This is a genomic window from Gracilibacillus dipsosauri (assembly GCF_003176895.1).
Lineage (GTDB): Bacteria > Bacillota > Bacilli > Bacillales > Amphibacillaceae > Gracilibacillus > Gracilibacillus dipsosauri.
In genome coordinates this window covers 230,687-288,357 of sequence record NZ_QGTD01000013.1, presented here as the reverse complement: position 1 = coordinate 288,357, position 57,671 = coordinate 230,687, and the positions used below count along the sequence as shown (strand labels likewise).

Genomic DNA, 57,671 nt, shown 5'->3' with positions numbered 1-57,671 from the left:
TCTTTACTGCAATGATTTTCTTCGCTTTCTGTGGTTATTTATTCTTATTATTTGGTGGAAGTTTAGTTTTTAATGAAGCTGCTACATATTTACCCCAAACCTCTAAGGTTGTAACTGAGGATGGGACAATTCTAGGAAAACTTTATAGCGAAAATCGTGAGTATGTCTCCATAGATGAAATACCTGAACATGTGGAAGCTGCCTTTTTATCATTAGAGGACAAGGATTTTTATGAACATTCCGGAATATCCTTTCCAGCAGTTGCACGGGCATTATATCGTGACATTCTCGCCATGAGCAAAGTCGAAGGCGGAAGTACGATTACACAACAGCTAGCGAAAAACTTATTCTTAGTTAATGATAAAACATGGATGCGAAAAACGAAAGAGGTTATGGCTTCCATCTATTTGGAACGTAATTATAGTAAGGAAAAAATTCTTGAGCTTTATTTAAATGAAGTGTATTTTGCGCATGGAATTTATGGTGTCGGAACAGCAGCGGATTACTTTTTTGGAAAAGATATTTCAGAGCTTACGATCGATGAAGGGGCACTCCTTGCTGCAATGGTAAAAGCCCCTAACACTTATTCTCCTTATATTGATAAGGAAAAGGCAAAAGAAAGAAGAGACCTTGCCCTTTCTCAAATGGAGAAGTATGGAGAAATTTCAACAGAAGAGATGCTCTCCTTCCAAGCAAAAACGATAAACGTTCAAACACATGAGCAGGAGGAGGAACCATGGTTAGATGACTATTTTGACCATGTATTGAAGGAAGTAGAGTATGTATATGGGCTCAGTAGGGAGGCGTTGAAGCGTGGTGGCTATACGATAGAGGTATATATGGATCCACTAATGCAAAAAATTGCCTATCAAAAAATGCTGGACGATAGCTTTTTTCAAGCTTCTAATCAAAAGGTGGATGGGACCTTCGTATTAATGGAACAAGAATCAGGACATTTAAAGGCATTAATTGCTGGTCGTGATTTTTCCTTCTCGGAAATTAATCAGCTTCATGTTGCTAAACAGCCTGGGTCTATTATGAAGCCTTTAGCAGTCTATGGTCCAGCTATGCAATTAGGGGAATATAAACCATACGATTTACTCCTTGACAAAGATATCGATTATGATGGCTATCATGTTAAAAATGCAGACGGTCAATATGATGGGCAAGTCACGATGTATGAGGCGATCAACCAATCGAAAAATGCTCCAGCAGTCTGGTTATTAGATCAAATCGGAATTGATTATAGTAAAGCTGTTTTAGAAAAAATGAATCTTACTATAAAAGATAAAGGACTTGCTATCGCATTAGGTGGGCTAGAAAAAGGATTAACACCTATAGAAATAACAGAAGCATATCGTACCTTTATTCATCGAGGACAATGGACGGAATCGAGAAGTATCCAATCCATAACCGATTCCTCAGGAGAGATTATCACTCCACAAGAACAAAAAACAACGGAGATTTTTAACCAACAGGTCGCATGGAATATGGTACGGATGTTAGAGGGGGTTGTCCAAACGGGTACAGCACAAAATGGAGATTTTTCCAAAGCATTAGCAGGAAAAACAGGATCGACAGAGCATCCACACTCACCGGGGAATATAAAAGATGCCTGGTTTGCGGGATTCACTCCTGACTATGTGATGTCAGCATGGATAGGGTTTTCCGAAGCTCCAGCAGAAAATTATCTCACCACTGGTAGTGAAGCACCGACTCGATTGACAAAATCGATTTTACAAGAGATAGATAAACATCATTCGTTAAAGCAAAACTTTGAAAAACCTAATCAAGTGAAGGAGTTGCCTAAGCCAATCGGAGAATTACCTGTCATTACGGATTTATCGACATCGATAGAATTTGGCGGTTTCACCGTAATTCAAGGAGAATTAAACTGGACAGTAGCTGATGATGAACGAATTGTTTATCAAATTTATGAACAGAGGGAAGAAAAGGATAAATTAGTTGGAGAAGTGAAAGGGAAAGGGAATTATACTGTTGGATTAGGTGATGTTTTTCAATCAAAGCAGTATTATGTTGTTCCATATAATCCGTTAACAGAGCAATCGGGACAACCATCGAATATCACAACCTTTAGAGAATAAGAATTAATTTTAGCTTTATAATTGTTTTTTAGTTATAATAATTACAATTTAGTGAACAATTGTGAAAAATGCTATACATGTACGATTAAACATTTTATAGTTAAATAGAATGAGGAAAAAGGATGGAATAGATATGACAACATTTAATGATACGATTTTAAAAGCGTTTCGTGGTGAGGAAACAGACTATACGCCTGTCTGGTATATGCGTCAGGCTGGAAGGTCCCAAAAAGAATATAGAGAATTAAAAAAGAAATATTCTTTATTTGAAATTACTCACCAGCCGGAACTATGTGCCTATGTTACGAAGCTTCCTGTAGACATGTATAATGTCGATGCAGCTGTTTTGTACAAGGATATCATGTCACCATTACCGGCAATTGGTGTAGATGTAGAGATCCAATCTGGCATTGGTCCAGTAATTGAGAATCCTATAAAGTCATTAAAAGATGTGGAGAAATTAGGAACAATCGATCCCGAAAGTGATGTTCCATATGTATTAGAAACGATTCGAATATTAACAAAGGAACAGCTTCAAGTACCTTTGATCGGTTTTAGTGGTGCTCCTTTTACCATAGCAAGCTATATGATTGAAGGAGGTCCATCGAAAAATTATCATCGAACAAAAGCATTGATGTATAGTGACCCGAAGGCATGGTTTGCTCTGATGGACAAATTAGCTGATATGACAATAACGTATGTCAATGCCCAGATACAAGCTGGTGCCCAAGCTATTCAAATTTTTGATTCATGGGTTGGTGCGTTAAATGTTGCTGATTATCGAACCTACATCAAACCAATTATGCAGCATATTTTTACAGAATTGAGAAAAAATAATGTACCTCTTATTTTATTTGGAGTAGGTGCAAGTCATTTAGTGAAGGAATGGAATGATCTCCCTGTTGATGTGATTGGATTAGACTGGCGCTTATCTATTCGTGAGGCGAGAAACTTAGATGTAACAAAGGCATTACAAGGGAACTTAGACCCAGCCTTCCTGCTCTCAGATTGGGCAACGGTTGAAAAGAAAGTGAAAGAAATCATTGATGAAGGAAAACAATATCCGAGTCATGTATTTAACCTTGGACATGGAGTGACACCAGAAATAAATCCAGATCGTTTAAAAAAATTAACTGAATTTATTCATACTTATTCCAAGCAAGCATAGAAAGGATGTTTCATGATGACAAAGAAAAAAATCGGACTACTCGTAATGGCATATGGTACTCCTTATGAGGAAGCAGACATTGAACGCTATTACACAGATATTCGCCATGGACGTAAACCATCCCCAGAGATGTTAGAAGACTTAAAAGAGAGATACAAAGCAATCGGTGGTATTTCTCCACTTGCTAAAATCACGAAAGATCAGGCAAAGGCATTAGAAGACCATTTAAATGAAGTACAGGATGATGTGGAATTCGTTCACTACTTAGGCTTAAAGCATATTGAGCCATTTGTAGAAGACGCAGTGAAAAAAATGGCTGATGATGGGATAACAGAAGCTATTTCTATAGTACTTGCCCCACATTATTCTACTTTTAGTGTGAAGTCTTACAATGGTCGTGCTCAAGACGAGGCAGCTAAATTTGGTATCACGATAAACTCTGTGGAAAGCTGGTATGATGCAGAAGGATTTATCGATTATTGGAAGAAAGCCATCTTAGCAGAATATGAAAAAATGGAAGAAACAGAAAAAGAGAACGCGGTGCTTATTGTCTCTGCCCATAGCCTTCCTGAGAAAATTTTGCAATATGGTGACCCATATCCAGAGCAATTACAAAAAACGGCAGAGCTTATTAAAGCAAAAACAGGAATTAAAAATTTGGAAATTGGCTGGCAAAGTGAAGGAAATACGCCTGATCCTTGGTTAGGTCCAGATGTACAGGATTTAACCCGTGAGTTATATAATGAAAAAGGATACCGCAGCTTTATTTATGCCCCGGTTGGGTTTGTTGCAGACCACTTAGAAGTTCTCTATGACAATGATTATGAATGTAAGGTTGTATGTGAGGAGCTTGGTGCGAACTACTATCGTCCATCCATGCCGAACGCTCATCCTAAATTTATCGATACTTTAGCAACCGTTGTGTTAAATAAATATAAAAGTAATGATCGATCATGAAAAAGATTGTAATCATTGGCGGTGGTATTGCGGGACTTACCGCCGCTTTTTACTTAAAAAAGCAGATAAAAGAAGAAAATCTACCATATGAAGTGAATGTAATAGAAGCGAGCAATCGTCTTGGTGGAAAAATTAAAACAGAGCGTCGGGATGGCTTTACAATGGAACGTGGGCCTGATTCCTTTCTCATTCGAAAGCAGTCGGCTGAGCGTCTTGTCCGTGAGGTTGGCTTAGGGGATAAGCTAGTAACAAATGGGACAGGGAAATCTTATATACTAATTGGAAATGAACTCCATAGTATGCCTCAAGGATCATTTATGGGTATTCCTACTCAAGTCAAACCATTTTTATTATCCGATTTATTTAGTATAGCGGGCAAGCTTCGAGCAGGGATGGATTTTATTAGACCTAAAGGAATGCCTCAAGACGATCAATCACTAGGAAAATTCTTTCGCAAGCGATTTGGTGATGAATTGGTTGAAAATTTAATAGAACCATTACTATCTGGTATTTATGCCGGAGATATCGATGATTTAAGCTTAATGGCTACTTTCCCAAATTTTTACGAACTGGAGCAAAAGTATGGCAGTATTGTAAGGGGCTTGCAAAAGTCGATGCCAAAGACGAAGAATACGGGCAAAAAGAGAAGCATGTTCTACAGTCTTGAAGGTGGTTTACAAACACTCGTGGAAGCATTAGAGCAAGCTCTTGGGGATGAAATGATCTATAAAAATACAAAGGTTAAATCATTGGAAAAAATAAATAGTAACTACCAACTTTCCTTATCAGATGGCTCAATAGTGAATGCTGATGCGGTGATGGTGGCAACACCTTTTGCGTCCATGAAACAAATGTTAGGTTCTTATGATTTTATCCAAAAGCTAGGGGAAATGAAGGCAACATCTGTAGCAAATGTTGTGTTAGCCTTTGATCAGTCTGCTATTAAAGAAGATATTGATGGTACTGGTTTCGTCGTATCACGCAATAGTAGTAATCGTATAACAGCTTGTACATGGACACATAAAAAATGGCCGGAAACCACTGTACCAGAAGGAAAGGCATTGCTTCGTTGTTATGTAGGAAGACCTGGTGATGAAGAAGTGATTCATCTATCAGATGATGGATTAGAGGAGCTAGTTCTTGCCGATTTGAATAAGATTATGAGGATTGATGGTAAACCTCTTTTTTCTGTTGTGACACGTTGGGAAAATGCAATGCCCCAATACCGTGTTGGGCATAAGCAGATGGTAGAAAAATTAGAAGGAGATTTGATGGAACACCTCCCTGGCGTATATGTAGCTGGTAGTCCCTATAAAGGGATTGGGATTCCGGACTGTATTGATCAAGGGGAAGAGACCGTCAAGAAAATGTTAGAGTTTTTAGCCGAGTAGAGTTGCTTAGAAAAGCACTCTACTTTTTTTTGTGTTTATACCATATATAAAAAAAGAGCAGCTTTAGAAGCTGCAGGTGTCTGTCTTTCACATATATCTTGATTAATTGGATGGGAATGTTCGTCATCCTTATTCAGCAGGATAAGAAGGATGAAAGGAACGAAAGATATAGGGTAAAAGACGTATAGGTTAAATGGCGGGATGATTGCAGCTGTCACAAATGTTATGATAACAATCTGCTTGTTCTACAATATCATTTCCGCACTTTACACACTTTTTTCTAGGGATATTACGAAAGAATTCTAAGATGTTTATCATAGAGAAATCCCTCCAAAAATCGTGTCGTACATTTATTGTATTATAACAAAATCAAAAAATCAATACTTTGTATTAGTACAATTTCAAAAAATTGTTTTATCCTCTTTCTTCTTTTATACTTAGGTAGAAAAGCTTAGATAAAAAGGGGTGTCACTATCAAATGAAATTTATTGATAATAAAGGAATTACAGATCCACACATTAATTTAGCTATTGAAGAATATATATTAAAACAGTTCGGAGAGAAGGATACCTATTTGCTGTTCTACATAAATGAACCTTCGATCATTATTGGTAAAAATCAGAATACAATTGAAGAGATCAATACAGACTATGTAGAGGAAAAAGGTATTCACGTTGTCCGTCGTCTTTCTGGTGGCGGTGCAGTCTACCATGATCAAGGAAATCTGAATTTTAGCTTTATTACAAAAGATGATGGTAACAGTTTTCATAACTTTGCAAAATTCACAGAACCCGTTGTGGATGCATTGAAGGCACTGGGGGTTCCTGCCGAATTAAGTGGACGTAATGACTTAGTTGCAGAGGGGCGCAAGATCTCAGGAAATGCCCAATTTACAACACGTGGTCGAATGTTTAGTCATGGAACATTAATGTATGATTCTGAAATTGAACATGTGGTAAGATCACTCAATGTAAAAACAGAGAAGATAATCTCTAAAGGAATAAAATCCATCAGAAGTCGTGTAGCAAATATTTCAGAATTTATGGAAAGTAAGCTATCAATGGATGCATTAAAGGAGCATATACTTTGTCATGTCTTTCATGTTGATAAGCTAGAAGAGGTACCACGTTATGAATTAACAGAAGAAGACTGGGAAAATATTCATCAATTATCGAAAGAACGCTATCAGCAATGGGAATGGAATTATGGAAAATCACCGAAATTTAACATCCAGCATTCACACAAATTCCCAGCTGGTTTAGTTGACGTACGCTTGGATGTGCATAAAGGAATGATTGAGGATTGCAAAATTTATGGTGACTTTTTCGGTGTTGGAGATGTTAGTGAATTAGAGGACAAGCTAAAAGGGGTACGATATGATCGTCAAGCAATGGATGATGCACTAGAAGATATCGAAGTATCTCATTACTTAGGTAAAATTTCGAAAGAAGAGCTTTTAGGATTAATTTATTAATGGCATCTAGTTAGCGATTGATGGAAGCATACAAGAGGCTGTGCCATTCTTGGCTACAGCCTTTTTACATTAGGTAAGCGTAAGAGGATAGGAAAGGAGGAAGTAGATGAAGAAGCTAATCATTACTTATGGCTTGTATGTATCCGTACTGTTTGTTTATTTCTTTTTTTATTATCCACTAGAGTCCTTCGGTAATTCTCGCTATGGTGCTCTCTCACATGCCTTTTACTTTTCCATGCTACCATTACAGCTTCTTGTACCTGTTTTACTTTTGAAAAGAAAAGCTTCCTACCAATGGATGGAGCGTTATTCATTGCTTCTCCGAACATTTTTCCTTGCTGCAGTGATTATGCTCATCGATTTTCTCATTCATCTCCCTTTTCGTGTGCTCTGGTATATGATTTCTAGAAATGAGGGCACACGAACACAGTTGTTCTGGCCATGGCTCTTAGAACGTCTCATTAGCTCATTCATCACTTTACTTGTGCTTGTTATTATTTTTTATATCGCTTCAATAATCATGAAGCAATGGCCAAAAATATGGGGGTTTATGCTTTGGTTATGGTTGATTCCAGCGGTTATTTTCATGGTGTTTATTCAACCAGTGTTGATTGATCCATTATTTGATGATTTTTCTCCTTTAGAACAAGGTAATTTACGCAATGAAATAGTAGAGCTAACGGGAAATGCGGGATTAAATGATGTCGACTTATTAGTTGTTCATAAAAGTGAGAAGGTATCCACCTACAATGCTTATGTTACGGGTATTTTTGATAATGCTAGAATTGTGATCTGGGATACGATGCTCAAAGGAATGGAAAGTGCTGAAATATTATTTATTATGGCACATGAAATTGCCCACTACTTGTATAACCATGTTTACATTGGTACGGGCTTGTACTTATTACTCGGATTAGTTTTATTATTGTTCCTGCAAAAATTTAGCACTCGTTGGACTAAACAACAACAAACACCGAGCTTAACAGTGCTGTTGAAATTATTTTTGACTGTCAATATAGTACTTATTATTACAGAGCCGTTATCCCTGTTTATTTCACGTCATATGGAGCAAGCAGCAGACCAATATGCAATAGAACATACAGAAGATTTAAATCCAGCCTTAGCAAGCTATTATCAATTAGCAGAGCAATCAAAGACAGATATATCTCCTGCTACTTGGATAAAATTACTTCGCTCGTCCCATCCATCAATAGCAGACCGAATCGTTCGAATAGAGCAAGAAATGATTAAACGTGAAACCAATCCATGATTTCATTCGTATAATGAATAGAGGTGATGAAAGATGGACGTATATGATCAAAAACTAGTAGAAGAACAAGAAAAGAAACGGAAGGTAATGCGCCTTCAAAGGGAAAAGAAGAAATTGACAGAAGAATTAAATCAATTAACCAATCGACAAGAGGATCTCTATCACAAGCTACAAGAGGAAAAAGTAGATGTTGAGAAGCTAGAAGGATTTAGTGTAGCGAATTTATTTTATACATTATCAGGTAAAAAACTTGAAAAATTAGATAAAGAAAAACAGGAGCTAGCAATCGCCCAGCTTCAATATGAAGAGGCCAAGGAAGCGGTTAATGACTTGAAAGAGGATTTGGAGGTCATTAATCAACAAATTCGTGAATTAGGTGATCCTGACACTCGATTTCATCAACTGTTAAAGGAAAAATACGAGCAATTATTAAATACAAATGATCCAAAGGGAAAAGAAGCCCTTCAATTATTAGAACATCTAGGTACATTAAAAGACGAGAAAAAAGAAATAGCGGAAGCGATTCAAGCTGGTGACCAAGTGAAGTCCGCACTAAATAATGCTAGCATATCCTTAGATAAAGCCAAAAATTGGGGAACTGCGGATATGTTTGGTGGCGGTTTTATCTCCACTTCTCTAAAGCATAGCCACATAGATGATGCTAGACGTTCTAGTCACAATGCCCAGCGTTTATTAAGGAAATTTTCTCACGAATTAGCAGATATCGGTGAATCTTTTCAAGCAGATATAAATATCTCAGGTGGACTCACCTTTGCTGATTATTTCTTAGATGGTTTAGTAATGGATTGGTTCGTACAGGATAAAATTAATCAATCTGCTAATGAAGTAAATAGTATGCGGGAAAAGGTATCACAAACAGTGACACAGTTAAAGAAACTTGAAAAAGATATTGTACATACTATTACACATGCAGAGAGCGAGTGGGAGAATTTAATCTTTCAGGCATAAGCATTCGTTCCATATAGTTCAAAAGCCCAGTACAAATTACTGAGGCTTTTTTGTAGTGACTAAATATTCTTGGTCTGTTATGAAAAAATCAATTTCTGGTCGTTCCTGTATGAGATTCAATTGCTCAAGCTTGAAGAAGCTAACCTTTCGATACGGATCATGATCAATAATTGGTAACGATTTCTTTTGTGCAATATATTGATCTACTGCTCGTTGGACTTGATCCAATGCAACGGCAATATGTCGTTCTTCTTCTTCAAATAAATCATATGTTTCCTTCGACATGTAAAATGTTTTTTTCGGTATCGCCTTAAGGTATGGAAGAAGAAGCGTGTGATCAACCGACAAGTCATCTTTAATCAGAACTTGTAAAGGGATGTTTTTCGGTAGCTCTAGACTATATTCTTGGATGGCTTTTTTCATTTGAGCATAAGATATTTCTTTTACAGGGTGCTTATCTTCTGGCTTCTTTTTAAGTAGTATCTTTCTCCACATATTTCTCACCACACTTGATTCAAATTTTTGAAAACATCCTTAATGAGTGAATAATTGCTACATAGATTTTATCACATTTTGATCGATTTCATGGAAAATTTAATAGTCTAAGTAAATTTACCTAATTTTTCTATCATATTTTATCAAATATTGGTACATTATAGGTGGTTTTAAACCAAACCACACAAAAGGAGGAATTAATGATGGAAACATTACAAGAGAGACTTACGGAAATTAGTCCAAGTACATTAGCCGTTATCGGTGAGAGAGAGGAGGGAGACTATTTAACTAAGGTTATGGAATATGACGAAGAGGATGATTATGAAACAACTCATAGTGCTCAGAAAGTTATGGATATTACCTGTAGAGAATTCGGTATAAGTTTAAGAGGGTTAATTGAAGGTTCACGAATGCTCACAGGTATTACACATAAGCCACCCATTGCCATAGATCGAATGAGTGGCATGTATTTTTTTCCTGTCGAATCTCCATTAAGGAAATCCTGTTCATGGATTGCTCACTCTCATGTTCAACAAGCAGAAAAGCTTGAACGAAATCGCTCCAAAATCATCTTTAAAAACAACCGCACCATCACCTTAGATATTTCCTATGCAACGATCATTAATCAAATTTACCGTACTGCTCAATACCGATACTTACTAGGGAACAAAATGGAGGATGTCCTTCAATTATCTCACTATGTTGCTGAATCTGGATGGAAACGAAAAGAGCCAGGTATTAAAAATAGACATATGTGAAAGAAGGAGTCGTTATCATCTAGGTAGCGACTCTTTCTGCACACACTTTAAAGAGAATTTATAGCAAGGATGAAACTCGATGGGGTCGTTAGAGGATGAGCAGATGTGAGTGGTACGTTCAATCCTATTTTGTTCATTTGCCTTTTTTGAAAGATTTATAGACAATCATAAATGCCAAACCCTCTATGCTCTCATAGCTTGTAAAAAAGGTAGAAATGAGGGGATAATTTGTTTGGCTATTCCATGATTCAGACAGTACGAAACTATGCGAGTAAATTAGATCGTCCTCTGCGCAATGAGTTAGTTAATCTCTATAAGCCTCTAAAATTTACACCGTGCTTTTTACACCGAGTATTAGAGAATAGGTTAAAACAGAAGAAGAAAATATCTGTCATTGTACAGTTTCATCAAGAGGCTTATGAGTCTGGTTGTCATCAAATAGAGGGAATTATCAATAGTCATAGAAAAAATAAGTTATACCAATATTATTCTAGAATTTCTTGTTGCTCAGCTGATATGACTCCAGACAGTTTGGAGATATTGCTAACTAATTGTAAACATGTGAAGAAGGTTTATAAAAATAGAGAGGTTCATGCATTACTAGACGTCGCAGTGGAATCAGCTAATGCAAAGCAAGTGGTTCGCAATAATACCATGTTAACTGGTAAAGGGACAAAGATAGCGATACTAGATACTGGAATCTACCCACATCAAGACTTATCAGGGAGAATTACTGATTTTGTAGATTTTATTAATTATCGTTCCGAACCTTATGATGATAATGGCCATGGAACACATTGTGCTGGGGATGCAGCAGGAGATGGATCTCTTTCATCCGAGAAATATATGGGGCCCGCTCCAGCAGCCAGTGTAGCGGGAGTAAAAGTTTTAAATGACACGGGAGCGGGCTCTTTAGATACCATTATGCAAGGTGTAGAGTGGTGCATTCAATATAATGAAAGCAATTCCGATAGTCCAATAGACATTATTAGTATGTCTCTAGGAACCGAACCGTATGATTATGGGGAAGAGGATCAGGATCCTCTCGTACAAATTGTTGAAGAAGCATGGAGCAGTGGGATTATTGTTTGCGCAGCAGCTGGCAACAGTGGTCCAGATCCACAGAGTATTTCAAGTCCTGGCCTCAGTGATCTTGTTATAACTGTTGGAGCCTTAAATGATCGTGATACTCGAGATACACGAAGTGATGATGAGGTAGCTAGCTTTTCAAGCAGAGGTCCAACCATTTATGGGCAAGAAAAGCCAGATATTTTGGCACCAGGTGTTGACATTATATCATTGCGTTCACCAAATTCTTATATAGACAGATTGCAAAAATACAATCGCGTCGATGGGGATTACTTTGTCATGTCAGGTACATCGATGGCAACCCCTATTTGTGCTGGAATTGTGAGCTTGATCAAAGAGCAAAATCCTCAATTAACGCCAGATGAAATAAAAGAATTACTGAAAAACGGTACCGATTTATGGGAAGACCGTGACCATAATATATATGGAGCAGGTTATATTAATGCTGAAAACTCGATACCAAAGTAATGGACTGGTTAATCAAGCAGAATAGGGCAACCTTTCAATTTTGACTCAGTTGATACAATCTACATTTTTGCAAGGCTTTCCTCATACAATCATGTAGAGGTGATAAAAGATGCCAAGAGTTAAATATACCGATAGTGATGTTGCTTTGATGGCAAGGATGATGAGGGCTGAAGCCGAAGGTGAAGGTGCTTTAGGAATGCTTATGGTCGGTAATGTTATTGTAAATCGCTTAAAAGCCGGTTGCTTAGATTTCCAAGGCTTAACATCTATACCAGATGTTATTTATCAAGTACAGGGAGGAAATTACTCGTTCGAAGCGGTACAAAAAGGAAATGTTTTTTACAACAGAGCAAGGAGTAAAGAAAAAAGACTAGCCAAACAAACATTAGATTATTGGCGTCAACATCCTTCTAAGTTTGCACTATGGTATTTTAATCCATATGATGTATGTCCACCTACTTGGTATGGCCAACCTTTTACCGGCCAATTTAAACAACATTGTTACTATGAACCGGAAGCTAATACGTGTGAAGGTGTCTATAGATGGTGAAAATCTCCACAGCTGTGGAGGTTTTTTTCTTTTATATGAAGTAAAATGAGAAATAGTAAGTATCATGGTAATAGAATAAATGTTAATTTGAGCTAATCAAGATTAGGAGCTATATCTTGGCAATAATGCTAATACCACGAGAGAAAACAGAGGTAAAGAATTATATCTAGGCAATAATACCAATACCACGAGAAAGAACCGAGATAAAAGCAATAGAACAAATAAAATAAAAATTAGTGAGATACCCCCGATATAAATTATAGAGAAGGAAGTATATAGATAATGGTGCTTAATTAAAAACACACTAACATTTTCTGTTAGGAAAATCAGTTAAAAAGTATTAAAATAAGGATAAATATGATTCCAGCAAACTTTTTTCCAAAGATTTGTTAAAGAGGGGTTCATTTATTTATGTTTACATATAATATAAGTAATATTGACAATATTAATATAGAAGAAATCAAACAATTAATTGAAGCAAATGATTTTGACCGACTTGTTTCCTTCCTGCTTAGAAGCTATGAAAGCCTAGGACCAATTCCAGGCTTTTTACTTCCATTTTTGGAGGCATTTTTGCCATTTTTACCTTTAGTTGTTTTTGTCATGACGAATGCTGCAGCGTACGGACTGTTAGAGGGATTTCTCCTTTCATGGAGTGGGGCAAGTATGGGGGCTATCGTAGTTTTTATGATCGTCCGAAGATTTAAGGATATACGTTTATTGAAATGGATTCGAAAAAATAAACAAGTCAAGAAAGTCATGAATTGGTTAGAAAAGCATGGATTTGGTCCATTGTTTTTATTACTATGCTTTCCGTTTTCGCCTTCGGCCATTATTAATTTGGTTGCAGCATTGTCGGGGATTAGTCTTTATCAATTTGCATTAGCGGTTTTGTTAGGGAAATCGGTAATGATTTTCACTGTATCCTATATTGGAGATAGTATCGTTTCCTTTGCGCAAAATCCGGTAAAGACTATTTTAGTAGCCATAGGGATTGCAATTATTTGGATATTTGGAAAGTATTTAGAGAAACGATTACAAAAACGTGCAGAACGAAAAAATTGGAAATAAAAAGGATTAAAGTTGATGGAATGGGGGTAAATTAGTAATATTAATCCCTTTGGAGGGAATATTATGAAACAAAAAAGAATATGGCCGATTGTTAGAGTTGTGTTATTTGCACTTTTACTTGCTTTTTTCTTTCGCTCCTATTTATTTGCAAGTTATGTGGTAAATGGCAAGTCAATGGAACCTACTTTACATGATGGGAATCTATTAATGGTGAATAAAATGATATATGACTTAAAAGAAATAGAACGGTTTGATGTCATCGTCTTTCATGCGAATAAAGAAGAGGATTATGTTAAACGTGTAATTGGGATACCAGGTGATCACATTGCCTATCGGGACGATACGCTTTATTTAAATGGAAATCCAGTAGAAGAACCATATTTAGAACCATTCCGTGAAAGTGAAGAACGACCATTAACGGACGAGTTTACCTTAGAGGAGTTAACAGGTGAAAGTAAAGTTCCACCAAATATGCTGTTTGTATTAGGGGATAATCGCACCAAAAGCTTTGATAGTAGAGAAATAGGCTTTATAGATCAAAGTTCAGTCGTTGGTAAAGTAGATGTCCTTTATTGGCCGATGTCAGATCTTAATTTTCAATTTATCCAATAAAGTGAGAGATATTACGGACCGTTAGCACGATAATAAATCAAAAAGTAGAAGGCACAAGCTTACTTGGCCCTCTACTTTTTTCTTTGTTCCAAAGAATACAGCCGAGATTTTTCCACTAAACAAAAGAACATTAGTTTGGTATAATGAGTAAAAGAGAGGACAGAGAGTAGGTGCTTGAATGTTACGTTTTATTGTAGGTAGCTCTACTGTAAATAAAAGTGAACAATGTTTAATGGAGATAAAAAATAAGCTTCAGCAAAACCCTCAGGGATCGCCAATTATTTATTTAGTTCCAGACCAAATGACGTTCCAACAAGAATATGCCTTACTAAACGATCCAGAGCTAAATGGATCCATACGTGCCCAAATCTATAGTTTTTCAAGATTAGCTTGGAGGGTTATGCAACAAACAGGAGGGGCAACAAAGAAATTTATTACTTCCACAGGGATTCAAATGATGTTACGTAAAATAATCGAACAAAGAACATCAGATTGGAAGGTTTTTCAAAAGGCAGTAGAAAAACAAGGCTTTATCGAACAGTTAGAAGAAATGATGATAGAATTTAAACGTTACTGTATTACGCCAGAGCAAGTCACCGCACAATTGATGGAAATGGATCGCTTTAAGCATCAATCAATGGGGGAACATGCCTTAAGAAATAAGCTGGATGACTTATATTATGTTTATCATCATTTAGTCAAGGAACTAGAAGGAAATTATATTGATAGTGAGGATCAGCTCCAGCTCTTAACGAAGAAGCTAGTGGAATCCAACTTCCTAGAAGAAACCGAAGTGTACATTGATGGATTCCATCGATTTACTCCACAGGAATTGCTTGTTATAGAAGCAATGCTTCAAAAGGCACAAAATGTGACGATAACCTTAACTATGGATCAAGCAGATGAGATTATTGCAGAGCCATTAGATCTTTTTTACCAAACGAAAGAAACATTCTTACAATTGGAGCAACTAGCACAGAAGCATAGTATTAAAATAGAAAAGGAAACACTCAGTAAACAAACAAAAGAAAACACTGCCTTTATTCATTTAGATCAACATTTTGATAGTAGACCCGCAGTACCATATGAAAAAAAAGCACCAATTAGAATGGCAGAGGCAGTCCACCCAAGGGCAGAGGTAGAAGGTGTAGCACAGGAAATTATTAAACTTGTGCGTGATGAAAACTATAGATATCGAGATATCGCGATATTGCTTCGTGAGCCTGATGTTTATCATGACTTAATTACGACGGTTTTTGATGATTATCAGATTCCCATTTTTGTGGATGAGAAACGAACCATGCTTCACCATCCCTTAATTGAATGCTTACGATCACTATTAGATCTCATCGAAGGAGATTGGCGTTATGACGCTGTTTTCCGTGTATTAAAGACAGGTCTAATTCCAGAAGGAAAAGAGCAACCAAGATTAGATCAAGAAGCGATTGATGAGCTCGAAAACTATGTCTTAGAGTACGGAATTAGAGGGAAAAATAGATGGACAAACGATCAGCCTTGGGTTTTTCAGCGCTTTAAAGGCTTTGATGAATCAGCACAAACAGATAGAGAAATGGCTATCCAAGAAAGAATCAATGCATACCGAATGCAAGTAGTGGACGCACTAGCACCGATAGATCAAGCGATAAAAGAAGCGAAAACTATTGAGCAAAAAGCGATTGTACTTTATCAATGGCTTGAGGAAATGCAAATTCCAAAGCATTTAGAAAAAATTCGTGAACAATATGATGAAGAAGGTCTTGTGGAAAAAGGACGTGAGCAAGATCAAGTATGGGATGCGGTTATTCAATTGCTTGAGGAAATTACGGAAATAGCAGGCGAGGAAGAAACGGATTTGAAGCTATTTCGAAGTATCTTGGAATCCGGGTTTGAATCACTACAATTCTCTCATGTTCCACCAAGTCTTGATCATGTCGTCGTTGGATCCATTGACCGTTCAAGAATGCAAGGGGTAAAATGTGCACTTTTACTTGGAGTGAATGAAGGTACATGGCCAATGAAGCAGAGTAGTGATGGAATTATTACGGAGGAAGAACGTGCTTTGTTGCAGGATAATGGTTTTCAACTAGCAGAAGGAAGTAAACGGCAATTATTGGATGATTGGTTTTACGTTTATCTTGCGTTTACACTGCCTGAAGATTATCTCTGGATTAGTTATCCTATAAGTAATAGTGAAGGAAAAGCAAAGGTGGCTTCTTCTTTAATTAAAAGAATGGAGGAGCTTTTCCCACAACAATGGGATAAAATCCTACTTCAAGATCCTGAAGAGATGACAGATGCTAGAAGATTTGTTACGACACCAAGAAAAACAAGAGGTGCTCTAACCTCCCAATTGGCAAGACAGCTACGCGGCTATCCCATTGATCCAATATGGCAGAATGTGCTGAACTGGTATATAGAAAATATAGAGGACAAGCTCACGAATCAGCGAGTTTTGCGAGGGCTATTCTATCAAAACAAACCAACTAATCTTTCCTCTACTACGGTTGAGAAAATGTATCCAGAAAAAATAAAGGCGAGTGTCTCTAGATTAGAGATGTTCTACCGTTGTTCCTACCAACATTTTGCTAGATATGGTTTAGGATTAGAAGAGAGACAAACCTATAAGCTTGATGCTCCAGATATAGGTCAACTCTTTCATGAAGCTTTAAAACAAATAACCGAATGGATCCAAAAGGATGGATTGAGGTTTGCAGATATTCATGAACAAGAGGCGAGAAATTATGCGAACAAAGCGATCAGTTATTTAGCACCAGTATTGCAGCATCAAATCCTACACAGTTCGAAACGTTATCAATATATACAAAGGAAGCTGGAAGGTATTGTCGCTAGGGCCACCTTTATCCTTAGTGAACAATCAAGACTAACGAACTTTTCTCCTGTTGGTTTAGAAGTTGGATTTGGATATCCAAACCAGTTGGATCCTCTAGAAATTCCATTAACAGATGAGCGAAAGCTTTTACTAAGAGGAAGAATTGACCGAATTGATCAAGCGACAGACGAAGAGCAGCTCTACCTTCGAATTATTGATTATAAGTCAAGTGCCAAAGGGTTGAATTTAGCAGAGGTTTATTATGGATTAGCTTTACAGATGATTACTTATTTGAATGTTGTCTTACTGAATGCGGAAAAATGGTTAGGTCAAAAAGCAACTCCTGGTGGTGTATTATATTTTCATGTGCATAATCCCATGCTTTCGCTATCTGAAAGCTTAGCGGATGAGAAAATTAATGCAGAGCTTTTTAAGCAATTTAAAATGAAAGGTTTACTACTAGATCAAGAGAATGTTGTGAAAATGATGGATACCTCACTGGAGTCTGGTAGAAGTAATGTTATTCCAGCAGGATTTAGTAAGTCAGGTAAATTCTATAAAGGATCAAAAGTGGCGGAAGAAGAAGTATTTCAAGATTTGCAAGCCTACATAAGGCAATTAATGAAAAACGCAGGTTTATCGATGATAGAAGGAAACTTGGAGTTAAATCCTTTCCAAAAGCAAGATCAAACAGCTTGTACATTTTGTTCCTTTCGATCAGTTTGTCAGTTTGACTCAACATTGCCCGAAAATAATTATCGTAGACTGCAGGATTTACAAGACGAAGAAGTAACAGAGGCAATTAAGCGAGGTGAGTTGTAATGCCACAATGGACAAAGGAACAAGAAGAGGCAATTTATCAATCTGGAAGCAACATTCTCGTTGCTGCAGCAGCTGGTTCAGGTAAAACAGCAGTCCTAGTAGAACGAATTATTCAAAAACTATTAAACAAAGAAACTCCTGTTGATATTGATCAGTTACTCGTGGTAACTTTTACAAACGCAGCTGCTCAAGAGATGCGTAACAGAATCGGTGAAGCTTTAGAAGAAGCATTAGCAGCAGATCCGGGATCGAATCATTTGAAGAAGCAAATATCCTTGCTACAGCATGCCTCGATTTCTACTTTACACTCATTCTGTATGGAGCTTGTACGTAAATACGCTTATCGTTTAGATATCGACCCGAGTTTTCGAATTGCAGATGAGGTTGAGGCAGATATGATTCGCCAAGATGTATTAGAGCAGCTTTTTGAAGAGTGGTATGGATTAGAAGAGGACGCGGAACAGGAGGCATTTTTCCAAGTTGTCGATCGTTTCTCCAATGATCGGAATGATTTGGAAATTGAAGGTTTAATCTTGACTTTATATGAATTTTCGATTCAACACCCTAATCCTGATTTATGGTTAGAGCAGCTTGCAGAAACCTATGCTGTAGAAGAAACAACAGATGAGTCTACGTTAACCTGGCTAACCATTTTGAAGAAAGAGGTTGCACGTCAATTAGAAGTAATGGAGATGCAAATCACCCAGGCATTAGAGTTAACGAAAGAGGCAGATGGACCATATCACTACGCAGAAGCTCTAGATTCGGACAAAGAGATGATACAGCAGGCAAAAGGAGCTATTGCACTATCATGGCAAGAAGCACGAGCAGTTTTTACTAATGGAAAATTCAAAGCATTATCTAGAAAAAAGGTGGAATGTAGTGAGGATAAAAAGGATCAGGTCAAAGCTTTTCGAGATGATCTAAAAAAAAGGTGGAATAAGGTTGCCTCTGATTGGTTTAGTCGAGATTTATCTTTCCACCTTGCTGATATGAAGGAGCTTTATCCAATAATTAATCATTTAACTAAAATGATTAAGGACTTTCGTTTCCACTACCAAGAAGCCAAAAAAGAAAAAGGACTCGTCGATTTCAGTGATTTGGAGCATTTTGCCTTAGATGTATTATTAGAAGACAAGTCCGATAAGCTTCCTTCTTCAATTGCTCTAGAGCTAAGAAAAAAATACCGTGAAATTATGGTGGATGAATATCAGGATACAAATATTGTTCAGGAAACGATTCTTACAAGTATTGCAGATCAAGACAATGGCAATATGTTTATGGTAGGGGATGTGAAGCAAAGTATTTACCGATTTCGCCATGCTGAGCCATCACTTTTTATTGACAAATATACTCGATTTTCTGAGGAAGAAGATCCAGGCTATCGAATTGATCTAGCGCGCAACTTCAGAAGTCGAAAAGAGGTATTAGTTGCCGCAAACTATGTGTTTAGGCAATTATTTGATCAAGAGGTAGGAGATTTAGAGTATGATCAAGATGCAGAGCTCATTTATGGAAATAAGAGTTATGACGACATACCACTTGCTCAGCCTGACACAGAGATCATCATTATTGATCAAGAATCGAATGAAGCAGAAAGAGAAGCCCTAGATATGGAGTTAGAGGATAGGGAAGACCTGGAAAAAGCACAGCTTGAAGCAAGAGCGTATGCTAAAAAAATACAATCTTTTATTGGACATGATGACCGACCTCCACTTCAAGTTATGGATAAAAAAACATCTATGCCTAGAAAAGTTGAGTACCGAGATATTGTTATTTTACTACGCTCGATGACATGGGCTCCGACCATTATGGAGGAATTCAAAAAACAAGGAATTCCAGTCTATGCTGAACTATCTACCGGCTATTTGGCTGCAATCGAAATTCAAGTAATGATGAGTTTATTAAAGATAGTCGATAACCCAAGACAGGATATTCCTTTAGCAGCAGTGCTGAAATCACCAATTGTTGGATTAGATGAAAACGAGCTAGCAGAGATTCGTTTGACTAAGAAAAACAGTACCTATTATGAAGCGACTAAAGCATATTTGGCTAAAACAGCTGGTGGGCAAACAGAAGGCAAGCTTGATGGCTTTATGACAAACTTAGAAAAATGGCGTAAAGAAGCAAGACAGGGGGCGCTATCTGCTTTAATTTGGCAAATTTATCAGGAAACAGGTTATTATGACTTTGTTGGTGGCATCCCTGGTGGTAGACAACGTCAAGCAAATCTAAGAGCACTATACGACAGGGCAAAGAGCTATGAATCGACTTCCTTTCGAGGACTTTTCCGTTTTCTCCGCTTTATTGAACGAATGGAGGATAGAGGAGAGGATCTTGGTGCAGCAAAGGCATTAGGTGAACAGGAAGATGTAGTGAGAATTATGACTATTCATAAAAGCAAAGGACTAGAATTTCCAGTCGTAATCGTTGGTGCGATGAATAAGCAGTTCAATCAACAGGATTTAAAAGAAAAGTACTTGCTCCATAAAGAGCTTGGCTTTGCAACGAAATATATTGATCCATTAAAAAGAATCATGTATCCAACCTTGCACTATCATGCCTTAAAGAAGGAAATGCAACGAGAAATGCTGGCAGAAGAAATGCGTGTATTGTATGTTGCCTTAACAAGAGCAAGAGAGAAGCTGGTCATGGTTGGTACCGTTCCGTCCCTAGATAAGAAGAAGAGAAAATGGGAAATGATGCTCCATCATAATGATTGGGTACTTCCACATTATTATCGATTAGAGGCATTATCCTATTTTGATTGGATAGGAGCAGTCTTGACAAGACATCAACATGGCGAGATCTTAAGAAATGAATCCACTGTTACCCATATTCCTGAGTCGATCCTGTATGATTCGTCTAAATGGAGTATCGCTCGAGTCCACAGTAGCCATTATCAAAATATGGAAGAAACAAATAAAGAAACTATAAAAGCGTTAGAAGAGGCAATATTTGAATGGAAGCCTATAGAGACAGGGGATGAATTGGAGCGAGAGATAGTCGACAACTATTTGAACTATCAATATCCATACCTAAATGCTACTTCCTTTCGGGCTAAACAGTCGGTAACCGAATTAAAGCGACAACAAGAGGTAAGAGATATGTACAGTGATTCTGCTATTATCGATCCGTTCCGTGCACCTATTAATCGCAGACCACGTTTTATGCAGCGTCAAAAGGAATGGACGCGTGCAGAAATTGGAACAGCCATGCACACTGTTATGCAACATATCCCTCTAAATAGAGAGTGGAACATAGATACACTTGAAGAGTTTATTGTACAATTAGAAGAGAAAGAAATATTGACAAGAGAAGAAACAGAGGTCATTGACACACAATCCATCCTTGCCTTTTTTAAAAGCCAGCTCGGGGAGCTTGCCCTTTATGCGAAACGTATAGAGAGAGAAGTTCCGTTTAGTTTAACACTACCCGCGAATGACATATATCCAGACTGGTCAGAAGCAGAAGAGCGCATCTTCCTTCAAGGTGTGATTGATTGTTTAATAAAAACAGAAGAGGGATGGATTATGTTGGATTATAAGACTGATAGAATCGAAGAAACAGTCGATGACCATGTTAGGGATAAGCTAAAAGAAAAATATAATATTCAGCTTGAATTATATGCTAGAGCGTTAGAAAATATATGGCATGAACCCATTTATCGAAAATATTTGTACTTCTTTGATAAGGAATTGATTATAGAAATATAATGCGTAAGGGAGATCTCTCTCTTACGCATTTGCATTCATCACTTGATCTACAGCATCAGGATCAATCGCATTGGTAATATTAAATCCAGTGTTTGTATTATGCAGATCACCTGTATTAATGGATCCTGAGCCAGATGCAGATTTGGAGGCACTCTTAGGTGATAGGTAAAAGGTGTCTCCAAAATTAACTACTCCACCGTCAACACTTGTAATTTTAATCGGGCCTACAATGGATGGCATGTAGGTTCACACCCCTTCTTTTTTAATCTTTCAAAATTCGAATATGCTTAATTCTTGATCTTGAAAAAGTTTGATTTACTTGCCCTAGCTGTAAAATGGCAGAGGAAGAGATACCGTTGACACGAATATTAGGAACATGAATGGATGAACAGTGATGAGAATGAGCTTGGGTCATTGGTGTTTTTTCCAGGAAAGGGAGTTCTGTTTGGAATATGGGGTATTTTTCTAGTTCAAATCCTTTATCTGAAGAAATTCCTCCTTCTCTTTGAACAGCTAATACATCTGTCTTAGGCTGGAGTGTATGGATATCTCCAATATTGAATACCGAACTATAAGATGAATTGATTACCTTTATTGCTTTAACTTTAGTCACCCGCTGATTGGACATTCGTTGCTCCTTGTACCGGTGCTGGAATATTAGCTCCAACAATATAAGATTCAGGTGGTGTATCAAATAAAGAAGAAAGCTGAATCTCATTCGTATCTCCAACGATAAATAAAGAAGAGCTAGATATACCAAGGATTGATACATTTCCGACTTCTAAATTCCAATTATGGACATCAAATTGCATAAGTCTCTACTCCTTTTTCGTTTGTTGATCAAACCACTTTTTTAAACCTCTCATTAGTTCATCTTTAACTTGACTGTATACATATTGTGTGGAGGCTGGGTTTTGTTGTTGTTCATAAAAGGAAATACGTTGTGGTAATTGTTTTTTGACATCTTCCAATAATAGCTGACGATAATCCTCTTCTAAAGGATACTGGTGTTCTCTCTCTAATTGCTCGATATAGCTTGGTAAATCTTGATCTATATACTGATATAAATTTTGATGAACAGGTGATGGGTTAGCTTGTTTTATTGGCAATGACAGATCATCTGCTTGCTTTAGTTCTTCTGGGGTTACTCCAATATGCAAGGTACCGTCTAATCGTTCGATTTTCAGCTGATCAAAATGATATTCTAATTTCTCAATCGTTGTTTTTTGGTTTGTTTGGCCTTCTAATTGCTGGAGACGATTCGTTAAGGAGGTCACTTCATTTTGTAGATAATGGATCTGTTGCTCAAGCTGTTGAATGTAGAAATACATTTGCTGATACTCCATTTTCGATCACTCCTTAAGACTAGACTAGGTTTTTTTAAAGCTTAAGGTGGTGCTAATGGTACTAAAGGCGCGCTCAATCCTTGTGGTTCAGCAGGCTCCGCTTTTTCTTCATAACCACCTGTATTATATAGCTGAGATAGTGCTTGTATTTGACCAGTGCTTCCAATTTGTAATACTGATGAATTAGTTACACTGCCCACCTTTAGAAGATGTATATAAATGGATTGATGTACTGTTAACTGCATAGAATCACTCACTTATTACAAAGCATTTATATTTTGATCAAATTGATCCTCATCGACAAGACTTGTGTAGGCATTTTCAAGATGTACTTGGATGCCATCCCCCGTATTAAAGGATCCACCACCTGCAAAGGTTTTAACTTGGCTATATGGTTGGACTCGATAGACATCCCCAATATGAAAGATGCCCGATGAACCAATACTTACCACTTTTACAGCACCTACGATGGCTGGCATATACAATCTCCTAACATTTAAAGTTATCCATGATTAGTTTATGAAAAAGTAAAGAGTTTGTGAAAATGACATTAAAACTAGTCTCTGCAAAGGTTATAGGATAAAATAAACACAGTATGTTATTTTTTAGAGTATAAGAAAACTAACGCTTCCACTAAAGCACAAGCGAATGTGAGTTTTCTAAGGGGGATGTAATCATGAATCAATTAAAACCAGTTCAAGAAAAACTAAGATTACCTTGGATAGATGCAGCGAGAGGTTTTGCAATTTTTGGCATATTTATCGTCAATCTTCCATCGTTTCATGGTCCTTACTTTTTATATGGAAATGGTACGAATTACTGGGGAAATGAAGAATCTGGTATCCTTTCGATGATTATTGATATCTTTTTTCAAGCTAGCTTTTATTCTTTATTTTCCTTCCTATTTGGTTTTGGGATTCAAATGATGTTAGAAAATCTGCATTCTAAAGGAATTCAAGCTACCCATACGCTGTCACGTAGATTAACCATGTTATTAGTATTTGGAGTTATCCATGCTTTTCTTATATGGCACGGGGATATATTAATTAGCTATAGCATTATCGGTTTTCTTCTGCTTTTCTTTCTAAATAGAACAAATACAACGTTAATCATCTGGAGTGTCTCCTTGTTACTTGCACCAGTAGTACTATTTACTGGATTATTATATTTAGCAAGTCAGTTTACTTTAGATATAACAAACCAGGCTGCAATTGAGGCATCCTACCAACATTACGGATCAGGCTCGATACTTGATATCCTCCAGCAAAACCTTGCAGATTGGCTTTTTGCCAATAATGTTTATTCATTTATTTTGATTGCATGTAATCTCTTACCGATATTCTTACTTGGTACACTGTTTGCACGTAAGAAGTGGTTACATCAAGTGGACGTCCATTTACCGATATTGAAGCGAATTTGGCTAATTTCGTTGTCGTTATTTTTTATTTTTAAAGCAGGACCCCATTTTATAGGAAATCCTTTATGGCTTTCGATGCTACAGGATACTGTTGGTGGAGTGAGCTCGGCCATCTTTTATATCATCACGATCACCTTACTATATCGAATGATTCCTTCATTGTTCAGAGGATTGGAATACGTGGGAAAAATGGCGTTATCCAATTATATTTTGCAATCACTTGTAGGGGTACTATTATTTTATTCGATCGGTTTTGGTTTGTACGGGGAATTGAGTCCACTACAAACAATACTAATAGCATTTTTTGTATTTCCTATTCAAATAATACTCAGTTGGCTCTGGCTGAAACGTTATAAGAGAGGACCACTCGAGTGGGTATGGCGGAGCTGGACATATCGAAAAAAACTTACAAATAAAAGAAAGCAAGAGCTTGCTAGCTAAGGATTGTATGACAATTGAGTGAAGTGTAGGCTCGGAAATGAAAAATTTAAGATTACATGGTATGATACTCTTATCTAGTGAGTTTATTAAAAACTTTGAAATGATTGGGGGAAGGAAGATTGACACATTTACATATCACAGCATGGGTGTTGGCACTAATTTTATTAGTGATTTCGTACTCCATGTATAAAAAAGGGAATAACAAGGTAGGCAAAATAATACACATGATTGTTCGCTTGGATTACTTATTAATCTTATATTCAGGTGGATCATTGTTCGCGGATTATGCAACAGCAGGATTGCCTGAATTTCCACTATTAGGCGAGCTAATTGTGAAGCTAATTGCAGGGTTATGGGTGATTTCTTCAATTGAGATGATTTTAGTCAAAGCCTCAAAGCAAAAGCCAGCGAAAAGCTTCTGGATACAATTCGTGATTGCGTTTATTATTGTTTTAGTATTAGGTTTTTTCCGCTTACCAAATGGTTTTTATTTTGGATAATAGAATGTAGCCCCTGCTTCTTGCTGAAGCAGGGTTTTTTCCTATCCTCGTTATTGTCCCACCTATTATTCTCCACACACCTTTCTATATAGAGAAATTTTTCAATCATTTTCCCTTTAAGTAAGCATAAATTAATAAAAGCGAGGCAGTGAAGAAAGGTGTGAGACGAAGTATGTGTGGCATTGTAGGGTGGATAGACTTTAGTCGTAACGTGCATAAGGAGCACCATAAGCTTGAAAAAATGGTTGAAGCAGTAGCGCATAGAGGTCCCGATGAAACGGGTTATTGGTATGAAACACATATAGGCTTTGGTCACCAACGGTTAATTGTCGTTGATCCAGAAGGCGGAAAACAGCCAATGAAAGAAATGGTGGATAAAAATCGATATGTGCTCATTTATAATGGCGAGCTTTATAATACAGAAGATTTAAGAAAGGAATTGTTAAAAGCTGGCTGGACCTTTCATTCTCATTCTGATACGGAAGTTTTGCTAAAGAGCTATATAGAATGGGGAGAATCTCATGTAGAGAAGCTAAATGGTATATTTGCTTTTGCAATATGGGATTCAGCAAAGGAACAATTATTTCTAGCAAGAGATAGAGTAGGCGTGAAACCATTATTCTTTAAAAAACACGAACATGGACTTTTATTCGGATCTGAGATAAAAGCTATTTTAGCAAATAATGAAGTCAAAGCGGTTATCGATCAACAAGGATTAGCAGAGTTATTTGCTGTAGGGCCCTCCAGAACTCCTGGGAATGGCGTGTTTCATCAAATTGAAGAATTGCGAGCAGGACATGTTGGAATATTTGATAAAAATGGCTGGAGAACAGCTAGATATTGGAATGTTGTTAGTGAGAAACATACAGAGTCAGTGGAGGAAACAGCACAAAGAGTGAAGGAATTACTAGAGGACGCAGTCGAAAGACAGCTTGTTTCCGATGTGCCGCTTGGAACATTTTTATCAGGAGGAGTTGACTCTAGTGCAATAAGTGCGATTGCAGCCAATTATTTAGCAAGTCAAAATCAAAGCCTGCGAACGTTTTCTATTGATTATATCGGTAATGATCACTATTTTCAGAGTAGTGATTTTCAGCCAAATCAAGATAAAACCTATATCGGGAAAATGGTTCATGCATTAAATACGAAGCATAGCAATTATGAAATGGATAATCAAACACTTGCTACACTGTTAAAAGATGCCGTGAAATATCGAGATCTGCCTGGAATGACAGATGTGGATTCTTCTTTATTATGGTTTTGTGAACAAACAAAAAAACAAGTGACGGTAGCATTATCCGGTGAATGTGCAGATGAAATCTTTGGAGGATATCCATGGTTTTATCGAAAAGAAGATTTAGAGCGAAAAGGCTTTCCATGGATTCGATCTTCAGAGGTAAGACAGCAGCTACTTAGAAACGAATTACAATCGAAGCTTTCTTTAGAAGAATATGCACTCAATAGATATAAAGAAACCATAGATGAAACCCCCTTACTAGATGGAGAGGATAAGGAAGAGACAGAACGTAGACAAATGTTTTACCTGAATATGCAATGGTTTATGCCGACATTATTAGACAGAAAAGATCGAATGAGTATGGGAGCGAGCTTTGAGGCAAGGGTTCCATTTAGTGATCATAGACTAATTGAATATGTTTGGAATATTCCCTGGGAAATAAAGACCATAGGTAATCGGGAAAAAGGAATTTTGAGAAAATCTTTAGAGGGAATTTTGCCTAAGGATATTCTCTACCGTAAGAAAAGTCCCTATCCTAAAACACATCATCCGGCATATACACAAGCTGTTGTCGAATGGATGCATACAATATTAGAGGATAAAGATGCGCGCTTGTTTGAAATATTAGATAAATCTGAGGTCAAACAATTAGTCGAGCAAAAAGCGACAAATATTCAAGTACCATGGTTTGGTCAATTAATGACAGGCCCACAGTTATTAGCCCATTTAGGTCAAATGGATTTTTGGTTAAGAGAATACAATATTGAATTAAGGCTATAAGATAGATTGGTAAAGGGAAGTAGTGACAAATATGCGAAAAAGCTGGATCATTATCTTTATTGTTTTTCTACTTCAACCATTCCTCCAAATAAAAGGAGTAAATCTCGATTATCCTTTTATTGTAATGGATGGAAGGATATATCGGGTGGTGGTTGAGGAAGAGGTAAGTACAGATTTAATTGGGAAATCAGTCGGTCGAGTGTCCGCTTTGATTGACGAATCGGATTCAATAAAGGGCAATGCCTCTAATTTTTATCCAGTTGGTACAAAATATCATATCATTTACGACACGGATCCGAGAAAGGTATTAGCAGTCGCAGATGATGGAAAATTTAAAAAGGCGATTTATCAAATGGATATCCCTTTTCACTGGAGTACACTAGTATATAATTTTATTCCATTTTTATTTTTAGGTTGTTTAATTGTATTACACGTTAGGAAAGAAAAATATCGAAAGCAAGTAAGAAGAGAGCGTTGATTAGCTTTCTTCTTTATTTTTAGACAGAACTAACCACCACTTTTTTGAGAAGAAGCATCATTTACAAATACCGATGCTAAACAGATGAAAAAACTTCTACTCTCTTTATTCTCTCTCATTTGACATTTCTCTGTTGTCTAGGATAATAGAAGACGAACTATGAAAAAGAGGGGACAATAGATGAAAAAAACAAAATATAGCATCATTTCACTAATCGGGCTTATGATCGTCACTTTGTTTCTCCCACTTCATGTTACAAAGGCTGAGGAAGTCAGGGATGAGACGATTTATTACATACTAGTAGATCGATTTGTCAATGGGGACAGTTCTAATGATGGAGAATTGAATATTGAAGATTCAAAAGCGTTTCATGGAGGAGATTTAGATGGGGTAATGGAAAAAATACCTGATCTAAAAAAGCTAGGCATTACCACGATTAATCTTAGTCCAATAATGAGTACTAATGCCTATCATGGTTTTAGCACACTAGACCACCAAACGATCCATAAGTCATTCGGAAGTATTGTCAGGTTGAAACAATTAGTCGAGCAAGCACATAAAGAAGAGATGAAGGTAATATTAGATTTTGTTGCAGATAATGTAGCTCCAAATCATCCTTTAGCTTCCGATCAAGACTCCACCTTATTCGGTGAGCAAGTAGCTACTATCGATACAAGAAATGAGCAAGTACAGCAGTATTTATTAGAAGCTGCAAGTTATTGGCTGAAAGAAGCGAATATAGATGGTTTTCACCTTTATCTAGATGGAGAGGCAGACGAAACCTTTATTCAAGCATTTGAACACCAAGTAAAAGAGGAGAAAGAAAATGCCATTGTTCTAGTAGATGGAGCAGAAGAAGGAAATTTAGTAGTAAATCATGAATTTCAAAACGAAGCTGTTGCTCTATTGAAACAGGCAGGAACTTCCTTGAAGCCTTTATTTGATGAGGAGGATTTTCTGCAATCTGACCAAATTCTATCGATGGAAACAGTCTTTTCCAATCGTTTCGCTTTCGAATCAATGCAAGAAGAATACCATCCTGTAACAAGGTGGAAGCTTGCCGCAACCCTTCTTTACGCATTACCAGGCTCTGCTTTCTTTTATCAGGGTCTCGAAGTGCCAATGGATAATGGTGTAGCTGAGCATGATCACCGAATGGCAGAATTAAATAAAAAGGATGAAGAGATTACGCAACATCTGGAAAAGCTTGCAACTATTCATCGTGAATCAAAGGCATTATCAGAAGGAGATATGGAATTTGTTGAACAAGTCGGGGAGATGACAGTATTTAAAAGGACTTATCAAGATGAGACATTGTATGTTGCGATAAATAATGATACACAAACGCAAACGGCTACGATTGAGAATTTGGGATCAAATAAGCAGTTAAAAGGTTTACTAGAGGATAACTTGATAAGAGAACAAGAAGATGGAAGCTACAAAATCACCTTAAACCGGGAGACAAGCAATATTTTTGTCCTAGAGGAAAACACAGGATTAAACTGGTTCTTTATTGCAATGATGATCGTTATTTTCGGAGGATTTGTTGTTTTTGTGATCGCACTAAATAGAAGAGCAAAAAAAGTATCGAACAAATAATTGTTCGATACTTTTTTAGATAATTTGCCCACCATTAACATGAATCGTCTGTCCTGTTACATAGTTGGCATCATCACTAGCTAAATAGACATAGGCTGGGGCGACTTCACTTGGCTCACCAGGTCTCGCCATTTCAGAATCTGACCCGAAGGTAGAAACAGCATTTTCATCAAAGGTAGCAGGAATGAGTGGTGTCCAGATTGGACCTGGAGCAACACTGTTCACACGAATTCCTTTAGATACAAGTGACTTCGCTAGCGACTTGGTAAAAGTAGTAATCGCACCTTTTGTGCTCGAATAGTCAATTAAGTTTTCACTACCTTTGAATGCGGTAATAGAAGAGGTGTTAATAATAGAGCTCCCTTTTTGTAAATGAGGGAGAGCTGCTTGTGTCATATAGAAAAATGAAAAAATATTTACTCGAAAAGTCCGTTCTAATTGCTCCTCTGTAATCGCTAGAAAATTTTGCTGTGGAAATTGCATGGCAGCATTATTTACAAGGATATCCATTTTTCCAAATTGCTCGATGACTTGCTCCACTACCTGATAACAGAAATTACGATCTGCTATATCTCCTCTGAATAGTTGACATGTCACCTGTTCTTGCTCAACCAATTGCCTTGTATCGTTTGCATCCTTATCCTCGTCAAAATAAATAATGGCAATATTTGCTCCTTCCCTTGCATAATGCAGAGCAACTGCCTTGCCAATTCCACTATCTCCACCAGTAATGACCGCAACTTTACCCTTCAGTTTATTACTGCCTACATAATTTTTCGTTATGCTTATTGGAATAGGATTCATCTCATACTCAAAGCCTGGCTGGCGGTTTTGATGCTGCTTTGGGAGAATTGGTTTCTTTTGACTTTTAGTCATTTTACTCACCTCATACTATTGTTTTTCCTAGTATGAGCTATTTCGAACGAAAAATGCTAATTTTTTGGAGGTTGATTTAAGAAAAACAAGGCGAGTGTTCCTGGCCCTGAATGAGCACCAATAGACGAGCCAACCATATTCATTTTGATTTCCTTTACTTTCCATTTCTCTTGAATCAATTCAGCGAGCTGGTTAGCGACATCCTCTACATCTCCATGACTAATACCTATCGTTTGCTTTTCAAGATCAACACCACGCTCTTCCATGACTTCCACCATACGTTTCAATACCTTTTTGGAGCCACGGACCTTTTCTAGAGGGATTAGTTTGCCATCTTCCATATGTAATAATGGCTTGACCTTTAGTAGGGTGCCAACGAAAGCAGCTGTTTTACTAACACGTCCACCACGATATAAATATTCTAAATCATCGACAGTAAAAATATGTTCCATGTTTTCGTAATAATATTGACTTACTTCGAGCACTTCCTCTAGAGTTGCTCCATGCTTTACCATCTCAGCAGCCTTTATTACAACTAATCCATAACCAAGAGAAGCACACTTCGTATCTAAGATATGAAGATTAAAATCCGGATAGTTCTCCTTTACTTGCTGTTCCATTAATTTCGCAGATTGATAAGTTCCGGAAAGTTCTGAAGAAAAGGCTAAATAAATTACATCATCACCCGCCTTGGCGTGCTTCTCAAAAGTATCCTGAAATACCTGTGGACTCACTTGTGCTGTTTTGGGTGATTTTCCAGCTCTCATTTCCTCATAGATAGTCTTCGGTGAAATGGAAATCCCGTCCTCGTAGTTTTCTCCATCTAATTGAACCGTAAGTGGCACCATCTCAATGTCATACTGTTTATAATCTTCTACGGATAAATCTGATGCAGAGTCAGCAATAATTTTAATTGTCATTTTCCTTGCCCTCCTTTATGATAGATAGGTCATGTATGGATGTCCTATTTTTGCTTAATATAAGTTTAAGCGTAACAGGGTCATCCGTCAAAACAAATTATGTAATATTTTCATGTAAAGCATGATTTAAAAGTGTTAGGATAGGGTATGGGAAGGTAGCCATCCTTTGCTTACTAGGCAAGGGGTGATTAGCGTCTGTTGATCGAATTAGGTGAACAAATGCTAGGATAAATGGGAGGTGTACATATGTTTTTAATTCAATCTAAAAGAATTGCTATTGTTATTATAGGTGCTTTATTAAATGCGATTGCCCTGAACTTCTTCTTTATAGCTGCAAATGTTTATGCAAGTGGTTTTACTGGTATTTCTCAAATACTATCCACAATTTTTACAGACTATTTTGGCTTTGAAAATGTTAGTACTGGTATTATGCTCTTTATCTTAAATATTCCTGTTGCGATTTTAGGATGGTTAAAAGTTGGGAAGGGATTTACGATTTATAGTTTTCTTTCCGTCATTTTTACTTCATTATTTCTTGAAATTCTCCCGATTATCGAATTGTCGAATGATATTATCTTAAATGCGGTATTTGGTGGTGTGATTGCTGGTTTCGGTGTAGGGATTACTCTAAAATGGGGTGCTTCAACAGGTGGCTCCGACATTATAGCAATGGTCCTTTCTCGAATGAAGGATAAACCGATCGGTGGCTATTTGATGGCGATAAATGGGGCTGTTATTGTCATTGCAGGTTTATTAAATGAACCTGAAAATGCGCTCTATACATTAATTGGTTTATATGTCACTACAAGAGTGATTGATGGTATTCATACAAGACATGAAAAGGTTACAGCTATGATTGTGACAAAGAAAGCCGATGAGCTACAACGTGCCATTCATGACACTATGATACGTGGAATTACGATTTTGCCAGTAAAGGGAGCTTACACAAAGGAAGATAAAAATATGCTATATCTAGTAATAACGAGATATGAGCTCTATGATTTAGAAAGAATTATTCAAGAAGTGGATGAGAATGCATTTACGAATGTTATCCAAACCGCAGGGGTCTATGGCTTCTTTCGAAGAAATGATTGAAACTTTTATCAGAGAAAAACGACTATTCCATTAAGGAAGCCTTACGGGGTTGGCTAAATCTGTGGGATAGGAAGGAGTTTCCAATGAAGAGAATCGTTTTATTAATTTCTATGATTATCCTGCTTACCAGTTGTGGAACAAGTGATAAAGAGGAGACAGCAACGGGGGAGACACAAGAAGAAATGGCAAGCGAGGAGATAGTAATGGACGAGGAAACGAAACAATTAATTGAAAATTTCAAAATGACGGCTGGAGCAGAGCAAATTGAAGAAGGAATTATCTTTACGATGGAATTACAAAATAAAAATGAAGAAGATCTTAGCTTAACTTTCTCTTCAGGGCAACAGTTTGAAATATTATTAACAAAAGATGGCGAAAATATTTATCGATATTCTGAAGAAAAAATGTTTACACAAGCATTAATTGATAAAGAGATAAGAAGCGGGGAAAAGCTATTTTGGAAAGAGATATGGCAGCCTAAAAGGGAGTTAGAACCAGGTAAGTATCAAGTAGAAATAATGCTTTTACCTCAAGAAATAAACCGTCAAAAAATAAACCAATCTGCTTTTACAAAAAAGCTTACTCTTGAGCTTTCCGACATACAAGAAGAATTAGAGGAAGTACAAGAGCCTTTTCGGAATATAGAGGTCTCAGGTAAGCATGGAAATTATCAATTAAAAGGAGAAGTCCATGGTTCTATTGGAGAAGCCTACTATGAGGTTGAAGATGGTCATCAATATTTAGTTGAGCAAACTCCAATAGAGGTAGAAGGTGAGACATGGCAGGAATTTCAGTTAGATATTATCATTTCAGAGGATTTAATTCCACAAAACGGTACATTAATGCTTCTATTGTTTAACAAAGACCGTTCTATTCAATTACCTGTAGTTCTTGAACAGCAATAAAAAAAGGCGAGGATGAATGTCCTTGCCTTCAATCACTAATAACCATAGCTTGTAATGGTTTCTTCAATTTGTTTTGTTAATAGATCCCACTCAACATCTGGTTTTTTATTAACGGTAATAAAATGTTGAAATCCAAAAACATTATCAACACCATCAAGTTTCATTAGATCATTTAAAATATCATGTTCACTTGTTTGACCAGGCATAACCGAAATACTACTATTACCTTCAAAGATCATTCTATCACTTGTGAATTTCATTGCATTCGGGTTTGGAGTTGCTTCAATGTGAATACTCATAATCTTCCCTCCTATATGTATCCGTACTCGCCTCTATCATATCAGAAATCATGGAATTTAAAAAGAAAAAAAGATCTAAACTCCACCCCTTTACAAAAAAACATGAAAATCAACCAGCTGAGCATGAGCTCAGCTGGTTGTGTAAGTCCTCTAGCCTTATATTTAACGATTGTTTTGCTTTAACTGTTGCTCTAATTGACGTAACTCCTGTTGCTCTTCTGCAGTAGCATTTGTATAAGCTGATTGAATAGCATCTTGAGCAGCTTGCTTATCCTGCTCACTCATGCTGTTACCACCCATAAGACGATTGACAGCATTTTTAGCTTGTTCAAACATTCTGTTTTGTTGTTGCATCATAAGGCCCTCCTTGTTGAAAGAAAAATAAGCACGAACACCTCAAGGGGATGTTCATACTTATTATGACTAATCATTCGTTTGTTATTCGATTTATTCTTTAACAATGACTGGGTTTTTCACTAAATTTAAATAATCCGCTAAAAATGTACCGATTCCATCCTCTTGATTTGTGGACGTTTCATGGTTCGCGATCTTTTTTAGTTCCACTATAGCATTCCCCATAGCGACTCCAATCCCAGCATATTCAATCATTTCTAGATCATTATCCTCATCTCCAAAGGCAATAATGTTCTCTTGTGGGATATGGAAATAATGGGCTATTTTCTTTAATCCGACAGCTTTATGGACGCCTTTCCGTACAACCTCAATAATTTCCCAAGGCACTCCCCATTTTCGGTGCTCAATGACAGAAGCATGTTCATCACTTAAATATTGCCTCAATTCGTCAATATGCTCCTCCTTCGGATGGATTAACAAAGAAGTAGGGTCTTCCGTTAATTGGTTTTTCAAACTTCCTACAGTAATCAGTTCTTTATCTCCTGGTTCCGTAAAGAAATCGATAATTTTATCACTATGTCTATCTAGGTACATATTATCTTGAATTTCGGCAAAAATATTCTCTACTTCAAAATCATAGCATGTTTGAATAATTCTTTTTGCTGAACGATTTGGTAATGGGGAATGTATCGCATCCCAATTGGAATCAAATGGATGGTGGATTAACGCACCATTAAAGTTAACCATAGGAGTCTGTAAACCGAGCTCCTTATAATACATAATACTGGATCGATGAGGTCTTCCTGTTGCAATCACGACAATATGTCCTTCGTTTATTGCTTCCTGAATTACTTTTTTGGTAAAAGGACTAATTTTTTTCTGTTCCGTTAATAAAGTACCGTCCAAATCCAGTGCAATAAGATGTCTTTTACTACTACTCATTTTTATCCCCCCACTCTGTAAGTATAGTCTAAATGGGAAACATATGGTTGTAAAGTTCTTGTATATTTTCGTTTCTATATTTTGCAAGTTTTTCTGGAAAAAGCTATCATGAAGATAGAATAGATATAGAAAGGACAAAATGTTATGATCATCGTAAATAGAGAATCCTGGAATGAGATCCCATTACTTCATGTAGTGGAAGCGGAAAAAAAAGAACAGCCTTTACCTACCTTAGTATATATACACGGTTATACGAGTGCAAAGGAGCATAATCTAGATATTGCTTATATAATAGCTGAAAAGGGCTACCGTGTACTCTTACCAGACTGCTTACTTCATGGGGAAAGAGAAGGAGATATAAAGTCAGAGGAACGAGAATTACGTTTTTTTGAGATTGTAAAACAAAATATAGATGATGTGGAAAGTATTTATGAGACGTTAGTTACAAAGCATTTATTGGAAAAAGATCGTTTTGGACTTGCAGGTACGAGCATGGGAGGGATCACAACAGCTGCAGCCCTTACCCAATTTTCTTGGGTGAAAGCAGCAGCGATCCTAATGGGTTCTCCTAAATTGACAGCCTATGCGGAATTACAAATCCAATTGATGGAAAAGAAAATGGGTGAGCTTCCTATTCCTGAGCAAGAAATCAACCTTCTATTATCAGAATTGAAGGAAATGGATCTATCCCTGCAAGTGGAGAAGCTTTTCGGACGTCCATTATTCTTTTGGCACGGAGAAGAGGATAACGTTGTTCCATTTGCCCATGCATATAATTTTTATGAGCAAGCTATCGATCATTACAAAAACCCGGAAAATATTCGATTTTTCCGAGAAATGGGACGTGGACACAAGGTTAGTCGATTTGCTATCGTGGAGTTTACTAATTGGTTAGAATACATGCTTTAGCATCAGAGCATTTATAACAGAGCAAGCCATTTTTACTTTATGGAGATATTGTTACAAAAGGCGTAAATGATTTAAATTTTCTTTCATTTTGTTATAATGTTATTAAGTAATGCTTTACTTTTTTTAAGGAGGGGTTATAATGGATCAAGCACTTGAGGATAATCTAATGGGAGCTTTGGAAAATGTTATTGACCCAGAGCTTGGAATAGATATTGTTAATTTAGGATTAGTATATGGCGTTGATCTGAATGAAGAAGGAATTGCAACAGTAACGATGACACTGACAGCAATGGGCTGCCCGCTAGCAGGTCATATTGAGCAAGACGTCAAGCGTGTAATGGAAGATATTCCAGAGGTAAAGGATACAGAAGTAAATATTGTCTGGAGTCCACCTTGGTCCAAGGATCGTATGTCCCGTTATGCTAAAATCGCTCTAGGTATTCCAGATTAAACCATTACTTAAATAAAACCCTTGTCTTAATCGAAGACAAGGGTTTTATTATGGATCTGTTTGTTTAATTACTTTCTTTTAATACGCCATCACCGAGCAAGATAACAATAATACTAAAAATGGCAGCAAGTGATAATACAGAAGGTACATGTAAAGTCTCACCAGCCATGCTTGCAAGTACGTATCCTATCACGAAAGAAATGATAACCGCCCAAACAATTGTCATAATATATTTCATCCAACATTCACCCCACTTTTATAGGACCAATATGTATTTTGAATAATTTAATAATCTATTTTACACCAAATTAATTTTATCAAAACTTTGGAAGAAAATAAAGAGTAATCTTTGAACACTTCATTTCTGGACAATTTTGGTTTACCTTATCTGCTGAAAACGGTAAAATAATAGTTATATACCTATAAATTGAACATTTGTACGAATCATTATGCATTTCAAGGAGTGCGTATATTGAAAAAACGACTAAGAATTATATTATTCACATTATTAGCCATGTTAACCTTAACGGGATGTTTTCCATCAAATTCGTCCCAGAATATTGAGAAGGTGGGTATGCTCATTGAGCACTCGATAAATGATCAAACATGGGGAAGTAAAGGATATCATGGTTTACTCGATATAGAGAAAGAATTGGATATGGAAGTATACTTTAAAGAAGGTGTACAAACCCAACCACAGGTAAATCGTGCAATCGAAGAGTTTGCGAATCAAGGAGTCCAGTTAATAATTGGTCATAGCAGTACATATGGACAATTCTTTCATACGATTGCCTCTTCTTATCCTGATATTCAGTTTGTTTATGTCAATGGTGCTTATTCAGATGACAATCTTATTAGCTTAAATTTCAACTCTATGTCGATGGGATTCTTTGCTGGAATGGTAGCGGGTAAAATGACAGAATCTGATCATGTAGGCATTATTGCAGCATATGAATGGCAGCCAGAAGTAGAGGGTTTTTATGAGGGAGTAGCTTATCAGAACCCTGATGCAAACATAAATATTCAATATGTCTATAGTTGGGATGAGTCAGAAATTGCTATGGATCACTATCGCAATATGGTAGATAATGGGGTAGATGTGATTTATCCGACTGGGGATGCCTATAGTATGAAAGTAGTAGAGGAAGCTCAAAATGACCAGATTTATTCGATTGGCTATGTTAATGATCAGCAGTCGATAGGTGGACAATCTGTCTTAACAAGCACCATTCAGCATGTAGATAAATTATATCTTTATGCGGTAGAACAGATTGAAAAAGGCGAGCTAGAAGGTGGTATTTATAATTACGGCTTCACAGAAGAAGTAATTTCAATGGGACCTTACAGTGATGAAATACCAGAAGATTTTCAAGATCATTTAGATGAACAATTAAATGAATATATAGAGACAGGACTACTTCCAGATCACGAATAGGTGTGGTAACCTTTCTATTTACTTTTGTGTCCGAGCCTCATTGGAATGGATAGCCATAACAATTTGTAGGGAAGGATGAACATTTTCGTTATGTATCATGAAAAATAGACCAGTTGTGAGAAGATTTGATACTTGAAAATTTACTTGTTTTCGCTTAAAATTAGTACCAAGTCTTAATAATTGATATTAATTCCTTTGAGAGGAAGGATAATAATGAAAGCAGGAGTTTTAGGAACTGGTCATTATGCTCCAGAGAAAATTTTAACCAATAAAGATTTAGAGAAAATAGTAGATACTACGGATGAATGGATTCGTACTAGAACAGGAATAGAGGAGCGAAGAATTGCCTCAGATGATGAGAACACCTCTGATATGGCATTAAAAGCTGCAGAGGATGCCTTAAAAGAAGCAGATCTTACTGCTGAAGAACTAGACTTAATACTTGTGGCCACTGTTACACCAGATCAGCCATTTCCTACGGTCTCATGTATTTTGCAGGAGAAGCTTGGTGCAACAAAAGCAGCTGCAATGGATATAAGTGCAGCATGTGCTGGTTTTATGTATGGGATGATTACAGCCAAGCAATTTATCGAATCAGGTGATTATAAGCATATCTTAATCGTTGGTGCCGAAAAATTATCCAAAATTACCGATTGGGAAGATCGTAATACATGTGTCTTATTTGGAGATGGTGCTGGTGCTGCGGTTATGGGTCCAGTAAGTGATGGCAAAGGCGTTTTATCCTTTGAGTTAGGTGCAGATGGAAGTGGTGGAAAGCATCTAGCCCAACAGGATGAGCATATCATAATGAATGGAAGAGAAGTATTTAAATTTGCTGTACGTCAAATGCCAGAATCATCTGTTAAGGTGGTTGAAAAAGCCGGACTTGCTAAAGAGGATGTTGATTATTTAATACCTCATCAAGCAAATATTCGAATTATGGAAGCTGCAAGACAACGGTTAGGAATCGATGAAAGTAAAATGGCAGTCAATGTGAATCATTATGGAAATACATCAGCTGCTTCGATACCAATTGCTTTGTCTGAAGCTGTAAAAAAAGGTAAAATAAACGATAATGATTTAGTTGTCTTAGTAGGTTTTGGTGGTGGTCTTACATGGGGAGCCGTTGCTTTAAGATGGGGAAAATAACGTAAAATTAGATAAAAGGAGGAATATTCATGGGTAAAAATAGGGTTGTCGTGACCGGATTAGGAGCAATCACACCATTAGGAAATGAAGTAGATCAATTTTGGGATCATTTAAAAAATGGTGTATCCGGTATTGATATTGTTACTAAAGTAAATAAAGATGATTTTCCTGCAAAAGTAGCAGGCGAAGTGAAGGACTGGGATCCTACACAATATATGGACAAAAAAGAAACCAAAAGAATGGACTTGTTTACCCAATATGCAGTGGCTGCAGCGAAAAATGCGGTAGAGGATGCCAATCTTGAAATTACCGATGAAATTGCGCCAAGGGTAGGTGTTTGGATTGGTTCTGGTATTGGCGGAATGGCAACATATGATGAACAATTTAGAAGGTTTATGGACAAAGGCTATCGTCGTGTCAGTCCATTCTTCGTACCTATGCTTATTCCGGATATGGCCGCTGGTCAAGTCTCGATTCAGTTAGGTGCAAAAGGAATTAATAATTGTTCTGTTACTGCATGTGCATCTGGAGCTAACTCCATTGGAGATGCTTTTAAAGTCATTGAGCGTGGGGATGCAGATTACATGATCACTGGTGGTGCGGAGGCTCCACTAACACCAATGGCATATGCCGGATTCTCCACAGCAAAAGCATTATCTTTTAACGAAGACCCAAAAACGGCCAGTAGACCATTTGACAAAAATCGTGATGGATTCGTTATGGGAGAAGGTGCAGGAATTATTATTTTAGAATCATTAGAATCCGCCCAAAAACGTGGAGCAAAGATTTATGCGGAAATTGTTGGTTATGGTGCTTCAGGGGATGCTTATCATATTACTTCACCGGCTCCAGAGGGAGAAGGGGCCGCAAGAGCGATGCAACAAGCGATTGAAGATGCGGATATACAAGTAACGGATATAGATTATATTAATGCACATGGTACTAGTACAGAATATAATGATTCATTTGAAACTCAAGCCATTAAGACAGTTTTCGGAGATCATGCCTATCAATTAGATGTTTCTTCGACGAAATCAATGACTGGACATCTATTAGGAGCAGCAGGTGCAGTGGAAGCCATTGCATGTGTGAAAGCTATTCAAGATGGGATCTTACCTCCGACCATTAATTATGAAACACCTGATCCAGATTGTGATCTTCATTATGTTCCGAATAAAGCAAAACAAAAAGAAGTGAATATTACTTTGAGTAATTCATTAGGTTTCGGTGGGCATAATGTTTCTCTAATTTTTAAAAAATATCAGTAATACAAGTACAATAAATCCTGTTTCCATATTGGGGAACAGGATTTATTATGTTTATAGCCTTCCAATTGCAGAAATGATGGGTGGGAATTTACACTCTATATTGATCACTCATATGTGAGGATACTTGTACATATAATGAAATAAATTAGGTGGACAAGCGGGTGAGTAGTTTTGATCTATGCATTAATATTTCTAATAGGATTCGGTTTTTCAGTCTCTGGAGGCATGTCACTTATATTGTACTTGAATTTTATACCGGCTGGGCTCACTTTATATGACTATATCGCACTTATTCAAACAAAAGTAGAATGTTATTTTTTTATCATAGGTCTGATTCTCATGGGTTTATCGATCCAGAAGCTGACCATTTTATCTGTTAAATAATAGAAGAAAAGAATAATTCATTCCATTTTGGTCATACTGTTTGATAAGAAAAAGCATAAAGTGAGGTTTGGTCATATGTTATATTTGCATGATGTATGGGTAAATTGGTTTGAGGGTGAAGAAAATGGTTATAATGTATGTCCATTTCATGAATGGAGAACCTCTGATGGTATTGAGATACTAGATCAAGTTCCTGTTCTACTTATTGATCCCAAGACTTATCAATACATTGAAAACGACTTACAGGACTTACCTAAAAAGATGCTTGACACCATTTATAAAAGAGCTTACATAAGAAAAAATCAAGAACGAAAAGTATTGGAATATGCAGCCATCATATCTGACGGCAAATCAATAATGGCATTTGATACTATGGGTTTTCAAATTCCTGTCCGAAAGAGCAGGTTAATTCCAAGGCAAGAGAGATTGGTTCTTGAATTAATTGAGAGTCGAGAACCCACGGTATATCAAGTACCCTATCAAGAAGAAAAGGAATATCATATTCTTTCACTTCCACCTGAAAGAATGAAGGGATTGACTAGAAAAGAAAGACAGCTCAAGCAATTGCTAATGGTTGCATTGGACCAGTTAGAGGTTTCAAAATGTCTCGAGGAAATAAGGTACTGGCTAACGGAATGGAAGCCAGATCAATATCATGCTATTAAACGGATGAGTTTTCAAGAGGCATGGAATACACTATATAAAGAATTAATCGAAGGATGGTCGGAAAAACACGAATATTTCTGCAAGCAAATCATTAAAGGTCAAACCTATTATGAAACGATTTGGGATCAAGAACATGATAATTCAACTACAAAATCTGTGCGATAAGGGATTGAAAACCGGACTTTATTTTTTAGCAAAGTCCGGTTTTTCTTGTAGAGATAATTTGGAACAACAGAGAGGAAGAAATCCTTTACGTTTACCTTTTTTTCTTCACTCGTCCGAGACCTATGGCTTTCTTCGCTTTTGCTAGCATTTTGTTAGCAACAAAATTCGCTTTTTCCGCACCTTCATCTAGAAGTCTATCTAGCTCATCGGAAGCCATTAATTCCTCATATTTTTCTCTAATAGGGCGTAATGTTGCCATCACCGCATTTGCTGTTTCCTGTTTAAATTCTCCATAACCTTTTCCGTCATACTTTCTCTCAAGATCTTCTACACTCTCACCAGTGCAGCTAGCATGAATGGTAAGTAAATTACTAATTCCAGGCTTATTTGTTTTATCAAATTTTACGATCCCATCCGAATCAGTAACCGCACTTTTAATTTTTTTCTCGATTTGCTTATCTGTGTCTAACATAAGAATCGATGCTTTTAAGTTCTCATCAGATTTACTCATTTTTTTTGTTGGTTCCTGTAAGGACATTATTCGTGCACCTACCTTAGGGACACGAATTTCAGGAATCGTGAAAATATCGTTATATCTATTATTGAATCGTTGAGCAAGATCTCGGGTTAGCTCTAAATGCTGCTTTTGATCATCACCTACTGGTACGATGTCTGTTTTGTAAAGTAATATATCTGCCGCCATCAATGGGGGATAGGTAAGAAGTGCGGAAGAAACTGCTTCTTTTCCATTCGATTTATCTTTAAACTGTGTCATTCGTTCTAACTCACCGATATAGCTTATTGATTGTAAAATCCAGCCGAGCTGTGTATGTGCTGGTACCTCTGATTGAATAAACAAAATAGACTTTTTCGGATCAATACCTGAAGCTATGTATAATGCAGCAAGAGATTTTATATTTTCTCTTAATTTTAGTCTTTCTTGTGGAACAGTAATGGCGTGTTCATCAACAATACAAAAATAGCAATTGTTTTCTTCCTGTAGATCGACAAAATGTTTCATTGCGCCTAGATAGTTTCCAAGTGTTAAAGTACCACTTGGTTGAATTCCTGAAAAAATTGTTTTCATTATCGTCACCTCTTGATATATAGTTAAGATCACTTTTTGGTATAAAACGGGCTAAATAGAGTTTATCATATGTTTTAAATAATTTCTTATTTGTTGGATTTTGTTACTGAACTGAGGCATTGATTACGTATTTTGTTCCTACCCTCCCCAGCATTATAGCATAGACACAAAAAGTACTAAATTCTTTCGAAAATAGAATGGATTGAAACTCATTTTTAAGCACAGATTCCCCGAAAATGAAGTTTACAGGTCTTATAAAACGCATATCAAACCTACTTTCCTCACCAAATGAAGTTTACAGGTCTTATAAAACGCATATCAAACCTACTTTCCTCACCAAATGAAGTTTACAGGTCTTATAAAACGCATATCAAACCTACTTTCCTCACCAAATGAAGTTTACAGGTCTTATAAAACGCATATCAAACCTACTCTCCTCACCAAATGAAGTTTACAGGTCTTATAAAACGCATATCAAACCTACTCTCCTCACCAAATGAAGTTTATAGGTCTTATAAATATCAAACCTACTTTCCTCACCAAATGAAGTTTATAGATATAATAAAACGTATTCCAAACCCAAGATCTGGCTAAAATAAAGTTCACTACCTCTGTAGGATTTTACGAAACCACTCTCCCAGTTACAAATTATAGTGTGAATTAGATATTTAGTGGAAGAGCATACTATAAAAAATTTTAACGAAAGGAAGGAATCATATGTCTAAAAATCCGATTGTAATTGATGCTATTATCAATGGGGAAAAGTATAAAACGGAAAAACAAGCCCCACGTGAAAACCCAACAAATCCAGAGGAAATAGTTGGGTTTTCACCAGTAAATACACAAGAAGACACAAGAAAGGCAATTGATGTAGCATATGAAACGTTTACTACTTGGAGAAGATCGTCTATGGATGAAAGAATAGAACGGATGAGTAGGGCGATCCAAAAAATAAAAGATGCTACCCCAGAAATTGCACAACTATTATCACGGGAACATGGCAAAGCACTTTATGATTCGAAAGGAGAAATAGCTGTCTCTTTAATGTGGATGGAATTTGCGTGTGATAATGTAAAAGAAGTTTTGAAAAATGAAGTGCAAAGACATGATAATGGTAAAACTATTATAGCCAAAGATGCTATTGGCGTCGTATCTGCTATCACACCATGGAATTATCCGATTTCCCTTTCGACAATTAAGGTTGCACCAGCATTATTAGCAGGTAACACGATGGTCTTAAAACCGAGTCCGTTAGCCCCGTTAGCTGTAAGTAAAGTAATTGAATTAATTGCAAACGAATTTCCACCAGGAGTGTTAAATCTTGTTCACGGGGAAGCGGACGTTGGTGTAGAGTTAACATCCAATCCAAAGGTTGCCAAAATTGCCTTTACAGGTGGGACAGAAACAGCTAAACATATTATGAAAGCAGCGGCAGATACAATCAAACATATGACACTTGAATTAGGTGGTAATGATGCAGCAATTGTTTTAAATGATTTTGATGTAAATGATGAGAAAGCAATGAGGCGGATTGTCATATCTAATTTTCTTACTGCTGGACAAATATGTATGATTGCTAAAAGAATTTATGTTGATAAATCAATCTATGATTCATTTGTTGAAAGGTATATTGAGGCAGCTAATAAATGGATTCGAGTAGGAGACCCATTTGATAAAAATGTGACGATTGGTCCTGTTAATAATGAAAAGCAAGCAAAGTATGTCCAAAGTCTAATTGATGATGCTAAAAGTAAAGGGGCTCAAGTTGTGAAACTCGGTGAAATACTTGATCAAGCTCTTTATGAGAAAGGTTACTTTATGCAGCCTACCGTCGTTTTAGGAGCAAGTCAGGATGATCCAATCGTTGTTGAAGAACAGTTTGGTCCGACGGTTCCTATTTTACCTTTTGAGGATGAGGAACATGCAATCCATCTTGCTAATGACAGTATATTTGGATTGACTAGTTCTGTATGGGGAGAAGAAGAACATGCCATTGAGGTTGCCAAACGTATACAGGCAGGTACGACGATGATTAATACAGCCGCCGTTCAAGGACTTGATGTACGTTTTCCATTCGGTGGTGTAAAGCAGTCTGGAATAGGACGTGAATATGGAAAAGAAGGGCTTCTAGCTTATACAGATACACATGTCATAAATGTTCCTGATCAGTTAGATTTGCCGTATATCCCTGAGTAAAGAGTGTGAATGAGAAAAGCAGTGAATACAACAAAAAGTAATAGGGACTGTATAATTCTATAATGGCATAAAAGTTTGAATATAAAACAATCAAGCTAAGAACGTCTCTTACATTCTTAGCTTGATCTTATGTTTACTGAAAGAATTTCTATCCTTATTGATTAAAATCTTTTCTTTGTCCCCATCTACCACCTTTAGGATTGGATTGTTGTTCAGTGACACCCTCCTCGTTTAAATAGGTCATAGCAGTGTTTAAAGTGAATTCAATTGCTTGAATTCCCTCTTGATAGTCAGCATTCTCATATACACCATCTACCTTATCTCCTGTTATGCTTCCACCATTATAAAGGATGTAATTTTTACCTTGTTGTAAGTCCTCTGAGCTTATTAAAATTGTTTGAAAATCTTTTTCAGGTTCAATAGCAAGTATTTTTTCCCCATTACTATTTTCCAGATATAAGGTAGTTTCTGCGTTTTGAATTTCTGAGTATGTCATCATAATAGTAGATTGGCTGGAGTCTTCTGATACTCCTTGAGCCATGCCACTACTACCAACAGCCACTAGTGTGCCACCTTCGATGTTAAACGATTGATCATAATCAAGTGATCCATTTCCAGATGAGGATGGTCCATAAACTAGCACTATTCCACCTGTCATGGTTATCGAGGTATTTGAATCTAGTCCATCACCATTTGCGTCAACATATAAATAACCATCTTCAATTAGAAGTTCACCAGTTTCTGTAGTCTCTTCGTTTGATTCACTTGTTGTCTCGGTATCTGTGTTACTCATTCCCGGCATGTTAGCATAATTACTACTACTATTCACATTAACCCCATCATCCTCAGCATGAATATGAATATCACCACCGGTTATTGTAATATTTAATCCTTCTAATCCTTCATAGCTTTTCTTCACATCTATCGTTCCATTTTCTATTTGTACATCACCATCTGCATGAATTGCATCATCCCCAGTGGATAGAAAAAGATCTCCGTCAGATATAACCAAATTTTTATTACTGTGTAGAGCATCATCAAAGGAGTCAATTGTGAAAGAACCATTAAGAATATGAATTTCTTCGTTTGCCTTTATTCCTTTTGTACTTTCTGTATCTTCTGTTTCATCTTTATTTTGACTAGAAGCTTGAGGTGAATCCCCACCATTAGAAGGAAAGTCTCCTTCTGGTAAATCCGATCGATCAGTATTGCTTGGCATTTGTGGCATATTTTCGGGAGGATTTTCTCCATTAGGAATTTCTCCCATTCGATCAAAATCTGTAGTAGTGCCTTCTATTTCTTCTGGACTTCCTCCACCAGATATAATAGAATACTTTCCATCTATACCATATACAGATTTTTCTGCCTGAATACCATCCCCACCTGCCTCGATGTTAAGCTCTCCATTTTCTAGGATGATATTACCTTTTGATTCATCCTCATCATTGGATGACTTTACTCCATCACCTTTTGCATCGATCGTGATCGAAGCCTTCTTCATTGCAAACAGATCTCGACCAACGATACCGTCATCTATAGAAGTGATATTAATAGTACCACCAATAATCTTAAGGGCATCACGACTCGTTATACCATCGTTATAATTTCCATTTATTTTTAGAGTACCTGAACCATTTATTGTTAAATCATCTTTGCTAAAAATCGTTGCTTCTGGTTCATCTGTTTCTTCATCCGCGTATACATATTCTGTTGCGTCAGTTAATGTGTTTTGGGTGTCTTCTTCTAATGAAATAACTGTTTTCTCTGCTTGTTTAATGTAAATAGGTGCACTCGTCGAGGATTGGAGCGAGACACCATTTAATATTAGTCGTACTGTTCCACTATCTTCTGCATCTACTACAATTTGTCCATCCTCTAATGTTCCATCTATTACATATGTCCCTGAAGTGTATATATTGATTTGATTTTGAGAGACAAGGACAGAATCATTTTCTTCTGCGATTACTTCTTTCCCATCTAGATGAATGGAGATGGCCTCTTGGTCCTCCCAGCTCGTATAAGCATCATCCGTGTCATATTGCACCAGATTATTTATAAGCTCATCCGTAGCTTCTCCGTTCTCCTGACTACAACCACTTATGGTGATAATCAAGATCACAGAAAGGGTTAAAAACCACCTATAATTAATAATTCTTTCCATAATGTTCACCCTTTTTTAGGCTGTAAAGTTTCCATCATAGCTAAGCATTACAGCGGTTTGGACTCCTTTTATTCTAGCAAGTTCAGAAGTGATATTAGAATCATTATCTTTCACACGAATTTCATAGGTTATCTCTTCATAGTCCTCTATCATTGATTTTGATTTTAGGCTAAACCTCTTCGTATAGGTTTTGACAATTTGTTCTAACTCTTCATTAACTGCATTTTGATCATATTTTATAATTAATAGATAGGGATTTTCGACTTTGATCTTATTAGCGAATATAAGTAACACTAATCCTATGAGAACAGAGCCAATTACTGCTAATAGAATAAAACCTGCACCACATAATATTCCAGCTATGACGGACCAGAATAAGTATACTAAATCCATTGGATCCTTAATCGGTGTACGGAAACGAACAATCGATAAAGCACCAACCATACCAAGAGATAACAGAACATTCTGACTAATCCCCATAATGACTAAAGCAGTAGCCATTGTCATTATTACTAAAGAGATATTGTAGGAATGGGAATATATGACCCCATTAAAAGTTTTCTTATATATGAAGTAGATAAACAACCCGACCATAAATGCCACACCAATTCCAAGTAAAGCATCAATAATAGAAAAGGATGAGGTTGTTTCTAAAAAGCTTGATTTAAAAATATCTGAAAAATTTGTGATAGAATTCATTTTTTCTCTCCTAATGATTTAATATTTTTATCGTTAGCCATACATCCGACTTAATTGATATTTAGAGTAGGCTTCTTGTCTTGTATCTGATAGCTGTAGCAAATGTTTTATTATTTCAGGTAGATATTCATCATATTTCACCTCCAAGATGATAAGATTTGGCTCGAGAACATCGACCATCGGTAGCTGCTTATGAAACATGTCTGTATTGTAAAGACTGGATTGTATTTTGCTATCAAAGGTAATGCGAACATTTCCAAATGGGTATATTAGCGGCTCTCGTTCGTAATCGACAACTGTTGTAGGTTTGATTTGGTTATATTTCATTTCTGTGTATAAATCTCGAATGAGTGATCTTTCGTCATGCTCCATCCAATCAATATCTCCAATTCGCCATTTTTCAAATTCCCTACGGGTGACCATACATTTTGATTTGAAGGTTAAATTATTACGTTTACTCTTTCTTTCAAGATTAATGTAGTGATCCCTTTTTTCATAAATGCGAACTCGATATTTGTCTCGATTTAAAAAACCTTCCTTCTTCTCATTTAGAATACGATTGGAAAAGTTATCAAAATAAGTAGAACGAATGCGATACTTTCCGCTTGACCCTGCATTGGGATCCCTGCTCATAAAATGAAGTAGCTTGCCGCGCAGGATATGATATTCTGTTTGTGATATTGCGTACTTACGTTCACGACGTCCATTAGGATGAAAGGATGTCTGAAAGGTCATTGAGCTGCCTCCTTCTGTTCGTTTTGTTATCATGTTAATCGCTGGAACAATTTTTAGTTTATAAAGGAAATGTGTCAGGAAAATGTCAAGTAAATTCTTTGTAAATATTCATTTGGTTTTTAGACATATGGCTGACTTATGGATCTGATAAAAAGAAGTATGGCAAGTTTCTCGATTTCTCATTATGTGGTAATCTAAGGATAAACTCGCCAAATATAAAGAAATCAAGGTGAAATTAATGGTCAAAATATTAATAATTGAAGATGAATTTGCAATTAGTCAAGTTTTAAAGGCATATTTACAAAAAGTGAACTATCAGGTAGAACAAGCTTATGATGGAGAAGAAGCGTTGGATAAGTTCCATACCATCTATCCAGATTTAGTTCTATTAGATGTTATGCTTCCGGGTAAGGATGGCTGGGAAATATTAAGAGAGATAAGAATGGAAAGCAACTGTCCCGTTATTATGTTAACCGCGCTAGGAGAAGTGAATCATCGATTAGAAGGGTTAAATGAAGGGGCAGATGACTATATTACGAAACCCTTTGTGGCCGATGAAGTAGTGGCTCGGGTAAAAGCTGTGTTAAGACGGTCACAGGCAGACCATGAAAATCCTATAAAACGGTATGGACAGTTAGAGATTAATATAAGAGCACATCAAGTAATCCTTAATAAAAAGAATGTTACACTCACGCCTCGCGATCTTTCTGTATTAATGTTCTTAGCAGAAAATCCAAACCAAACATTTACAAGAGAGCAGTTAATTGAACACGTATGGGGCTGGGATTATGAAGGTAGTGATCGTGCAGTCGATCTTGCTATTAAACGAATTCGTAAAGTACTAAATACTTGGCCAAGTTCTGAAGGAGAAATTAAAACATTAAGAGGATTGGGGTATCAGCTACGTGTTAATCAAAAATAAGAGAAGAGTCTCACTGAGACGGTACTGGACCAGCCGATATTTATTAACACTTTGCATTGGACTAATCGTCATTGCCCTTATTTCCGCATTTTGGATTAGGCATACGACATTAGAAAATCGACTAAATATGATGACGATTATGGCGGAAAGTATGGCTGATCGTATTGTATCGGCAGAGGATGAGGGACCAGAACCAGGTAGAAATGACTTTTTTAGAGAGAAAGAAGGAGAAAAACATTTCGAGATTGACCCGTTTACTTATATTATCGACACTTCAGGGGCTATCCTTTCAAGTAACCGACCTGGAGGGCCGATGGCAGGGGAAATTCATTCTTCAGTTTTAGAAAATGATGATACGATTCAACAATTTACACTTAGCGATACTCGTTTTTATGTAGTTAAATATCCGATAGAAATCGATGGATCCACATTGGGCTGGGTCGTTATGTTTGAGTCAAAGCAAAATCTATCACGAGTAAATCAGGAATACACTCAGCTAGCCATTATGATCATCGGACTTGCTATACTTGGATGGGCTGCTATCTACTTTTTGTCTAAGCGGTTATCTAAGCCAATTCAAGAAGTGGCAAAGGCTGCGAAACAAGTGGAGGAAGGGAATTATCAGATTGATTTGCCAAATGAAAGTAAAGAAAAAGAAGTTCATGAGTTAATTCATTCCTTTAAAGAAATGGCATATAAACTTGAAAAATTAGAAGCATTACGAACAGAATTATTAGCAGGTGTTACACACGAGTTAAAAACACCAGTTACCTCTATTAGTGGATTACTCCAAGCGATGAAGGATGAGGTGGTTACAGGTGAGGAGGCAAAGGAATTTTTGACGATTTCCTTAAACGAAGCAGATAAAATGAAAAAGATGGTAGAGGATTTACTTGCCTTTAATCAATTTGCTGCAAATGCTTTCGATGTTAATATGGAGGTACACGATATCAATGATGTTGTGGAAACTGCCGTTTATAGCTGGAATATACTACATGAGGATATGAAGATTAACCTTACCAAGCTAAAATCACCGACTAAGGTAAATGTTGATCCAATTCGTTTACAGCAAATCATGACAAATCTTTTAAACAATGCAAAGCAGGCGATGGAAAATCATCAAGAACCAGTAATTAATATAAGGTTACAAGAGGATAGTTCACAAATTAATATTGATGTAGAGGATTGTGGAAGGGGAATTCCGAAAGACGAACAACCCTTTATTTTTGAACGCTTTTACCGAGGAGAAGAAAAGAAATATAAAATGAGAGGACTTGGACTAGGATTACCTTTAAGTAAAATGATTGCCCAAGTACAGGGGGGAGACTTAACCTTGCTAAGTAGTTCACAGAAAGGTACCACTTTTCGAATATATCTACCAAAAAACAACAGTTGATTTTCAACTGTTATTTTTTTGTGAAACAGATAAATCTAGTTTAGACATTTTCCTGACATATTCGCGGATTATAGTAAAAAGTGTAATAGACAGAAAAACACCATTAACTATCGAATATGGAGGGCTAGAAATGTTTCAAGACAAAAAAAATCAAAATAAAGATGTACAAAGGGAAATAAATAAGAAAAACGATAAATATAAAGGGATTTTTAAATCTCTTTCTGCTGGAGTCGTAGGGTCTGTTCTCACATTAACGATAGTTGCTCAGACAGGTTTTCTTCAGACAGAAGAGCCAGCGAATCTTGCTGTCGAGGAGCCTATTGCAGAGGAACAAACGGTAAATTCAACATCGGATATAAACATCGAGCAAGTAACAAATTCTAGTTCAACCACTGCTGACATTGTAGAACAAACTTCTCAAGCAATTGTAGGTATTACGAATATACAAGTGCAACAGTCCAATCCATTTTATAGTCAGGGATTTGGACAGCATCAAAATCAAGAAAGTGAAGAGATAGAAAGCGGAACAGGCTCTGGAGTTATTTATCAAGTAACTGACGACGCTTTATATATTATTACAAACCACCATGTAATAGAGGATGCATCTACTATTGAAGTAACACTTTATACGGAGGAAACAGTAACAGCAGAGCTAATAGGTTCTGATTCTTTAACAGATCTCGCAGTATTAAAAGTAGAAGGTGAATACGATATAACTTCGTTAGCTTTTGGTGACTCTTCCGAGCTAAGAGCAGGAGAAGAGGTAATTGCAATTGGAAACCCACTTGGTCTTGATTTGTATGGGACGGTAACTCAAGGAATTGTTAGTGCAGTGGATCGTACAATTGAAGCATCTACGTCAGCTGGAGTGTGGGATATGGAAGTAATTCAAACAGATGCAGCAATTAATCCTGGAAATAGTGGTGGTGCTTTAATCAATACTTCTGGAGAACTTGTAGGGATTAACAGTATGAAGATTGCAGATGATGATGTGGAAGGCTTAGGTTTTGCGATACCGAGTAACAATGTCACTACTATAATTGACCAGCTCATGGAAAATGGTCAAATTATTCGTCCATATTTAGGCATAACAATGGCAAATATTTCGGATTTACCGTACTACACAAATACTACATCAAGTGAAATTACAGATGGTGTTATCATTACAGCAATCGATGAAAATGGAGGAGCTGCTCAAGCTGGTTTGCAAATCGAGGATATTATCGTATCAATCAACAATCAAAATGTAGCAACAGCAAGCAATTTAAGAAAATATTTATATTCAGAGCTTTCAGTCGGTGATGTTGTGAATATTCAATTCTATCGTCAAGGCGAATTACAGGAAGCGAATGTTACCCTATCTAGTAATTAAAGGGAGAAATATTATAAAAAAATAGCAGGATTGCAAAGAAAAGCAAGTGAGAAATGGTCAGGAAGTTCTTCACTTGCTTTTTCCATATCTAAATCAATGAATTAGTAATAAAAGAGGATTAGCAGAATAATCATTAGTAATAATAGGAAGCTTCCCTGTAAAAGGAAAAATATCATCCAATTTTGGTTTATTTTTTCTGAAGGTAATTTATCGCCACTCCACGTGGACGCCCAGTTTTTTTGTTTGGTTATTCGAGTGAATACTTTGCGAAAACTATTTGCCGTAATATCAAAGAATCGTCTAGAAATAACGAATAATAGGAGCCCTATAATCAGGTAAAAACTGCTTATATAAAAAATACTATTAATCAAATGCAGTAATGTAAGCCCTTTATTGAGTAAAACTGTCAGAATGGAACATAGTATTACATGGAGGAAAAATATGAAGAAATGTTTTTTCATCTATTGAAGCTCCTTTCTGGTTCTGTTCCTATTATTAAAAATTAACACGAATTTAGCAAATAATAAAATAGAATTTCGTAAATTAACTGAAAAATGAGAAAACTCGAAAAAATCGGAGTATTCGGACGATTTACTGAGATATAGTTCATTAAGATTATAAAAAATAGGTATTATGAATCAATTTAGTCGGTTTAAGTAAAAAAATGCTGAATAAAAAAAGGGTTCTCTGTATAATAGTCATTGCAAGTTTACAATTACTTTACAAATCAAATTACTTTAGGAGGATTTATGAGATGAAGCAAAAAAGTGGGCTTTTGCTACTAATTTTTACCATTTTAACTTTTGTCTTAGCGGCTTGCTCGTTTGAAAACGATAACAGTTCAGACGACAAGCAAAGTGAAGAAGGTAGTTCAGAGGAAGAGAATGTCTTAAGAATTGCAGAAACTGCAGATATTCCAACAATGGATCCGATTATGACGGAGGACAATGTTTCAACACTTTGGATTGATACTGTTTATGAAGGTCTTTATCGACAAGCTCCAGGTGGCGAAATTGTATCAGGAATTGCGAAAAAAGAAGAGACAGAAGTAAGTGATGATGGTTTAACATATACTTTCCATTTACGTGAAGACGCGAAATGGGCAAACGGAGATCCGGTAACAGCACAAGATTTTGTTTATGGTTGGCAACGTGCTGTGAACCCAGATAATGGTTCTTTTTATGGTAATTACTTAATGAGTGGAAAAATAAAAAATGCAGAACAAATCTTTGCAGGTGAATTACCTCCTGAAGATTTAGGTGTAAGTGCACCAGATGACTATACTTTCGTTGTTGAATTAGAAGTTCCTGTTCCTTATTTTGATTCATATGTTATTAATTCTAACTTCTTACCTGCACATAAGGAATTTGTTGAAGAACAGGGAGATCAGTTTTCTTTATCTCCTGAGGGCATTTTAGCAAATGGACCGTTTAAAATGACAAGCTGGCAAGCTGATAGTGGTTGGGAGTTAGAAAAGAATGAAGAATATTGGGATGCTGAAAATGTAGCCTTAGATGGGATTTCTGTTAAAGTAATTAAACAGGCAGACACGAGACTATCTAATTATGAGGTTGGAGAATTAGATAGAGTGACTTTACAAGGTTCACAAGTAAGTGAGAATAGAACAAGCCCAGAATACCAAGTATTATCAGAAACTGCTGTATTTTATATGAAGATGAATCAAGAGTCTTTAGAGAAAAGTGAATATATGCAAAATAAAAACTTTAGAATGGCATTGGCTAAAGGTTTTGATAAACAAGCATATATAGATGTGGCTTACGGTAATGATTCAACTCCTATTGATTTTTATGTTCCAACAGAATTTATTCAACATCCAGAAACGGAAGAAGACTTCCAAGCTGGAAGTGATTTATTATCATTTGATGTAGAGGCAGCGCAAGAATATTGGGCAGCTGCTAAAGAAGAATTAGGTTTTGAAGAGGTATCTTTAAGCTTCTTAAGTGGTGATACAGATACGGCGAAAAGTATTAGTGAAGTAATGAAAACGGAATTAGAAAAAAATCTAGAAGGTCTAACAATCGAAACGAAGAATGTACCATGGGCACAGCAATTAGACCTCATGCGCGAAAAGAATTATGAACTTGCTGTTTCTGGTTGGGGGCCAGACTATTTGGATGCTGTTTCATTCCTTGATGTCTTCGTAACTGGTGGAGAGAACAATGATGTTGGCTATTCAAATGAAGAATACGATTCGCTTGTTAAATCAGCGAAAACTGATTTAGCACTAGATCCTGTTGCACGATTTGAAGCATTGCAAGATGCTGAAAAAATTCTACTAGAAGATGCAGCAATTGCGCCAATTATGCAAAGAAAAACATCTGTACTAGTTAAGGATTATGTAGAAGGTTTAGATGTTCGAAATCCGTTTGCTAATAATTACAGCTTTAAATACGTGGAACTAAACAAATAAAAATCACTGATTAACTTTAATTAATTAAGAGAGTATAGCGAACATATTGTTGGCATACTCTCTTTTCCCCTGTTATCTAAAAAATTTGGAAAATTTTGAATTTTAAATAAGATAAGAAAATATAAAGAGAGATGACTAGCTCCAAGCGCCAAAACTAAGTGACTTCCCGAATCCGTAATACGAAGAGTCACATCAATTTGTATTATTTCGGCTTTGTGAATTGATTGACTAAAACTGTCACTTCGACGGACAAAGTCGATCCACCTGTAGGATACTGGTGCAGTCGCTACGTTTTAATCTGGTGCTTTGTGCTTTTCATTCTAATAAAATAGGAGGTGGTTGGAATGGCAAAATATATTACAAAACGAGTGATTTATATGGTCATCACTCTATTTATAATCATATCGGCAACCTTTTTCTTAATGAAAATGATGCCAGGCTCCCCTTTTAATAATATCGGCGGGAAATTGACGGTGGAGCAAGAGGCGTTCTTAATGGAACAATATGGCTTAGATGAGCCTGTCCCTGTTCAATATGTAAAATATATAACGGGTATTTTCCGTGGTGATCTAGGCGTGTCATTTCAATATGATAATCGTCCTGTTACAGACATAATACTTGATCGAATTGGGCCATCTGCCCACTTAGGAGCACAAGCATTAATTATTGGTTCCATACTAGGTATCATTTTAGGGATGTTTGCAGCAATAAGACATAACACTTGGGTAGATTATACATCCAATATTTTAGCGGTTATTGGAATATCAATACCGTCTTTTGTGTTTGCTGGTTTACTTCAATATTACTTAGCGGTAAAATGGAGACTTTTTCCTGTTTCGTTCTGGGAGTCACCGATTTATTCTGTCCTTCCAACAATTGCTTTAATGATTTTCCCAATGGCAATATGTGCAAGGTTTATGCGGACGGAAATGTTAGAAGTATTAGGGTCTGATTATATTGAATTGGCACGAGCAAAGGGAGTATCTAATAGGATCGTTATGTTTAAGCATGCTTTAAGAAATGCACTTATCCCTGTGATTACAGTGTTAGGACCTATGACAGTTAGCTTAATGACAGGAACCTTAGTTATCGAACAAATTTTTGCTATACCTGGTATTGGGGAGCAATTTGTTATTTCAATTAGTACGAATGATTATCCAGTTATTATGGGGACAACCATTTTATTTGCGATACTATTTGTTTTAGTTATTTTAATTGTCGATCTATTATACGGCTTGATTGATCCAAGAATTAGAATTGCAGGAGGGAAGGATTAATGGACAAAGATTCAAAAGGAGCTAACAAAGAAAAGTTTCAACGTGTCCATTTGCAAGAGGATTTAGGTGAAGAGCTTACTCGTCCTCAACTCTCCTATTGGAAGGATGCTTGGATTCGTTTAACGAAAAATAAAGGCGCAATTGCTGGGTTAATAGTCATTGTATTTATTGTTTTGCTTGCATTAATCGGTCCTTTAATGAACGATTATTCGATGGAAGAAGCAAATTATGATGCAGCATATTTACCAGCAAAAGTAAAAGGCTTAGAGTGGCTAGGACTAGATGGGCTTCAAACGTATGAAGTACAAGGGAAATCAGAGGAAGAAGCACTTAAACGTGGTCTAGAAAGCTATGATATTGAAGAAAAATATGTGGAAAATGTTGAAATAGTTCAAGAACCAAGTGAAGATAATGATAATTATTATACTGTTGCAATGGAAGTAGACATTTATGCAGCAAGAGGACAAGAGGATAGCTATTATTGGTTTGGAACAGACAGCATGGGTCGAGATCTTTGGACAAGAATTTGGAAAGGTACACAAATCTCTTTATACATTGGTATCTTAGCAGCCATGATTGATATGATTGTTGGTGTACTATATGGCGGTATTTCTGGCTATTACGGTGGTCGTGTTGATAATTATATGCAACGTGTCATTGAGGTTTTATCAGGTATACCTAATTTGGTTGTCGTCATCTTAATGATCATGTTACTTGATCCAGGTTTATTAGCGATAACAATTGCCTTAACGATCACAGGCTGGATTGGCATGGCACGTATTGTACGCGGGCAGGTTTTAAAATTAAAAAATCAAGAGTTCGTGCTTGCGGCAAGGACTTTAGGTGCTAATGATAAACGAATTCTAATGAAACATCTAATTCCAAACGTAACAAGTGTCATTATTATAAACACGATGTTTACCATACCAAGTGCGATTTTCTTTGAATCGTTTTTAAGCTTTATTGGATTAGGTCTACAACCACCAGTCGCATCATTAGGTACTTTAATCGATACAGCATTTGATGATTATCGTGTATATCCTTATATGTTACTATTTCCTGCTGTGATTATATCTCTATTGATGATTGGTTTTAATATATTAGCAGACGGTCTAAGGGATGCATTAGATCCTAAGATGAGAAAATAGAAAGGGAGGTGGACGAAAGTTGGATTCTATTTTAGATGTAAACAATCTACATGTTACATTTGATACGTATGGTGGAAGTGTACAGGCCGTGAGAGGTGTGAATTTTTCTTTAAATAAAGGAGAAACTCTCGCAATCGTTGGAGAATCTGGTTCAGGTAAGTCTGTTACTACAAAAGCATTAATGGGGTTAGTAGCAAAGCCAGCTGGTAAAATCCCTAAAGGGGAAATTTTGTTTGAAGGAAAAGATTTAACGAAATTATCAAATAAACAAATGCAAAAAATTCGTGGTAAGGATATTTCGATGATTTTTCAAGATCCGATGACTTCCTTAAACCCAACAATGAAGGTTGGAAAACAAATTATGGAGGGCTTAATTCTTCATCAGAACCAGTCCAAGCAAGAAGCAAAAAAACGAGCACTAGAATTATTACAATTAGTTGGTATTCCTGATCCGGAAAAAAGAATCAATCAATATCCACATCAATTTTCAGGTGGGATGCGTCAGCGTGTAGTTATTGCGATTGCACTAGCTTGTAATCCAAAGGTATTAATTGCTGATGAGCCAACAACGGCATTGGATGTGACTATTCAAGCACAAATTATTGAGTTGATGAAGAATATTCAGAAAAAAATGGAAACATCCATTATCTTTATTACACACGATTTAGGCGTAGTTGCCAATGTGGCAGACCGTGTTGCGGTAATGTATGCGGGGAAGATAGTTGAAATTGGAACAGTCGATGACGTTTTTTATAATCCGAAACATCCATATACTTGGGGATTATTAGGTTCAATGCCAACAGTCGATAGTCAAGAGGAAAAATTAATTGCCATACCAGGTACACCACCTGATTTAATTCATCCACCAAAAGGAGATGCATTTGCA

The 57,671-nt window shown here is 36.7% G+C and carries 55 protein-coding genes (2 of these 55 running past the window's edge); 36 read left to right on the top strand and 19 right to left on the bottom strand.

Translation table 11 applies throughout. The features are described 5' to 3' along the window. The 4 genes from DLJ74_RS15090 to hemY form a co-directional block, all read left to right on the top strand. Positions 1–2,105, top strand: partial view of a transglycosylase domain-containing protein gene (locus tag DLJ74_RS15090; protein ID WP_245902351.1) — the 3' portion only. 70 nt of this gene lie to the left of the window's left edge; only the last 2,105 of its 2,175 coding nucleotides appear in the window; the start codon falls outside the window, past its left edge; its stop codon occupies positions 2,103–2,105. Positions 2,106–2,238: 133 nt separating this feature from the next. Further along, positions 2,239–3,273 carry a uroporphyrinogen decarboxylase gene (gene hemE, locus DLJ74_RS15085; RefSeq protein ID WP_109985086.1) on the top strand — a complete coding sequence of 345 codons (1,035 nt, stop codon included), beginning with the start codon at positions 2,239–2,241 and terminating at the stop codon, positions 3,271–3,273. 15 nt (positions 3,274–3,288) lie between these two features. Then, on the top strand, positions 3,289–4,230 hold the full coding sequence (gene hemH, locus DLJ74_RS15080) for a ferrochelatase (protein WP_109985085.1): 942 nt from the start codon (positions 3,289–3,291) through the stop codon (positions 4,228–4,230). After that, complete coding sequence (hemY, locus tag DLJ74_RS15075) at positions 4,227–5,621, top strand: protoporphyrinogen oxidase (protein WP_109985084.1); 1,395 nt, start codon at positions 4,227–4,229, stop codon at positions 5,619–5,621. The genes hemH and hemY overlap by 4 nt, the downstream gene beginning before the upstream one ends. A 189-nt stretch (positions 5,622–5,810) precedes the next feature. On the opposite strand, the gene yhfH is transcribed toward hemY, so the two are convergent. After that, positions 5,811–5,939 carry a protein YhfH gene (gene yhfH, locus DLJ74_RS15070; protein ID WP_109985083.1) on the bottom strand — a complete coding sequence of 43 codons (129 nt, stop codon included), beginning with the start codon at positions 5,937–5,939 and terminating at the stop codon, positions 5,811–5,813. 160 nt (positions 5,940–6,099) lie between these two features. Between yhfH and lplA the strand changes: the two genes are divergently transcribed. The 3 genes from lplA (at position 6,100) to DLJ74_RS15055 (ending at position 9,334) form a co-directional block, all read left to right on the top strand. After that, positions 6,100–7,095, top strand: coding sequence for a lipoate--protein ligase (gene lplA, locus DLJ74_RS15065; protein WP_109985082.1), 996 nt, complete (start codon positions 6,100–6,102; stop codon positions 7,093–7,095). 106 nt (positions 7,096–7,201) lie between these two features. After that, complete coding sequence (locus DLJ74_RS15060; RefSeq protein WP_054860530.1) at positions 7,202–8,365, top strand: M48 family metalloprotease; 1,164 nt, start codon at positions 7,202–7,204, stop codon at positions 8,363–8,365. Between the two features lie 33 nt (positions 8,366–8,398). Then, a complete protein-coding gene (locus DLJ74_RS15055) occupies positions 8,399–9,334 on the top strand; it encodes a hypothetical protein (RefSeq protein WP_054860531.1) in 936 nt (311 codons plus the stop codon). Between the two features lie 36 nt (positions 9,335–9,370). On the opposite strand, the gene DLJ74_RS15050 is transcribed toward DLJ74_RS15055, so the two are convergent. Beyond that, the gene (locus DLJ74_RS15050) at positions 9,371–9,829 is read right to left on the bottom strand and encodes a DUF3939 domain-containing protein (protein ID WP_054860532.1); all 459 of its coding nucleotides are present in this window, start codon (positions 9,827–9,829) and stop codon (positions 9,371–9,373) included. A gap of 203 nt (positions 9,830–10,032) precedes the next feature. Between DLJ74_RS15050 and DLJ74_RS15045 the strand changes: the two genes are divergently transcribed. From DLJ74_RS15045 to addA, 7 genes are all read left to right on the top strand, one after another. Then, on the top strand, positions 10,033–10,587 hold the full coding sequence (locus DLJ74_RS15045) for a competence protein ComK (RefSeq protein WP_054860533.1): 555 nt from the start codon (positions 10,033–10,035) through the stop codon (positions 10,585–10,587). Positions 10,588–10,815: 228 nt separating this feature from the next. Continuing rightward, a complete protein-coding gene (locus DLJ74_RS15040; protein ID WP_109985081.1) occupies positions 10,816–12,144 on the top strand; it encodes a S8 family peptidase in 1,329 nt (442 codons plus the stop codon). A 109-nt stretch (positions 12,145–12,253) separates the two neighbouring features. Next, positions 12,254–12,694: a cell wall hydrolase gene (locus tag DLJ74_RS15035; RefSeq protein ID WP_109985080.1), complete on the top strand. Its 441-nt coding sequence runs from the start codon at positions 12,254–12,256 to the stop codon at positions 12,692–12,694. 411 nt (positions 12,695–13,105) lie between these two features. Next, a complete protein-coding gene (locus DLJ74_RS15030; RefSeq protein WP_054860535.1) occupies positions 13,106–13,765 on the top strand; it encodes a TVP38/TMEM64 family protein in 660 nt (219 codons plus the stop codon). 63 nt (positions 13,766–13,828) lie between these two features. Beyond that, complete coding sequence (gene lepB, locus DLJ74_RS15025; RefSeq protein WP_109985079.1) at positions 13,829–14,377, top strand: signal peptidase I; 549 nt, start codon at positions 13,829–13,831, stop codon at positions 14,375–14,377. 178 nt (positions 14,378–14,555) lie between these two features. Further along, the gene (gene addB, locus DLJ74_RS15020) at positions 14,556–18,029 is read left to right on the top strand and encodes a helicase-exonuclease AddAB subunit AddB (RefSeq protein ID WP_109985078.1); all 3,474 of its coding nucleotides are present in this window, start codon (positions 14,556–14,558) and stop codon (positions 18,027–18,029) included. Beyond that, a complete protein-coding gene (gene addA, locus DLJ74_RS15015) occupies positions 18,029–21,745 on the top strand; it encodes a helicase-exonuclease AddAB subunit AddA (RefSeq protein WP_109985077.1) in 3,717 nt (1,238 codons plus the stop codon). The genes addB and addA overlap by 1 nt, the downstream gene beginning before the upstream one ends. Before the next feature lie 21 nt (positions 21,746–21,766). On the opposite strand, the gene DLJ74_RS15010 is transcribed toward addA, so the two are convergent. From DLJ74_RS15010 to DLJ74_RS14985, 6 genes are read right to left on the bottom strand one after another with little or no spacing between them, the layout of a single operon-like run. After that, positions 21,767–21,985 (bottom strand): spore germination protein, encoded by a 219-nt coding sequence (locus tag DLJ74_RS15010; protein WP_054788824.1) that lies wholly within the window; start codon positions 21,983–21,985, stop codon positions 21,767–21,769. Between the two features lie 22 nt (positions 21,986–22,007). Then, positions 22,008–22,373 (bottom strand): spore germination protein GerPE, encoded by a 366-nt coding sequence (locus DLJ74_RS15005; RefSeq protein WP_181397591.1) that lies wholly within the window; start codon positions 22,371–22,373, stop codon positions 22,008–22,010. Continuing rightward, positions 22,351–22,557: a hypothetical protein gene (locus tag DLJ74_RS15000; RefSeq protein WP_054788822.1), complete on the bottom strand. Its 207-nt coding sequence runs from the start codon at positions 22,555–22,557 to the stop codon at positions 22,351–22,353. Before DLJ74_RS15000 ends, DLJ74_RS15005 begins: the two co-directional genes overlap by 23 nt. Before the next feature lie 6 nt (positions 22,558–22,563). Beyond that, positions 22,564–23,091, bottom strand: a complete 528-nt coding sequence (gene gerPC / locus DLJ74_RS14995) for a spore germination protein GerPC (protein ID WP_109985075.1) — start codon at positions 23,089–23,091, stop codon at positions 22,564–22,566. A 41-nt stretch (positions 23,092–23,132) separates the two neighbouring features. Next, a complete protein-coding gene (locus DLJ74_RS14990) occupies positions 23,133–23,336 on the bottom strand; it encodes a spore germination protein GerPB (protein ID WP_054788820.1) in 204 nt (67 codons plus the stop codon). Between the two features lie 15 nt (positions 23,337–23,351). After that, positions 23,352–23,570 carry a spore germination protein gene (locus tag DLJ74_RS14985; protein ID WP_054788819.1) on the bottom strand — a complete coding sequence of 73 codons (219 nt, stop codon included), beginning with the start codon at positions 23,568–23,570 and terminating at the stop codon, positions 23,352–23,354. A gap of 197 nt (positions 23,571–23,767) precedes the next feature. Between DLJ74_RS14985 and DLJ74_RS14980 the strand changes: the two genes are divergently transcribed. The 5 genes from DLJ74_RS14980 to DLJ74_RS14960 all read left to right on the top strand — a co-directional run bounded on the left by DLJ74_RS14980 (position 23,768) and on the right by DLJ74_RS14960 (position 29,543). Continuing rightward, positions 23,768–24,949: a DUF418 domain-containing protein gene (locus DLJ74_RS14980; protein WP_109985074.1), complete on the top strand. Its 1,182-nt coding sequence runs from the start codon at positions 23,768–23,770 to the stop codon at positions 24,947–24,949. A 119-nt stretch (positions 24,950–25,068) separates the two neighbouring features. After that, positions 25,069–25,449 carry a YisL family protein gene (locus DLJ74_RS14975; RefSeq protein ID WP_054860540.1) on the top strand — a complete coding sequence of 127 codons (381 nt, stop codon included), beginning with the start codon at positions 25,069–25,071 and terminating at the stop codon, positions 25,447–25,449. Positions 25,450–25,621: 172 nt separating this feature from the next. Further along, entirely contained in the window at positions 25,622–27,466 is a 1,845-nt protein-coding gene (gene asnB / locus DLJ74_RS14970; protein ID WP_109985073.1) for an asparagine synthase (glutamine-hydrolyzing), read from the top strand. A 31-nt stretch (positions 27,467–27,497) separates the two neighbouring features. Next, complete coding sequence (locus DLJ74_RS14965; protein ID WP_054788818.1) at positions 27,498–27,944, top strand: hypothetical protein; 447 nt, start codon at positions 27,498–27,500, stop codon at positions 27,942–27,944. A 180-nt stretch (positions 27,945–28,124) separates the two neighbouring features. Beyond that, on the top strand, positions 28,125–29,543 hold the full coding sequence (locus tag DLJ74_RS14960) for an alpha-amylase family glycosyl hydrolase (protein ID WP_109985072.1): 1,419 nt from the start codon (positions 28,125–28,127) through the stop codon (positions 29,541–29,543). Positions 29,544–29,558: 15 nt separating this feature from the next. On the opposite strand, the gene DLJ74_RS14955 is transcribed toward DLJ74_RS14960, so the two are convergent. Both DLJ74_RS14955 and DLJ74_RS14950 read right to left on the bottom strand, forming a co-directional pair. Then, a complete protein-coding gene (locus tag DLJ74_RS14955) occupies positions 29,559–30,419 on the bottom strand; it encodes an SDR family oxidoreductase (protein ID WP_054860545.1) in 861 nt (286 codons plus the stop codon). A gap of 56 nt (positions 30,420–30,475) precedes the next feature. Continuing rightward, positions 30,476–31,339 carry a DegV family protein gene (locus DLJ74_RS14950; protein WP_054860546.1) on the bottom strand — a complete coding sequence of 288 codons (864 nt, stop codon included), beginning with the start codon at positions 31,337–31,339 and terminating at the stop codon, positions 30,476–30,478. Between the two features lie 246 nt (positions 31,340–31,585). Here DLJ74_RS14950 and DLJ74_RS14945 point away from each other — a divergent pair, with 246 nt between their 5' ends. Together DLJ74_RS14945 and DLJ74_RS14940 are read left to right on the top strand one after the other, a co-directional pair. Continuing rightward, complete coding sequence (locus tag DLJ74_RS14945; RefSeq protein ID WP_109985071.1) at positions 31,586–32,434, top strand: YitT family protein; 849 nt, start codon at positions 31,586–31,588, stop codon at positions 32,432–32,434. Positions 32,435–32,517: 83 nt separating this feature from the next. Next, on the top strand, positions 32,518–33,339 hold the full coding sequence (locus tag DLJ74_RS14940) for a BsuPI-related putative proteinase inhibitor (RefSeq protein WP_146202439.1): 822 nt from the start codon (positions 32,518–32,520) through the stop codon (positions 33,337–33,339). Positions 33,340–33,374: 35 nt separating this feature from the next. Here DLJ74_RS14940 and DLJ74_RS14935 read toward each other — a convergent pair whose 3' ends face one another. The 3 genes from DLJ74_RS14935 to DLJ74_RS14925 all read right to left on the bottom strand — a co-directional run bounded on the left by DLJ74_RS14935 (position 33,375) and on the right by DLJ74_RS14925 (position 34,934). Beyond that, positions 33,375–33,638, bottom strand: coding sequence for a NifU N-terminal domain-containing protein (locus tag DLJ74_RS14935; protein ID WP_054789347.1), 264 nt, complete (start codon positions 33,636–33,638; stop codon positions 33,375–33,377). A 162-nt stretch (positions 33,639–33,800) separates the two neighbouring features. After that, positions 33,801–33,992, bottom strand: a complete 192-nt coding sequence (locus DLJ74_RS14930; RefSeq protein WP_054789346.1) for a DUF3813 family protein — start codon at positions 33,990–33,992, stop codon at positions 33,801–33,803. Between the two features lie 93 nt (positions 33,993–34,085). Beyond that, complete coding sequence (locus tag DLJ74_RS14925) at positions 34,086–34,934, bottom strand: Cof-type HAD-IIB family hydrolase (RefSeq protein ID WP_109985069.1); 849 nt, start codon at positions 34,932–34,934, stop codon at positions 34,086–34,088. 144 nt (positions 34,935–35,078) lie between these two features. Here DLJ74_RS14925 and DLJ74_RS14920 point away from each other — a divergent pair, with 144 nt between their 5' ends. Both DLJ74_RS14920 and DLJ74_RS14915 read left to right on the top strand, forming a co-directional pair. Next, positions 35,079–35,843, top strand: coding sequence for a prolyl oligopeptidase family serine peptidase (locus tag DLJ74_RS14920; protein WP_109985068.1), 765 nt, complete (start codon positions 35,079–35,081; stop codon positions 35,841–35,843). Between the two features lie 139 nt (positions 35,844–35,982). After that, positions 35,983–36,294: a metal-sulfur cluster assembly factor gene (locus tag DLJ74_RS14915; protein WP_054788995.1), complete on the top strand. Its 312-nt coding sequence runs from the start codon at positions 35,983–35,985 to the stop codon at positions 36,292–36,294. 64 nt (positions 36,295–36,358) lie between these two features. Here the strand turns inward: DLJ74_RS14915 and DLJ74_RS14910 are convergent, their stop codons facing one another. Further along, complete coding sequence (locus DLJ74_RS14910; protein ID WP_109985067.1) at positions 36,359–36,532, bottom strand: DUF2929 family protein; 174 nt, start codon at positions 36,530–36,532, stop codon at positions 36,359–36,361. Positions 36,533–36,766: 234 nt separating this feature from the next. Here DLJ74_RS14910 and DLJ74_RS14905 point away from each other — a divergent pair, with 234 nt between their 5' ends. From DLJ74_RS14905 to DLJ74_RS14885, 5 genes are all read left to right on the top strand, one after another. After that, positions 36,767–37,729 (top strand): BMP family ABC transporter substrate-binding protein, encoded by a 963-nt coding sequence (locus DLJ74_RS14905; RefSeq protein WP_109985066.1) that lies wholly within the window; start codon positions 36,767–36,769, stop codon positions 37,727–37,729. Between the two features lie 213 nt (positions 37,730–37,942). Beyond that, positions 37,943–38,878 (top strand): beta-ketoacyl-ACP synthase III, encoded by a 936-nt coding sequence (locus tag DLJ74_RS14900; RefSeq protein ID WP_109985065.1) that lies wholly within the window; start codon positions 37,943–37,945, stop codon positions 38,876–38,878. 29 nt (positions 38,879–38,907) lie between these two features. After that, positions 38,908–40,146: a beta-ketoacyl-ACP synthase II gene (fabF, locus tag DLJ74_RS14895; protein ID WP_109985064.1), complete on the top strand. Its 1,239-nt coding sequence runs from the start codon at positions 38,908–38,910 to the stop codon at positions 40,144–40,146. Between the two features lie 171 nt (positions 40,147–40,317). Next, positions 40,318–40,530 (top strand): YuzI family membrane protein, encoded by a 213-nt coding sequence (locus DLJ74_RS21075; RefSeq protein ID WP_109985063.1) that lies wholly within the window; start codon positions 40,318–40,320, stop codon positions 40,528–40,530. A gap of 75 nt (positions 40,531–40,605) precedes the next feature. Continuing rightward, complete coding sequence (locus DLJ74_RS14885; protein WP_109985062.1) at positions 40,606–41,361, top strand: DUF3603 family protein; 756 nt, start codon at positions 40,606–40,608, stop codon at positions 41,359–41,361. Positions 41,362–41,452: 91 nt separating this feature from the next. Here DLJ74_RS14885 and trpS read toward each other — a convergent pair whose 3' ends face one another. After that, positions 41,453–42,448 carry a tryptophan--tRNA ligase gene (trpS, locus tag DLJ74_RS14880; protein WP_109985061.1) on the bottom strand — a complete coding sequence of 332 codons (996 nt, stop codon included), beginning with the start codon at positions 42,446–42,448 and terminating at the stop codon, positions 41,453–41,455. Positions 42,449–43,165: 717 nt separating this feature from the next. Between trpS and DLJ74_RS14875 the strand changes: the two genes are divergently transcribed. Next, positions 43,166–44,644 (top strand): aldehyde dehydrogenase family protein, encoded by a 1,479-nt coding sequence (locus DLJ74_RS14875; protein WP_109985060.1) that lies wholly within the window; start codon positions 43,166–43,168, stop codon positions 44,642–44,644. 154 nt (positions 44,645–44,798) lie between these two features. Here the strand turns inward: DLJ74_RS14875 and DLJ74_RS14870 are convergent, their stop codons facing one another. The 3 genes from DLJ74_RS14870 to DLJ74_RS14860 are packed head-to-tail and all read right to left on the bottom strand — an operon-like array spanning position 44,799 to position 48,239. Continuing rightward, positions 44,799–46,805 carry a carbohydrate-binding domain-containing protein gene (locus DLJ74_RS14870; RefSeq protein WP_109985059.1) on the bottom strand — a complete coding sequence of 669 codons (2,007 nt, stop codon included), beginning with the start codon at positions 46,803–46,805 and terminating at the stop codon, positions 44,799–44,801. A 15-nt stretch (positions 46,806–46,820) separates the two neighbouring features. After that, positions 46,821–47,504 (bottom strand): DUF4956 domain-containing protein, encoded by a 684-nt coding sequence (locus DLJ74_RS14865; RefSeq protein ID WP_054788990.1) that lies wholly within the window; start codon positions 47,502–47,504, stop codon positions 46,821–46,823. A 33-nt stretch (positions 47,505–47,537) separates the two neighbouring features. Beyond that, positions 47,538–48,239 carry a polyphosphate polymerase domain-containing protein gene (locus DLJ74_RS14860; RefSeq protein ID WP_109985058.1) on the bottom strand — a complete coding sequence of 234 codons (702 nt, stop codon included), beginning with the start codon at positions 48,237–48,239 and terminating at the stop codon, positions 47,538–47,540. A 238-nt stretch (positions 48,240–48,477) separates the two neighbouring features. On the opposite strand from DLJ74_RS14860, the gene DLJ74_RS14855 reads away from it, so the two are divergent. The 3 genes from DLJ74_RS14855 to DLJ74_RS14845 all read left to right on the top strand — a co-directional run bounded on the left by DLJ74_RS14855 (position 48,478) and on the right by DLJ74_RS14845 (position 51,929). Then, on the top strand, positions 48,478–49,161 hold the full coding sequence (locus tag DLJ74_RS14855; RefSeq protein ID WP_109985057.1) for a response regulator transcription factor: 684 nt from the start codon (positions 48,478–48,480) through the stop codon (positions 49,159–49,161). After that, positions 49,145–50,557 (top strand): HAMP domain-containing sensor histidine kinase, encoded by a 1,413-nt coding sequence (locus DLJ74_RS14850; RefSeq protein ID WP_109985056.1) that lies wholly within the window; start codon positions 49,145–49,147, stop codon positions 50,555–50,557. The genes DLJ74_RS14855 and DLJ74_RS14850 overlap by 17 nt, the downstream gene beginning before the upstream one ends. Positions 50,558–50,687: 130 nt before the next feature. Next, a complete protein-coding gene (locus DLJ74_RS14845) occupies positions 50,688–51,929 on the top strand; it encodes a S1C family serine protease (RefSeq protein ID WP_109985055.1) in 1,242 nt (413 codons plus the stop codon). A gap of 101 nt (positions 51,930–52,030) precedes the next feature. On the opposite strand, the gene DLJ74_RS21045 is transcribed toward DLJ74_RS14845, so the two are convergent. Continuing rightward, positions 52,031–52,390, bottom strand: coding sequence for a DUF3899 domain-containing protein (locus DLJ74_RS21045; protein ID WP_109985054.1), 360 nt, complete (start codon positions 52,388–52,390; stop codon positions 52,031–52,033). Between the two features lie 293 nt (positions 52,391–52,683). On the opposite strand from DLJ74_RS21045, the gene DLJ74_RS14835 reads away from it, so the two are divergent. The 4 genes from DLJ74_RS14835 to DLJ74_RS14820 form a co-directional block, all read left to right on the top strand. Beyond that, a complete protein-coding gene (locus DLJ74_RS14835; protein WP_109985053.1) occupies positions 52,684–54,360 on the top strand; it encodes a peptide ABC transporter substrate-binding protein in 1,677 nt (558 codons plus the stop codon). A 344-nt stretch (positions 54,361–54,704) separates the two neighbouring features. After that, on the top strand, positions 54,705–55,637 hold the full coding sequence (opp3b, locus tag DLJ74_RS14830; protein WP_109985052.1) for an oligopeptide ABC transporter permease: 933 nt from the start codon (positions 54,705–54,707) through the stop codon (positions 55,635–55,637). Beyond that, entirely contained in the window at positions 55,637–56,785 is a 1,149-nt protein-coding gene (gene opp3C, locus DLJ74_RS14825) for an oligopeptide ABC transporter permease (RefSeq protein WP_109985051.1), read from the top strand. Before opp3b ends, opp3C begins: the two co-directional genes overlap by 1 nt. A 19-nt stretch (positions 56,786–56,804) precedes the next feature. Next, on the top strand, positions 56,805–57,671 hold the 5' portion of the coding sequence (locus DLJ74_RS14820; RefSeq protein WP_109985050.1) for an ABC transporter ATP-binding protein. 183 nt of this gene lie beyond the right edge of the window; 867 of the gene's 1,050 nt are visible here — the first part of the coding sequence; its start codon is at positions 56,805–56,807; its stop codon lies off the right edge, out of view.

Excerpts from the sequence above, each read along its gene's own strand:
- DLJ74_RS21045 (WP_109985054.1), bottom strand. The coding sequence starts at position 52,390 with ATGAAAAAACATTTCTTCATATTTTTCCTCCATGTAATACTATGTTCC.
- DLJ74_RS14920 (WP_109985068.1), top strand. The coding sequence starts at position 35,079 with ATGATCATCGTAAATAGAGAATCCTGGAATGAGATCCCATTACTTCAT.
- opp3C (WP_109985051.1), top strand. The coding sequence starts at position 55,637 with ATGGACAAAGATTCAAAAGGAGCTAACAAAGAAAAGTTTCAACGTGTC.
- lplA (WP_109985082.1), top strand. The coding sequence starts at position 6,100 with ATGAAATTTATTGATAATAAAGGAATTACAGATCCACACATTAATTTA.
- DLJ74_RS14860 (WP_109985058.1), bottom strand. The coding sequence starts at position 48,239 with ATGACCTTTCAGACATCCTTTCATCCTAATGGACGTCGTGAACGTAAG.
- DLJ74_RS14935 (WP_054789347.1), bottom strand. The coding sequence starts at position 33,638 with ATGAGTATTCACATTGAAGCAACTCCAAACCCGAATGCAATGAAATTC.
- fabF (WP_109985064.1), top strand. The coding sequence starts at position 38,908 with ATGGGTAAAAATAGGGTTGTCGTGACCGGATTAGGAGCAATCACACCA.
- DLJ74_RS14885 (WP_109985062.1), top strand. The coding sequence starts at position 40,606 with ATGTTATATTTGCATGATGTATGGGTAAATTGGTTTGAGGGTGAAGAA.
- DLJ74_RS14900 (WP_109985065.1), top strand. The coding sequence starts at position 37,943 with ATGAAAGCAGGAGTTTTAGGAACTGGTCATTATGCTCCAGAGAAAATT.
- DLJ74_RS15045 (WP_054860533.1), top strand. The coding sequence starts at position 10,033 with ATGGAAACATTACAAGAGAGACTTACGGAAATTAGTCCAAGTACATTA.
- hemH (WP_109985085.1), top strand. The coding sequence starts at position 3,289 with ATGACAAAGAAAAAAATCGGACTACTCGTAATGGCATATGGTACTCCT.
- DLJ74_RS15055 (WP_054860531.1), top strand. The coding sequence starts at position 8,399 with ATGGACGTATATGATCAAAAACTAGTAGAAGAACAAGAAAAGAAACGG.
- DLJ74_RS15060 (WP_054860530.1), top strand. The coding sequence starts at position 7,202 with ATGAAGAAGCTAATCATTACTTATGGCTTGTATGTATCCGTACTGTTT.
- DLJ74_RS14910 (WP_109985067.1), bottom strand. The coding sequence starts at position 36,532 with ATGAAATATATTATGACAATTGTTTGGGCGGTTATCATTTCTTTCGTG.
- DLJ74_RS14925 (WP_109985069.1), bottom strand. The coding sequence starts at position 34,934 with ATGAGTAGTAGTAAAAGACATCTTATTGCACTGGATTTGGACGGTACT.
- lepB (WP_109985079.1), top strand. The coding sequence starts at position 13,829 with ATGAAACAAAAAAGAATATGGCCGATTGTTAGAGTTGTGTTATTTGCA.
- DLJ74_RS14950 (WP_054860546.1), bottom strand. The coding sequence starts at position 31,339 with ATGACAATTAAAATTATTGCTGACTCTGCATCAGATTTATCCGTAGAA.
- DLJ74_RS14980 (WP_109985074.1), top strand. The coding sequence starts at position 23,768 with ATGAATCAATTAAAACCAGTTCAAGAAAAACTAAGATTACCTTGGATA.
- DLJ74_RS15010 (WP_054788824.1), bottom strand. The coding sequence starts at position 21,985 with ATGCCATCCATTGTAGGCCCGATTAAAATTACAAGTGTTGACGGTGGA.
- DLJ74_RS14930 (WP_054789346.1), bottom strand. The coding sequence starts at position 33,992 with ATGCAACAACAAAACAGAATGTTTGAACAAGCTAAAAATGCTGTCAAT.
- DLJ74_RS14985 (WP_054788819.1), bottom strand. The coding sequence starts at position 23,570 with ATGCCAGCCATCGTAGGTGCTGTAAAAGTGGTAAGTATTGGTTCATCG.
- DLJ74_RS14845 (WP_109985055.1), top strand. The coding sequence starts at position 50,688 with ATGTTTCAAGACAAAAAAAATCAAAATAAAGATGTACAAAGGGAAATA.
- hemE (WP_109985086.1), top strand. The coding sequence starts at position 2,239 with ATGACAACATTTAATGATACGATTTTAAAAGCGTTTCGTGGTGAGGAA.
- DLJ74_RS14990 (WP_054788820.1), bottom strand. The coding sequence starts at position 23,336 with ATGCAGTTAACAGTACATCAATCCATTTATATACATCTTCTAAAGGTG.
- DLJ74_RS14960 (WP_109985072.1), top strand. The coding sequence starts at position 28,125 with ATGAAAAAAACAAAATATAGCATCATTTCACTAATCGGGCTTATGATC.
- DLJ74_RS15050 (WP_054860532.1), bottom strand. The coding sequence starts at position 9,829 with ATGTGGAGAAAGATACTACTTAAAAAGAAGCCAGAAGATAAGCACCCT.
- opp3b (WP_109985052.1), top strand. The coding sequence starts at position 54,705 with ATGGCAAAATATATTACAAAACGAGTGATTTATATGGTCATCACTCTA.
- DLJ74_RS14915 (WP_054788995.1), top strand. The coding sequence starts at position 35,983 with ATGGATCAAGCACTTGAGGATAATCTAATGGGAGCTTTGGAAAATGTT.
- DLJ74_RS14965 (WP_054788818.1), top strand. The coding sequence starts at position 27,498 with ATGCGAAAAAGCTGGATCATTATCTTTATTGTTTTTCTACTTCAACCA.
- asnB (WP_109985073.1), top strand. The coding sequence starts at position 25,622 with ATGTGTGGCATTGTAGGGTGGATAGACTTTAGTCGTAACGTGCATAAG.
- yhfH (WP_109985083.1), bottom strand. The coding sequence starts at position 5,939 with ATGATAAACATCTTAGAATTCTTTCGTAATATCCCTAGAAAAAAGTGT.
- addA (WP_109985077.1), top strand. The coding sequence starts at position 18,029 with ATGCCACAATGGACAAAGGAACAAGAAGAGGCAATTTATCAATCTGGA.
- DLJ74_RS14865 (WP_054788990.1), bottom strand. The coding sequence starts at position 47,504 with ATGAATTCTATCACAAATTTTTCAGATATTTTTAAATCAAGCTTTTTA.
- DLJ74_RS15035 (WP_109985080.1), top strand. The coding sequence starts at position 12,254 with ATGCCAAGAGTTAAATATACCGATAGTGATGTTGCTTTGATGGCAAGG.
- addB (WP_109985078.1), top strand. The coding sequence starts at position 14,556 with ATGTTACGTTTTATTGTAGGTAGCTCTACTGTAAATAAAAGTGAACAA.
- DLJ74_RS14875 (WP_109985060.1), top strand. The coding sequence starts at position 43,166 with ATGTCTAAAAATCCGATTGTAATTGATGCTATTATCAATGGGGAAAAG.
- DLJ74_RS14870 (WP_109985059.1), bottom strand. The coding sequence starts at position 46,805 with ATGGAAAGAATTATTAATTATAGGTGGTTTTTAACCCTTTCTGTGATC.
- gerPC (WP_109985075.1), bottom strand. The coding sequence starts at position 23,091 with ATGGAGTATCAGCAAATGTATTTCTACATTCAACAGCTTGAGCAACAG.
- DLJ74_RS15000 (WP_054788822.1), bottom strand. The coding sequence starts at position 22,557 with ATGCAATTTGATGTCCATAATTGGAATTTAGAAGTCGGAAATGTATCA.
- DLJ74_RS14940 (WP_146202439.1), top strand. The coding sequence starts at position 32,518 with ATGAAGAGAATCGTTTTATTAATTTCTATGATTATCCTGCTTACCAGT.
- DLJ74_RS15005 (WP_181397591.1), bottom strand. The coding sequence starts at position 22,373 with ATGTCCAATCAGCGGGTGACTAAAGTTAAAGCAATAAAGGTAATCAAT.
- hemY (WP_109985084.1), top strand. The coding sequence starts at position 4,227 with ATGAAAAAGATTGTAATCATTGGCGGTGGTATTGCGGGACTTACCGCC.
- DLJ74_RS14955 (WP_054860545.1), bottom strand. The coding sequence starts at position 30,419 with ATGACTAAAAGTCAAAAGAAACCAATTCTCCCAAAGCAGCATCAAAAC.
- DLJ74_RS15030 (WP_054860535.1), top strand. The coding sequence starts at position 13,106 with ATGTTTACATATAATATAAGTAATATTGACAATATTAATATAGAAGAA.
- DLJ74_RS14945 (WP_109985071.1), top strand. The coding sequence starts at position 31,586 with ATGTTTTTAATTCAATCTAAAAGAATTGCTATTGTTATTATAGGTGCT.
- trpS (WP_109985061.1), bottom strand. The coding sequence starts at position 42,448 with ATGAAAACAATTTTTTCAGGAATTCAACCAAGTGGTACTTTAACACTT.
- DLJ74_RS14855 (WP_109985057.1), top strand. The coding sequence starts at position 48,478 with ATGGTCAAAATATTAATAATTGAAGATGAATTTGCAATTAGTCAAGTT.
- DLJ74_RS14835 (WP_109985053.1), top strand. The coding sequence starts at position 52,684 with ATGAAGCAAAAAAGTGGGCTTTTGCTACTAATTTTTACCATTTTAACT.